The following is a 57,671-nucleotide window of genomic DNA, read 5'->3' as shown; positions in this document are numbered from 1 at the left end:
TGGCAATGACTAGGCCGGCATCGGCCAATGTCTTCATTACCTTGCGCAAAGTGGACACTGTCAAACCTGTCGCTACAGCCAATGACTCCGTCGATTGCTGTACGGAACCCGCTTGCGCCAATGCATCCAACACCAAGATGCCGTAGTCCGTCAATTTGCCTATCTTCAGCATACGCCTTCCCCCTCACCACATTTAATGAGAAACGCTCTCGATTGGTCAAGTTTCGACCATTTTGATAGGATGCCGCGCTTAAGCATACCAATGTGGTAATCTTTATAATACCTGAGTAAAATACTCTGGATTTTTACCCTGTGACCAGCGCTTGGGCACTGAATAACAAGGCAGCCACTGCCGGCAAGAGAGATTCCTATGAGCAGCCAGACTGAGACCCCAAACCCAGCCCTCCATGACGGTGTCGTACTAGACGGCAAAGATGCAGAGATTGGTCGTCGTATTGGCAAGGAATATCAAGCTGGTTTTGTGACCGAGGTAGAGTCAGACACTCTGGCTCCTGGTCTGGATGAAGACGTTGTGCGCTTTATTTCGGCTAAAAAAGGCGAGCCTCAATGGCTCACTGACTGGCGCTTAAAGGCATTTCGCGCCTGGCAGGAAATGCAAGAGCCGGATTGGGCACACCTGCATTACGAAAAACCTGATTTCCAGGCCTTATCTTATTACTCTGCTCCCAAAAGCATGGCCGACAAACCCAAAAGCTTGGATGAAGTCGACCCTGAATTACTGCGCACCTACGAAAAGCTCGGCATCCCACTGCACGAGCAAATGGCGTTAGCCGGTGTTGCTGTTGATGCGGTATTTGACTCTGTGTCCGTTGCCACCACGTTCCGTGAGAAGCTGGCAGAAGCGGGCGTTATTTTTATGCCCATTTCCGAGGCTGTACACGAGCACCCCGAATTAATTCAAAAGTATTTGGGCAGCGTAGTACCGCAAAAAGACAACTTTTATGCCGCACTGAATTCGGCGGTCTTTTCCGATGGCTCTTTTGTCTACATCCCCAAAGGCGTTCGCTGCCCGATGGAACTGTCGACCTATTTCCGCATTAACGAAGCCAAAACCGGCCAGTTTGAACGTACCTTAATTGTCGCCGATGAAGGCTCTTACGTCAGCTATTTAGAGGGCTGTACCGCCCCCATGCGTGATGAGAACCAGCTGCATGCCGCAGTAGTAGAGCTGGTAGCGATGGACGGTGCAGAAATCAAATACAGCACAGTGCAGAACTGGTACCCAGGCGATGAACATGGCAAAGGCGGCATATATAATTTCGTCACCAAGCGTGCGGTGGCCCACACCAATGCCAAGGTCAGCTGGACCCAAGTAGAAACCGGCTCAGCGGTCACCTGGAAATACCCTAGCTGTGTATTAAAAGGCGACAATTCCGTCGGTGAATTTTATTCTGTAGCACTAACCAACAACTACCAGCAAGCCGATACCGGCACCAAGATGATTCACTTGGGCAAAAACACCCGTTCTACCATCATTTCCAAGGGTATTTCTGCTGGTAAAAGTAACAATGCTTATCGCGGCTTGGTGCGCATGAATCCCAATGCCGAAGGTGCCCGTAACTACACCCAATGTGATTCACTGCTGATTGGTGATCAATGCGGAGCACACACTTTCCCATACATCGAAAGCAAGCACCCTTCTGCCGTAGTTGAGCACGAGGCCACCACCTCTACCGTCAGTGACGACCAGCTGTTTTTATGCCAACAACGCGGCATCGATACCGAAAAAGCCGTTTCCATGATTGTTAATGGTTTTTGCAAAGAGGTGTTTAAAGAACTGCCAATGGAGTTCGCCGTCGAGGCAGGCAAGCTATTGGAAGTATCGCTCGAAGGTTCCGTCGGCTAACGCCCCGCATTTAGCACCGGCCTGCCCGGCAGGCCAACATATATTTTTACTCAGGCGCATCGTAATACGCCGGATAATGGAAAAAGGTACAGGCAACCATGATCAGCATTCAAAACCTGCACGCCAACGTTGAAGAAAAAGCCATCCTGAAAGGCTTAAATCTGGAAGTAAAACCAGGCGAAGTACACGCCATCATGGGTCCTAATGGTGCGGGCAAAAGCACATTGGGCAATGTATTGGCGGGACGTGAAGGTTATGAAGTCACCGACGGCAGCGCCATATTTAATGGTCAGAACATTCTTGAGCTGGACCCAGAAGAGCGAGCACGCGAAGGACTGTTTTTGGCATTCCAGTACCCAGTAGAAATCCCTGGTGTTTCTAACTTGGAATTTTTGAAAGCGGCCGTCGATGCGGTACGTGAACAGCAAGGCAAAGAAGCCCTAGATTCAGTGCAATTTTTGAAGCTAGCACGTGAAAAGTGCAAAGCTGTTAACTTGGATCAAAGCTTTTTAAAGCGCGGCGTTAACGAAGGCTTTTCTGGCGGTGAAAAGAAGCGCAATGAATTGATGCAAATGATGCTGCTCGAACCTAGCCTGTGCATCTTGGATGAAACTGACTCGGGTCTGGATATTGACGCCTTGCAAGTCGTTGCCGAAGGTGTGAACGCCATGCGTGATGAGCAGCGCAGCTTTATTGTCGTTACCCACTATCAGCGCCTGCTGGATTACATAGTGCCCGATTATGTGCACGTACTGGCCGATGGCAAAATCGTAAAATCTGGCGGCAAAGAGCTGGCGCTGGAGCTGGAAGAAAAAGGCTACGGCTGGCTTGAACAAGCCGCTGAGCAATAGCAGGAGCCGTGGCCATGAGTGAATTTATTCAACAACAGCTACAGCATCTGGATAGCCTAGCCAAACCCCAATGGCTAGCCGATAGCACGGTCGCTAGCCGACAGCTATTTGCCGATGCAAAACTGCCAACACGCAAAACTGAACTATGGAAATACACCCCAGTTCGCGCCCTAACCGATGGTCTTTTTGCCGCCTCCGCCGCCAGCTTTAGTGCTGCAGGCCTGGACGAATACGCCACCATTCCGGCGCTGGGCAGCCACCGCTTAGTGTTTGTTAACGGGCGCTTATCGGCTGAATTATCGAGCCACGACGCATTGCAGCAGGTAACGCTATTCAGTGCTGCGAGCGACGCTCAGCAAGCACTGATTCGCCAACATCTGGATGATGTGATGCAAGGTGAACAGCGCCACTGGCTAAACGAGCTCAACAGCGCGTCTTTAACAGACGGCGTATTATTGCACGTTGAAAAGAATCAGCGTTTAAGTCAGCCGATTCAGATCAGCTGGTTAAGCACACCACAAGCCGATGCATTTAGTGTTAATGCACGTATGTTGGTGGTGTTGGAGGCCGGAGCCGAAGCGACCTTAGTAGAGCACTACGACTCCGCCACAGATCAGCAAAACTGCCTGACCAATGCGGTCACAGAGATTCGCCTGCACAACAACGCCAAGCTGCAACACTATCGTCTGCAACTGATGCAAGAAGACGCTCTGCACGTTGGTGCCGTGCACGCAGACCTAGGTCGCGATGCCCGCTATCAGTCCTTTCATGTCAGCCTGGGCAGCCAGCTGACTCGCAATGATCTGGTAGTGAACCACAACCAAGGCGGCTCCCATTGCGAAATGCATGGTGTGTATGTTCCGCAACATCAGCAATTGGTCGATTTTCATAGCTGCATAGAACATAAGGTTGCTCACTGTACCTCGAATGAAGTATTTCGCGGCATCATGAACGATAAAGCCAAAGCGGTATTTAATGGTCGTATCCATATTCATCGCCAAGCGCAAAAAACTCTAGCGGAGCTCAGCAATAAGAACTTGCTGCTGACCAACACCGCCGAAATCAATACCAAGCCCGAGCTGGAAATTTACGCCGACGATGTTAAATGCGCCCATGGCGCTACCGTCGCTCAGCTGGAAGAAAAGGCACTATTTTATCTGCAAAGTCGTGGCATCAGCCGCGATGAAGCCGAAGTCATGCTGAGTTTTGGTTTTATTAATGAACTGCTAGAAGCCCAGCCCGACGATGCGATCGTGCAATACCTGCGTCCTATTTTGGCACGTCGCTTTGGCCGTGATTACCACCTAAGCCGCCATCTGCTGTAAGGAGCTGACGCATGAATGAGCTGATACAAGCAATACGCGCAGACTTTCCGGCACTGCACCAAGAGGTGAATGGCAAGCCGCTGGTGTATCTGGATAACGGCGCGACGACACAAAAACCGCAGCATGTGATCGATGCCCAGCGTGATTTTTATCTGCACGATAACTCCAATGTGCATCGTGGCGCACATACGCTGAGTGATCGCGCCACCTTAGCCTTTGAGCAAGCCCGTAAAACCGTACAAGGTTTTATTAACGCCGCCAAAGCAGAAGAAATCATTTGGACCCGCGGCACCACGGAATCGATTAATCTGGTGGCGCATAGTTTTGGTGATAGCTTGCAAGCAGGCGATCACATTTTGATTTCCGCCATGGAGCATCACGCCAATATCGTGCCTTGGCAAATGTTATGTCAGCGTAAAGGCGTTGAGCTAAAAGTTATTCCGGTAAATGAGCTAGGCGAATTGGATATGGACGCCTTTGCCGAGCTGTTAACCGAACGCGTCAAGTTGTTGTCCATCGTGCATGTATCCAATGCACTGGGCACGATTAATCCCATAGAAGATATGATTCAACACGCCCATGCGATCGGTGCCAAGGTACTGGTTGACGGAGCACAGTCGGTGGCGCACTGGGACCTGGACGTTCAAGCGCTAGACATCGATTTTCTCGCCTTTTCTGGCCATAAGCTGTTTGGTCCTACCGGTATTGGCGTACTGTATGGCAAAGAAGCACTGCTGGATGCCATGCCGCCCTATCAAACCGGCGGAGAAATGATCGAGCACGTCAGTTTTGACGCCACCCGATTTAATGCCCTGCCCTTTAAATTCGAAGCTGGCACACCCAATATTGCTGGTGTGATTGGCTTAGCGGCAGCCATTGACTATTTGCAGGGCCTCGATCGCATCGCCCTGCTTGAGCATGAAAATGGCCTGCTGAAACATGCTCGCCAACGCGCGCAAGACATGGGGCAATTACGCCTGATAGGCGACGCCAATAATAAAGCCAGTATTTTTGGTTTTGTTATGGAAGGTGCCCACCCTGCCGACGTGGGTACCTTACTGGATCAGCAAGGCATCGCGGTACGTACCGGCCACCATTGTGCCATGCCGATTATGGAGCAATTTGGTGTGCCAGGATCGGTGCGCGCATCATTTAGCTTTTATAATACCCTGGACGAGGTTGATGCCTTGTTTCGCGGATTAGAAAAAGCCAAGCTGTTTTTGCTGTAAGCTGACAAGAGGATATTCAGATGAGCATCGAAACCTTTGACCCCATGGCTCAGCCCAACATTGAGCCCAAAGTCAGCATGACGGCCGCTGCCATTGCCCACATCCGCAAGCAGCTGGAAAAGCAAAGCGATAAACGTGGCGTTAGGCTGGGTGTTAAAAAAAGTGGCTGCTCTGGCTTTAAGTACGATATCGAGTTTGTTGATCAAGCCCAAGACGGCGATTTTCTGATCCAGGTTGCCGATGACCTAGAGTTATATATCGCCGCAGATGCCGCTCAGTTTGTACAGGGCACTGAAATCGATTTCAGTCGCGAAGGTTTAAACAGCACCATCAAGTTTAATAACCCCAATGCCAAAGATTTATGCGGCTGCGGTGAGTCTTTTTCGTTATAAACCCTGACGCGCCTGCCAATGGCATGCGTATTTGGCCATAACGGCCCTAGTTTTTAACCCAGCGGCGCCAGCAACTTATTGCGCCGCATTTGTTTATGCAGGAGCACCTTGTGGAAAAACGCATGGTGGTCGCCCAGCAGGATTGTCCCGCCCGCGCGGTCCCTTCTGGAGTTCCCACAACCATTCCAGCCGGCAGTTTTGTCACCATCAACCAAGCGTTAGGCGGTAATTATACCGTCACATTGCACGGCAATATGTTGCGGGTGGATGGCACCGATGCCCATGCCTTAGGATTGGAAACGGAAGTAATCGAGTTTGAGCAGCGCCCTGGCACACAAGTCCACGAGGACCAGATACGCCAAGCGTTAAAAACCATTTACGACCCGGAAATTCCCATCAACCTGCTCGATTTGGGCCTGATTTATGGCATCGATGTTAACAACCAGCAGGTCATTATACGCATGACCCTAACCGCTCCGACCTGCGGCATGGGCCCGGTGTTGGTATCAGACGTTAAATACCGGGTCGCTAAAGTACCCAATGTGAATCAAGTCGACGTGGAGCTGGTGTTTGATCCACCTTGGCACAAAGACATGATGACTGAAGAGGCCCAACTGGAAGCCGGGCTGTTCTTCTAAAATCTGACGCCGCCCCCTAAGGAGAGCGGCGTTTTGCTTTATGGCCGCTCGAGAATGGCCACTACACCCTGACCACCAGCGGCACAAATGGAAATCAAGCCTCGACCCGAGCCTTTTTCTTCCAACATTTTCGCTAACGTGGCAACAATACGACCACCCGTGGCGGCAAACGGATGCCCGGTCGCAATAGACGAGCCATTCACATTTAACTTGCTGCGATCAATCTCTCCTAAAGGCGCCTCTAACCCCAAGCGCTGACGACAGAAATCCTCGTCTTGCCAGCATTTTAGTGTCGATGCCACCACACCGGCAAACGCCTCATGAATTTCATAAAAATCAAAATCCTGCAGCGTTAATCCCGCTCTTTGTAACATACGTGGTACCGCATACGCTGGCGCCAGCAACAGGCCTTCTTTTTGCTTTGCCCCTTCCTTGCCAAAAAAATCCACCGCAGCGGTTTCATAACAGGTTAAGTAGGCTTTAATCGGTAAGTTGTGGGCTTTTGCCCACTCTTCAGAAGCCAGCAGCACCACTGATGCACCATCGGTCAAGGCCGATGAATTACCCGCCGTCAAAGTGCCCTGGCCTGATTTTTTATCAAAAGCAGGTTTTAAACTGGCGAGTTTTTCCAGATCAGGTTTGCGCGCCAGGTTATCACGCTCCAAGCCCATAAAGGGCGTTACCAGATCTTCAAAAAAACCGCGCTGATACGCCGCCAGCAGGTTTTCATGGCTGTTAAAAGCAATTTGATCTTGCTCTTCGCGGCCAATGCCCCACTCTTTCACCGTCAGCTCGGTGTGCTCACCCATCGACAAACCGGTACGCGGTTCGCCGTTTTTAGGAATCAGAGGTAGCAGGTGTTTGGGACGAATTTTCCCCACCAGTTTCAGTTTATCCTTGGTGGTTTTGGCGCGATTCATATCCAATAATATTTTTCTCAGCCCTTCACTCACGCCAATCGGAGCGTCACTGGTGGTATCTGAGCCACCAGCAATGGCACTGTCGATTTGCCCCAGGGCAATTTTATTGGCCGCCATCATAATGGCCTGCAAACCAGTGCCACAGGCTTGTTGTATATCGACCCCTGGCGTTTGTGGATCCAGGCTAGTACTCAATACCGTTTCACGCGCCAGATTAAAGTCGCGGCTGTGTTTAATTACGGCACCGGCAATAAATTCACCGATACGCTCACCTTGCAAATGGTAGCGATTCACCAAGCCGTTGAGTGCAGCGGTCAGCATGTCTTGATTCGATGCGTGGGAATACGCAGTATTGGAGCGAGCAAAAGGAATTCGGTTACCGCCAATAATGGCAACGCGGCGTATGGTCTGGGTCATAACAACATCCTGATAAATAAACGGCCAGAGACAGCCAATCGAACGGCACACAAGGGGCAGATGCAACAGAATTGGTCTGCCCACCATCACGCACTCCAGTGTAGGCAGTCAAGACAGGGCTTCATTGGCTGAACTGACGCTCTTGCGACTAACGCCTGTCAATTTCAGTTGTCCGATGAACTGCTGTAATCTGACTACCTTTCTGTGTCCATACCATGGCTCGTCCATGTCACGGCTCTGCCTGCACCATGGATGCGACAGCCACTGGAGTACGTCTCCGCGAACGATAAGCGAACGGGAAATAGTGCCATGAGCAACTTTTACGAAACCATGCTGAACCATAACCTTGGCCGCAACCTGCTTAAAACCGTCGGCTTGCCTACGCCCATCGAGCTGAAACGTTATCGTGCCGAGCAGGCGACGTTTTTCAGCGGCAAAGTATTGCTCGGTGGCAGTGATAACGCCGTATTATTAGAAGATATTCTGCGCAACTTAAAAGACAGCGACGCCAGTGTGTTTTACCCCGCAGCAGCGCGCAGCGCATCGGTGCTGGTAAATGCAGCAGAGAAAGTGGGGATCAAGGTCATTGGGATCGAATGCAACAAAGATATGCGCGAAAAGTTTGATGCGCTGCTGTTTGATGCCTCTGGCTTTAACAGTGCCAGTGATTTGCACCAGCTGTATTATTTCTTTAACCCAGTAATGCGCAAACTTAATAGCAACGGCCGTATTGTGTTATTGGGGCGTCCGCCGATGTTAGCAACATCGGGTGAACAAGCCGCCGCCATGCGCGCATTGGAAGGTTTTGGCCGCAGTCTCGCCAAAGAAATTGGTAAAAAAAGCGCCACCTGCCAAACCTTGTATGTTGAAAACGGCGGCGAGGCTGCGATGGATTCGTCACTGCGCTTTTTACTGTCGGCTAAGTCCGCCTACGTCGATGGCCAGGTCATTCAGGTAACTAAAGCAAAGGCACCCGCCTACCCTGACTGGCACAAACCTCTCACTGGCAAAGTCGCCCTGGTCACCGGCGCCTCCCGCGGTATAGGTGAAGCCATTGCCCGTACCTTAAGCCGTGATGGTGCCACTGTGGTCGGCCTCGACATCGCTGCTGCAGAAGCCGACTTACGCCGTGTGATGGCGGAATTAGGCGGTGAATACATCATTGCCGATATCAGCCAGGAAAGCGCGCCGCAACAAATCTCCGATGCATTAAAGTCGCTGGGCGGCGCCGATGTGGTGGTGCATAACGCTGGCGTCACCCGCGATAAAACCCTGGCCAATATGCCAGAGCACTGGTGGCAAATGACCATCGACATCAACTTAGCCGCGGAAGAGCGTATTAACCAGGCTTTGTTTGAGCAAGGCACCCTCAACGCGGGTGGTCGCATTGTCTGCGTTTCTTCCATGAATGGCATTGCCGGCCAAGTAGGCCAAACCAACTATGCCGCCTCTAAAGCCGGTGTCATCGGCTATGTACAGTACATGGCCAAAGAGCTGAGCAAAAAAGACATCACCATCAATGCCGTGGCACCGGGTTTTATTGAAACCGCGATGACCGACGCCATTCCCTTTATGACCCGCGAAGTTGGCCGCCGCTTAAACTCGCTGTCACAAGGCGGCAAGCCCATTGATGTGGCCGAAACCATCGCTTACTTTGCTAATCCAGCGTCGTCCGGTGTTAGCGGCAATGTGATCAGGGTGTGTGGCCAGTCGCTGGTAGGAGCATAACCTCGCGACTGACGTAGCCACCAGGGCTGCACTCAGACGAAGGCATCACAAGCGGTCTATAATGAGACAGATCTGTCATCGTCATAGCCGCTTGTATGCCTAATCTGCCGACGGCACCACCCAACGCGATCGAATCCTATACCCGCCTGCTGGAACATATAGTGTCCGGCCAGCCCCTAAGCGACGTGCTGAGTGGCGTGGCAGCCGTGCTGGAGCAGCAACTGCCCGGGGCACGGGCATCGATTTTACTGATCACCGAAGACGGCAAAAACCTGCGCCACGGCGCAGCCCCTAGCCTGCCGTACGCCTATAACCAAGCCGTTGATGGCATTCCCGTTGGCGAAGGCATTGGCAGCTGTGGCACCAGCGCTGCCACAGGCAAGCCGACCATCGCCGATGATATCGATCAGCACCCCTACTGGCAGAACTACCGGGCACTGGCCAAGCAATACGGTCTGCGTGCTTGCTGGTCGCAGCCGGTGTTTAATTCCGAGCAACAGGTGTTAGGCACCTTTGCTATCTATCATTCGCAGCCCAAAGCACCCAACCAAGAAGAGCTGAATATTCTCGACAATATGGCAAAGGTGGCCGGAGCCGCGATTGAGCAAAGCCATCTAAGCCGACGTCATAAACTGGCGCAAACCCTGGCTCGCCACTTGCCCGTCGGTTTGATCGTGACCGACCACCAACATCGTATTATTGAAGCCAACCCAGCTTTGTGTGAATCGGTGGGCTACCTGCGTCAGCAACTGATTGGTGAGACGCCCGAAATTGTTTGCCCGAGCCTGGATAAACGCAACTTTGAACGCCTGCTGCTGCACAGCCAGCGCCGCGGCGGCTGGCATGGCGAGCTGCTTTGTCGGCGTCGCAATAGCGAAAGCTACACCGCCGAGGTGCGCTTTTCTCAGGTTCACAATGAGCAAGACGAACTGCAATATGCCGTGCTGCTGCTGTCTGATGTGTCGGAAAGCAAACGCTCCCAGGAAACCATTCACTACCTGGCCAACTACGATGTTTTAACCGATTTGCCCAACCGCAACCTGTTTTATCAATACCTCACCGAGTGCATGGAAAAAGCCCATAAACAGCAAGACAAGTTTGCCCTGATGTTATTGGATTTGGATTATTTTAAAGAGATTAACGATCAGTTAGGCCATGAAGCCGGGGATGAACTGCTGATTAAAACCGGCAGTCGGTTGATGCACTGCCTTGGCGATAAGGTCACCCTGGCTCGTTTAGGTGGTGATGAGTTTGGCATTATCGTGCACGAGCATTGGGCCGAAGTGGCAGCGGCGGTGGTTAAGACCGTCAACCAGCCCTGCCGCATTCGCCATATCCACCAGCAGCGGGTCACCGCCAGCGTTGGGCTGGCCATTTTTCCCGACCACGGCGACACCATAGAACGACTGATGAAAGCCGCCGATCAGGCCGTCTATGCCGCCAAAGACAGAGGCCGCAACGGCTTTTGCCTATTCGATAGCCATATGGAAGAACACGCTCAAGAACAAGCCAGCCTGCACCAAGACCTGCATAAAGCACACGATGACGATCAGTTTGAACTCTACTATCAGCCGCTGATCAATGTGCAATCCGGTGAGGTATGCCAGTTAGAAGCCCTGTTGCGCTGGAATAACCCCAGGCTGGGCTTAGTATCGCCTGATCGTTTTATTCCGCTCGCGGAAAAAACCGGCATGATTCGCGAGATAGGTCACTGGGTCAGAGACAGCGCCATGGGCCAGTATCAGCGCCTGGCACAACTGGGCTGCGCCCTGCCCATTGCGGTGAATTTATCCTCTGCGGAGCTGTACGATGATCAGCTAGCGCAACGAATTATTGGCCAATGCCAGCACTACGGCTTGCCAGCTAACGCTCTGGTGGTGGAGATCACCGAAAGCCTGCTGATCGACAATAAACAAGACACCCAGGCCTTTTTACAACAGCTGCAACAAGCTGGCATTGCCATTGCCATCGACGACTTTGGCACCGGCTATTCATCGCTGTCGTATTTGGCGGCTTTTCCAGTGCAGAAGCTAAAGATTGATCGCAGTTTTATTCAACAAATACAGCAAGACACGCGCAAACAAGCACTGGTCAGCACCATGATAGATTTGGGTCACGCTCTGGGGATGGAAGTTACCGCCGAAGGCATAGAAACCCAGCAAGAACTGGACATGCTCAAGTCTCAAGGCTGCGACACCATTCAGGGCTTTTTAATCAGCCGCCCCATGCCGGCGGCGTTATTGGAGGAGTTTTTAGCCGCGCGGCTAAAACCCTCCAGCAATTAACCTATCGGCCTTTTTTCCGGCTGCGTTTTTTATTTAGGTAATCACGCACGGGTTTGGGCTTATCGGGCAAAGCGCGAGCAAAACGCTGCTGCATTTCTTCCACTTTTTTCTCTTTGCGCTGATGGTCGCGTTCCTGCTGCACGGCCTGACGGCGTGATTGCAGTGATACCACATTGGAATCTGACATAGTCGCACTCGCTGTAACAATCGCCTAAGAAGGGCGGAAAATCATCGTCCATGCTACTATGCCGGGCCCCAAAATACGATCCATGCCCGCCCCTTATGGCCCAATCACTGCCCATCGACAGTCTACTCGAACCGATCTGTGAACACTTGCAACAGCATCACAACCTGATTCTGACCGCAGAGCCCGGTGCCGGTAAAACCACCCGCCTCCCGCTGGCACTGCTGCAACAACCCTGGCTGGCTGGTAAACGCATTCTGTTGCTCGAACCCAGGCGCATGGCAGCCCGCAACGCTGCTCACTATATGGCAACGCAATTGGGGCAAAAGGTTGGCCAGACCGTGGGCTACCATATTCGCCTTGAGCGCAAGGTCTCGGCTCAAACCCGATTGGAAGTGATCACTGAAGGCCTGTTGACGCAGCGCCTGCAGCAAGACCCAGAACTGAGTGATGTTGGCCTGATTATCTTTGACGAATTTCACGAGCGTCATCTGCACTCCGATCTGGCACTGGCCCTTAGCCATCAATGTCAGCAGCTATTGCGTGACGATTTACGCCTGCTGGTGATGTCTGCCACCTTAGATACTGATGCCCTGGCACAACGGCTTGAAGCACCTTGTTTACATGCTCCTGGCCGCAGTTTTCCGGTTGACGTGCACTACCGCCCGGCCCAAGGCCAAGAAGACCTGCTGAGCCATTGCTTGCGCGTAAGCCGTGAAGCCCTGCGCCAGGATGGCGGTGATATCTTGCTGTTTATGCCAGGCGTAGGAGCGATCAATGCCTTTATTGAACGCTGGCAGGACAATTCCGTCAGCGTATTCCCTTTGCACGGACAACTCAGTGATTCACAACAGCGTCAGGCATTAGCGGTACACGACAAACGTAAAATCATCGTCGCTACCAATATTGCCGAAAGCTCACTGACCATTGAGGGTGTCGATATTGTGATTGATTCGGGACTCGAGCGCGTGGCGGTGTTTCAGCCCAGCAATGGCCTGCAAAGTCTGCAAACCCGCGCCATATCCCAAGCATCGGCCGAGCAGCGCAGCGGCCGCGCTGGGCGTCAACGCGCCGGCCAAGCTTTTCGCTTATGGGCCGACAGCCAGCATCACAGTCGCGCGCAACACAGAGATGCAGAGATCAGCCGCTCCGATCTCGCCGGCCTAGCCCTTGAGCTGCTGAAATGGGGAGCACAGCCAGAGGAGCTTTTGTGGCTCACTCCACCGCCGACCGCCTTCATCAACCAAGCCAATGACTTGCTCGAACAGTTAGATATTCGCACGCTACAAGGCGGCCTCAGCGAACACGGCCAGCAGTGCGCCCAGTTAGGACTAGAGCCTCGCTGGGCCCATGCACTGCTGCTGGCCGCGCGCCATGGATGCCAGCGCCGGGCCGCCGAGTTGGCCGCCTACCTGCAACAGTGGCCGCACAATCAACGCCGCAGTGACGATATCGAACGAGAACTGGCCCATGCCAAGCGTCAGCCATTATGGCAGCAACGTATCGAGCCCTTGTGTCAGCGCTGGCTGCATGCATTGCCTGCCATTGAGGTAACGGACGAGACCGAGCTGAGCCTGGCGCAGATATTGTGCCTGGCCTTTCCTGATCGCATTGCCAAGCGCCGCCCGCAGCAGAACCGTGCTCTTTTGGCCTGCGGCAGCGGTGCCGAACTATCACCAAATTCTGACTTGCTGCACTACGACTGGCTGGTGGTTGCACGTTTAGGAGGCCAGCATGGCCGCATTGACCTAGCCGCCGGCATCGCCTCAAACCAGCAACTGCTGCAGCACCCCTGGCTGTTACTGCACTCTCGAACTGACGTCAGTTGGAACGATCAGGGGCAATTACAAGCGGCTGAAAAGCGTTGCTTAGGAGAGCTGGTACTAAGCCAAAGTCGACTCACGGAGCTGACAGCACAGCAGTGGCACAGCGCCTGGGATGATTACTTTCGCCGTCGTGGTCTAAGTGATCTTTCGTGGGATGATAAAGCCCGCAATCTGCAGCGCCGTATCGCCCTGCTAGCAGCGCAGCAACCTAGCTGGCCCGATTGTAATGATGATGCCTTGCTTGATCGCCGGTCAGAGTGGCTACTGCCGCAATTAAACGATTGCCGCCACCCTCGCCAGTTGCAACAGCTCAACATGACGCAGCTATTGATGCAGCAGCTGGACTGGTCGCAGCAACAGCAATTAGAACAGCTGCTGCCGGAGCAATGGCTTAGCCCGACTGGTCGTTTACTGACTATTGATTATCAACAAACACCGCCAAGAGTGAGCGCACGACTGCAAGAATTTCTTGGCTGCCAGCAACACCCGCAGTTAGCCGGACAGCCGCTCACCGTCGAGCTGCTGTCTCCGGCGGGCCGGCCGATTCAAATTACGGCCGACTTACCTGGCTTTTGGTGCGGCAGTTATTTGCAAGTTCGCAAAGACATGCGCGGGCGTTATCCCAAACACCATTGGCCAGAAGACCCTGCCAATGCTGAGCCTTTGCGACACAGTTTAAAACACAAAAATCGTTAACTGGGCGTGTACAAATTAAATACCATGACGCGCACATGAATATGTCGCTGGGCATCTTCTGACGCGCGCAGCACCAATTGCCACTCGTTTTCCAACTCGGTGTGTTGCAGCTGGATAATGTCTCCATGGTCACTTAGACACTGGGGAATATCTTGTAAAATACGGCTAAAACCAGCCACCTGTTTATTAAACACCACTACAGCCGCACGACAATCGCGCCAGGTTAAATAGCCCTGCAACTGATCTATGGCAGATAACAGGCTCTTTGGCCCTTTCCACAACTTGCATTCCGCCACAAAGGCCGAGCGCCCATCAACCGGAATATGAATATCGGTTTTGCCACCTTTATTAAAGGTCTCTCCCGTTGCTGCGCCTTCATAGTGGCCATTAAGGTGGGCCAAAATAATATCGCGCAGCGACTCTTCAGAAAATTGTTGAAACGTGGCCGGCGAGCGCTCAAAAGACATTCCTTCTAAACGAATAACGTTGAGCATATGCGCATACTGCTCATCCAACAGCTCAGGTTCTGCAGCCACCGATGCACGTAACGGCTTAACCTGTACAGCAGGTTTTTGTCTCGGCCAGTGTTCTGGCCAATCCGGCGATTGTTTATTGCGCTTAAGTGGAATGCCTAATAAATCCGGGATTTTTTGCACTACGTTAAGGTGCTGGCGCTTACGCTGCAGTCGTTGATCAATATCGCTGATCAGTTGCTGTTTAAAAACAGCGATTTCTTCTGCCTGGGCAGTGATATGCCGTTCAATATCGTCAAGGTCTTGTTCAAATCGCTGCTTTGCTTCTTGCTCGACCTGAGCCAAAGGCAGCGAATACTCCAAGCATAATAAGCCCACATTGGGATCATCACGACTGGGCCAAGGTTCACCCATCGGAAAAGATAAACGATGCTGATTGGAAGTCAGATGCCAAAGCTCTACACTGCCGGCATAGGGGATTTCAACCCGAATCTCAACACCTGCAACGCCTTCACGCGGGCTAAATACCAAGGTGTCGCGATCATCGATTAAACCCACGGTTTTTTGCGTCCAGCTGTGCTGAATATTGTCACGAAATATCGTCAATGGCTGTAGTAGCAGTTGATCGGCGATATGCTGGCGAATGTCATCGTCGCTATTCGCCTGTAGCTGCTGCTCGCACACGTTAGCCATCAACTCCGACACCTTTGCACGGCGCTCGAGCAAATGGTCCACCAACGCTGATCGATAAAACAGGCTTTCTATCAAGATTCTTTCCTCATAATGTGTGCATTCCCTAGCACACCACTGAACAGATAAAGGCAATATACAGCCACTCGCATGTAAACAGAACGGTATACTCGTTGATGGCAAAACTTTGCACCGCAAGGGAGATGTGCGCTTTAAACCAAATAACTGTGCACAGCAGTGTCAGAATTGACGAAAAAATACCAGTCAATTAGCGACACAAGAGCCAAGTTACGCCATTCCGACAAGCGATCAATTTATATACAGGGTTAGCTCTTTTTTTTGACTCCTGTATCAGTAAACTAACGCCCACCATCGTACGATGGACCCAATCATCATCTCAGGGACAGTGACCCAATGAACAAACATCTCCTTTCTTTAGCCGTTATTGCTTCATTAACCGCGTGCGGCGGCGGCGGCTCATCTTCAAGCAATGACACAGAAACACCAGAAACGCCGGATACACCTGATAATCAAACCACTGCTTTTTGTGAAACTGTCGACAACAAAGTGCTGCTTGATGAAGGTCAAAGCTGTCGTTTGACGGAAGAGCAAATGAGCACTATCAATTTGTCCAGCGACGCCGATGTGGTGACTTGTGAAGACGAGCGCGTATCGTATGCTGGGCAAAAATATTCTAGTCTTACCGTTAACTCGCTCACCATTGCCTGTGATCTGCCAGAACCTGAGCCTGTTGAACCGTCAGCGCTTCGAGCGACCAGTACCGATGCCCTAGTCACGGTTAACGAAGACGGTGATAATTTCTTCGCCCCTACCAGCATTTCTGTCGTGGGTAATGCAGATGCTCTGCAAGAAGACTCCAGCAGTCCGCAAGTGGCTCAGATACATGGAAATCTGTTGGATGGCGAGTTTAAACTCGAGCTGATCGTTGAAGACGCCGACTTCTTCGACAACACCAACGTCGAAGGCGCTGTAGCTTTCCGTTTCTTGGCTGAAGGTCAAACTAAAGAAGACTACCTCGCTGATGGCGGTCAAACCGACATGTATATTCTGCGTTTTGACGACGTTACATTGGAGAATAATCAATTAACCCTGGACTGTAGTTACGATGGCGACTTAGCCAACGTACGCTGCAATGGTCAGCGCATTGACTTGTCTGCCCGTTTTAACTCTTTACCAGCACTCAGCCAGTTCTCGGCTTATTCTTGCCAGGTTGTGACCCTTGATGGCGGCAACCAAACGTTCGACTGCAAAAACGCCATTGCTGTATCGGTTCAGTTTAACTGATCCAGTTAGCCGCCTCAGCTTTAGCTGCGGCGGCTATCGTTGTAACATTGACTGGTAGCTTTTCTACAATTAATCCGCACACTCATCAAAGCAAATACTGGCAATATCCGCTTTAAATGTACCAGCGCCATTGCCTAGCACAAAGCCTGTGGTGACCGACGCTTTATAGGTTCCTGGCGCATCGATGGCAAACTCACTGGTTACCCACTGGTTATTGGTACCCGGTAGCGTATTCGCTGGCATCAGCACCACACCATCGCCAAATAAGCCACGACGCTCAATGCCGATAAGCATATGCCATTGCGCCGTGCCAGGTGCCCGATAAGTAATGCTCACCTTACCTGGATTGACCAAGGTTTTTTCCCGCGACAATGAAAATCCTTGGGAATATTCACCATTGGCAGAAATCAATACAGTGCCCGAGTCTTGTGTTGGCTTCCAGCCCGACATACGCCACCAAGCGCCGCCATCGCCAGGCATAATGGCACGAGCCGGATAATTGGCCGCCAAATAACTGCCTGCGGTGTTGCCATTAACAGTGAGCTGTAATAAATCGATATAACGAATAGACGATTGCGGTTTACCCACTATATCGATGCCGCACTGCTGACCGGGATTCAGGGTTTTGCAATCACTATTCTGCAACCTAAAACCTTGTTTTTTTAACAGCTCTATATTCGACAGGTCAAATATCTGGTCTGACGTGTTACTGACCTTGACCTCAAAATTCAACGAATCGGGATATTCTTGATCGCCGAGATCGTAAGCACTGGCAAGGCTCAAGCCCTGTTGTTGCAATCGCAGCCACTGCACCCAACCAGCGTATTGACTGGCAGCAGCCCAGCGCTGACAACCAAATAACCCTGTGGCTTTTTGACTGATGCCCACCAGTACACGCTGGCTACCACCCGCATAAACCAAGGGCGCTCCGGTGGCGGCGTCGGCGATAGGTTGTACGCAAAACCCAGGCAAAGTCTGTGTTAAGCATAAATCTCGGGTTAAAGGGTCCTCGGATGCTGCAAAACAATCAGCCACTGGCTGCATAATATATGGCTGAGCCACCACTTTATCGGATTGCGAGTCTAAGTAACGCCCCACCAGCGTTACTTGACTGTCACCGGCCTGTTCCAGTTTTTTAATCAAGTCATGAGTGGCCAATGGTAAGGCCTCAACCCCGTCTGGTGCGCCACTGACATCGGCCACCAAGTTACCACCAGACAGTGGATGCATTCGCAATGAGCTTATCCCATAGCTTTCAGACGAAGTGCCATCCGCTAAGGTATACACCACTTGACTGGGATAACCGGGAAACGGAATGGGAGTGGGAGCATTTGCTTGCGGCTGCATTGATGAAAAGGAAGCACTAGCCTCTATCAATGGCCCTTGCTCCGTACCTCGACAAGTGGGCGACAGCATAATTTGCTGCTCACCTATATAAACACCGTTGCATAAATGATCGCCTGCCGTATCTTGCACTGACACTAAAAAGCCATAATGTTCGGTCTCTGCCTGCACCGGCATTGCCGCAGCAAACAGTGTGGCTGCCAACATCGCACCAGCGCCCAACGTATTGTGTGTATTCATCAGAAAATCCCTTATTCAGCTCAATGGCCTGGTTACCCAGGTGGGCTCAGGGCTGCAAGGTCAGGGCCTATATTCATAATTTTATTATTTATGAGGCGTTGATCTAGAAACACAAATGTCTCTTAGAATTTTAACTATACATCGCCAATTCATCGTATTTTTTAGTATGAATACGACTAATAACAGGATGATGATCCGATCAGGTTTATATCGCTTGCCTTGCTTGCACATGTCACTCTGGCCCGGATCTCATAGCGGCCAAGCTTGTCCCTCGGGCGGCAAATGATGTCCGCCTGACATAGGGCTGCCACGGTATCAGCATGCTCAACACTACTCACTAACTCCGCTCTCTAAACCCTGCTGCCACCATGTTGTCAGTAGGGGGCTGGCATAGTGCATGTTCATTCATTGCAGGAACCCCATAATGAAACTGAACTACTTTGTTGCCGGCACTAACAATCTTGACGCAGCCACCCGCTTTTATGATGCCTTATTTGAGCAAACTGAATATCAACAGATATTGGCCACCGACCGAATGACGTTTTGGCAGGGCCAAGACAAAGACAGCGCCTTTGCCATCGCCATTCCTTTTAATAAAGAAAGCGCCACACATGGTAACGGCACTATGTTTGGATTTGGCGTTGACTCTCAGCAAGAAGTGACGCGCTTATACAACACAGTGATTGAACTGGGCGGCAGCTGTGAAGGACAGCCTGGCGAGCGCGGACCACGCTTTACCGCCTATGTGCGTGACCTCGACAATAATAAGCTGTGCTTTTCTGTTTTACTGCATACCACCACTGACTGATTAGCTGAGCACAATCGCTAGGGCCTGCTAACAGGCCCTACGTCACAACCAGGCGGTGACAACGGCCCAACTGGTCTACCCTTGTATCCAGTTTAACGCCGAGGCCATCATCATGATGTTGGGATCCATCCGCAGTAAAGCCATGCTTGGCTATGCCGCGACCTTGCTGGTTTTTATCGCTATGGCACTGGTGTTATTGATCAACAGTGCCGATGTGCAACAACGCAATGCCGGCTTTATTGGCACCACACTGCCAGCCCTGAATGCCGTTGAGCAAGCAGGACAAAGCCTTCAAGCACTACACCTCAGCGCCTACGCCCTGTATGGCACCACCATCAATAGCAACGCCTTTGATCAGTCGGTACAGCAGGCCAAACAACAGCTACAAGCTAGCCAAACCACCCTGCCCGATCTCGCTAAGGTGCCTTTTGCTCAGGTACCTCAGGACCTGGCCAACCTGCGACAAACCATGAGTCAGTCTGCCGTAGATTGGGATGGTGCTCGCAGCCAGTTGGGCAACATAGACGCCAGTGTCAACAAAGCCACCCAACAGCTAAATGAGATAAAACATAGCCTTGAACAACAAGCCGGTGATTCATCACTGCAGGTGCAAAATAAGCTCGAGCAAATGCGCATTTATATCTGGTTGGGGGCCAGCGCCATCGTTACTATTGTGGTTCTCGCCTTTATTGCCACGCAAAAGACCTTGGTTGAGCCCGTGGTTAAATTGGCACAGCACCTCAACGCGGTAGCGCAAAGTCTAGATCTGACCCAGCACTTGCAACCATCATCGCAAGACGAGGTCGGCACGGCAGCCAGTGGAGTCAACCGGCTGCTCAGCGATGTAAGCGTCAGCCTACAAGCATTACACCAGTCCGTCGCCACCCTACTAAACAGCGCCAAGGCTATGAACCAGCTGTCGCAGGAATCTGGCCAACAAATGCAGCTGTTCTCGGGTGCCGTGGGGGATATGATGCATCAAATTGCGCAGATCGAGCACAGCATCGAAGACACCGCGGCCAGATCGCGCAGCGCCTCCGACGCCGCCTCAACCGGCGCAGAGCAAGTGCAGCAAGGCAGTGATAATGTACGCCAAACCGCCACCACCATTAAAGCTTTGCGCTCCGATTTAGAAAATTCTGCCGAAATGCTCGAGCAGCTAAAAGGCTCAGGCAGTCAGGTTAGCCAAGTGGTAAAAAGCATTGCCGATATTGCCGAGCAAACAAATTTACTTGCCCTAAACGCTGCCATTGAAGCCGCACGCGCCGGAGAATCTGGCAGAGGATTTGCCGTGGTCGCCGATGAAGTCCGAAACCTGGCGCAACGAACCTATGAATCCACCAATCAAATCAATAGTATTCTGGAAGAAATAGTCACCAGCATTAGCAATACCGTCACCTCCATGGCGGCAAATCAAGACAACGCCGATGCCGCCGTTGAGCAAGTGATGTCGACTGTTGAATCGTTAGACGCCATCCGCATCACAGTAACCACACTGAGTGACGAAAACAAACAACTGGCCATCACCACAGAGGCCAATGAGCAAACCCTCAATCAAATGCGTCGCCATGTAGAAGATGTACGTGACGCCAATGAAAAACTGGCTGCCAGCACAGAACACACCCGTCAAGAAGCGAAGCAGCTAAACACCATCGCGGATACTCTGCATAAAGCCAGCAACCGCTTTAAAGTCTGATACTTGCTTACCAGAACCAAGTAGTGATAGCCTCGGCCAATAGCGCGGTGATGCTGGTGACACACAGGTCACCAGTGATCGATGTTTCTGCCTCCTGACCCCACTGCAAGATCCGTTTATGAAGTTTATTACCGCATTACTGTCATTAACTCTGATCAACTATTCTGTGCAAGCTGAGATTTACAAATGGACAGACGATCAAGGGAAAGTTCACTTTAGTGACAAAGAGCCCCAGTCCTCTTCTGCCTCTAGATTAGAACTAAACATAAACACATATTCGAGCCCTGAATACAGCGAATCTACCAGCAAAGCAGACAATAAAAATGTCATTATGTATTCAACGGCGTGGTGCGGATACTGTAAAAAAGCCAGACAATATTTTAAGAAAAACAATATTAGCTTTATTGAGTACGACATAGAAAAGAGTACTAAAGCCAACAGAGAGCACAACAGACTTGGCGCCACAGGTGTGCCACTGATACTAGTCGGAAAGAAAAAGATGAATGGATTCTCTGAAACAGGGTTTAACCGAATATACGAAACACCCTAGCTAGTTCATCAAAAACTAATGTATCTATCGTGCATCGAAATATTGTAGCTAAACTCCAAAGAGGGAAAAAATGGGCTGCTGGAGCAACAAACCGTTTGGCAATGATACAGCTCTGGATTGGTTCCAAGAACTAGAGACCAGCGAACAATGGCAAGATAAGATACGTAAAACGTTAGACTTGCAAAATTGCGATACAACACTGGATTCGGACGATGCCGAACAAGCCGTTGCTGCTGCCGCAATAGTCGCCTCGGCTGCCACTATACATGATATGGTTGATTTTCACGACGCGAATCGATGGATTGAATGCAAAGCCTACAGCCCAGATCGAACGACTAAAGTTCTTGCCATAAACGCCATTGAGAAAGTCATAGACTCTGATCTCGCAGACTTACATCGAGAGGCAGGAACTCTGAGCGAATGGAAAACAGAGATTGACTGCCTCCTGTCATCACTGTACAAGCACCTTGATGAACCACCCACTACTGTCAAAAAAATCAAAACACCGAGGTCCTTAAAGAAACTGGTTGAACATTACCTAAGCACTAACGACGACAAGTTAATAGATAAAATTATACATAAACTCAGTTGCATCAAAGACCCAGACGCCCAAAACAAATTAACCGACTATGATATACCACTGAATATTGCTGCCACCTCAGGCATACCTAGTGCCGTGCAATTAGTGTTAGACAAAGGAGCTGATATCAATGCCAGATCACGCTTTGGTAACACAGCCCTCACTTTGAGCTGCTTATATGGACACCTAGAGGCCACGAGAATTCTACTCGAGAATGGAGCAAAGCTATTTGAGACCTACCCCAAGTACGATGCTGAGGGTAATATTTCCGGAAATAGATCTGTCTGTAGCGCGATACTATGCGCAGCCCGAACAGGTAAAGCCGAGCTTCTCGAGCTGCTGGTGCATCACGGTGCTGACCTTCAGGAAACAGACCTCAATGGCGAAACACTCGTTCATAAAGCTGCAGAAGCAGGCAATAGCGCACTACTCGAATTTTTAATCCAATCTGGACTCGACATAAACCAGCGAAAAGGCGATGTACGAGATGTCCAACGGGCAGCAGAAACACCGCTTCACTACGCTACAAATAACGGTCACCTTGCAACGATTGCGAAACTCATCGAACTGGGCGCCGACGTTAACGCGGTTGAGTATTTTAAAGGGAATACGCACTCATGGTGCAATACCCCGTTAGATCTTGTTAGCAGCAACAGCGAAGTATACAAATACCTGCTTTCAAAAGGAGGGGTAAAATCTACTGATCTAAACGACAGTTAAATACAAGAGAATGTACTTGCAACCAGAGAGGCTTCCGCCGATATACAGATAGTCCCAAAGATCGGCTCGACACTCGCTGCATACGGTAAGCTATTGAATGCTCACCTACCAGTATTCGGCAGACCTCTTTAGACAGTTCCAACTATTTCAGCAAAGCAACCCCTGGCCAGATCAATATAAATGACCATAAATATTACAGCCAAGTTATTATTAACTGTTCAACCAGATACAAAGCCACCAACTTCGTAAACAACAATCAATCATCTACAGACTTTGCCAACAATGAAGAAACTCAATGCAATACATGCTAGCGCCATACTAACCATCATCACTCTTGCCTTCTCCTGCCATGCAGAAGTCCCAGAGATGACTGAAAAGAATGGTTACGTTGAGCAATTTCAGATGTTTGATAACGTCTACTACGTAGGCGACAAATGGGTGTCTTCGTATGTTGTTGTAACCTCAAACGGACTGGTCATCATAGATTCATTGGACTTTCCGTATAGCCAATGGATCCCCATCAACATGGAAAAACTCGGATTAGCCGATAAAACAGTCAGCCATATTATCATTACTCACGGCCACTCTGATCATGTTGGTGGTGCTCAATTTCTGCAATCGATCTATGGTGCTGACGTATTTATGTCTGAGCAAGCACTCCAGTTAACGCAGGAACAATCAGCCAACAGCGACGGAGAAAACAAGTTCTCTCCACCCCAGGTAGCATCCTTCCTTAAAGATAACTCCAAGCTAACGATAGGAAAAACCGAGTTCACCTTCTATTTAACCCCTGGCCATACGGAAGGCGATATTTCTGTAGATTTGATGGTTAAAGATAAAGGCGAACAACATCGTGCCTTTATTATTGGCGGTCACAGCGTGAGCACCAAACAGCCAGCTCTAGCGAAGGACTTTCAGAACAGCATGACTCGAATCAAACAGATTGCAATGACACCACCTGTGGTGTCGGTTAACCTGGCAAACCACCCACATAAAAACAATTTATTCGCCAACAGAGACAAGCGTAATAATGACACAACCATAAACCCATTTATAAGCAGCGACAGCTTCTTTCAGTTTATTGAACAGCAAATAGAATTAGCGAAAAACAAAACGCTACAAAATAGCCTGAGCGCTAGCAAATAATTAACGTAACTCAATAATCACGTTTATACACTGAACTTCACAAGTACTAATAAGGGGGAAATTGGTCGGGATGAGAGGATTAGAACCTCCGACCACCTGCACCCCATGCAAGGCAAATAGCCTTTAAAATCAATCACTTAGCTCTATATAGCTAATATACAAGCTAAGAAAACCCCTTTAGAATCAACGAGTTAGAAATCTGCCACTACTGGATATTGGTCAGGCTAATGACTAACCTCACCAACACATCAGGAAGCCTTCACAAAGGCAACATAGCTCACAGAAACCATCCTGCGCTCAAGTACAGAAGACAAAAAGAGACAAGATACAAACCAAAGGCACATCAGACTGCAATTCTAAGGCGGCCAATACAGCTGGAGGGTGGTAGAATCCCGCGCCCTCGGTGAGAGCCGAGGCCCGCAGAATATCGATCATGCACACAGGATCACGAGGTAACTCTTGAACATCATTACTAAATTGGGAACTTTGCTCTTACTAGCTTTCACCTTCAACATTGCCTATGCCGATGAGTGGATTCCAAAAACCGAGATCAAGTACAAGAAGGCTGACCCAGAACTGTATGCAAAGTTTTCCTCTGCTCGCAGCACACTGGATTCGTGGAGAGGAGAGGATGAAAAGCTGGAAAGCGCTTATGAAGTTCTGACCTCAATCCTTAGCGAAAATCCGAACTATGCACCAGCTCATCGAGAGTTTGGTAGGTTATACATTATGGCTATTCGTGGAGGCTCCAGGCTTGCACACAAGCTCATGAACGAAAATGCTGAAAGGACTCTTCTGCATGCTATTTCATTAGAGCCAAACTATGCAGAGGCCTATTCTCTCCTAGGGCATACTTACATCAATCTTCACCGCTCTGATGATGCAAAAGAGGCTTTAGATAAAGCAGCCGCCATTGGCACACAAGACCCGTGGTTAGATATGAATAGAGCTGATCTGTACAACATGACTCGAGACTTCGAAAAAGCCTTCATCCATGCAAAGCGAGTCTACGATAGAGGACCTAGCAACAAAAAAGCTTACATAACCTCTCTCGATTTTTTTAGAAATTACTGGGAAATGTATCAAGATGCTGACAAGGCAGAAGAGTTTTACATTAAAGAAATTGAACTTGAGCCAAACCAATATCGTGTTAACTACATTTATTCCAAGTATCTATTGATGCGAAAAAACCAACCTGACCGAGCTATTTCTCAAGGCATGAGAACTCTAAAACTAGAGAACAGCCCTCAGGCCCAGCGAATAATTGCTGCATCCTATGTTGTAAAATGGGCAAATGCATTAAAGGACAACAAAAGTAAGGCAGAAGCAGAGGCCTTGCTATTCGCTGGTTTGGACGTCTACCCTTATCCTGAAAATATTGCCAAATTCCTTGATGGTCACTATCTCCACGGGGAGGTATCCCAAAAGCTACTCGCTTGGCTTGAAGCATATAACGCCAACAACTAATCACTTATAGATCGCCCCTCTACGTCCTCTAAACAAGGACGTAGAACGCCCATGCTAATCGTCTTAGATCTGCTTTCACGCAGTAAAGAGAAACAATGAATCAAACCAAAACCATCAAGACTCTAGCCATACTATATATTGCGCTACTGCCTATAAACCTGTTCCTACGCTCGACCTTAACTCCGCAGCTGCCACCATTGCTACTCGAGTACCTGGATGATCAATCCAGTTACAACGTTGTTTGGGACATGGTTTTTTTAGCCGTTGCATTGCCTGCCTTTATTGCGCAAACCATCGCTTTAATAGGAATACTGATCGGAAAGGCATGGTCTCGCTCCACGTTATTGGTTTCGAGCGCCCTTATGCTTTTGATAATGCCCATCACCGGACCTTACGTAGAACATGCCATCCCAACCACTTTGGATTCCTTTGGCTCGATAGTTCTCGGTGCCCTGCTTGCTCTGCTGTATTTCGGTGACACGCCGTTTAACAAAACCAACAAGCAAGAGTAAGCAGCGGAGTTAGCCCTTGCTAACATCGAACCACGACTAGGTAGCACCAGTTTCACCTGGGTAGCATCCATCCCAACAGCGTTGTTTTTAACGCAGACTCAAGGTTACGAAACAGCCAGATCTGCGTCTGAAACCTGGCCCCAGGATTGCAATCTTCACATCGATAAGACATGGAGGTTGCAATGAGCGCAACGAACAAAACGCCCAAAACCATCGATGGCCGCCCGGTTGTATCAACAAGAAACGACGACAAAGGCTTTACCGTCTTTGCCCCCGTTCGAGACCCGTCTGATCTAGGAAAGGGCGTTTCTCAATACCCTCACATTAGAGTAAATGATAACGGTTCTGCCCACTTCTCTGATCTCGTAGTCCACCCTACAGACCCGGATAAGTTCGGTGATAAAACGGTGCGAATGCAGCAATTTTCTTTGGATTTGTCGACAGCCAAGCAGCAAGTGGTTGATGCAAGAACTCGTGTCAGCACAGAGCACAATGCTCTCCAGCATAGAACCCAGGGCACCCTCATGTCGCCGTCTGGCTCCGTCAGCCCAAGAACACAGACCAACACCGCTGCACGCTTCACGGCCACATTTGATGAGTAACCACTCAGTGCAAGTCCAGCGTCTTCGATGTTCAGCCAAGAAGACACAAACCACTATCACACGCCGCATACACCCGGTCAAAAAACACCCAGATGCGAGCCCAACAACCCAGAGGTCAACAGCAGGTTCCCGTTAGCCAGCCCATTCCAGGCTGGCCCGATTCTTGATGAGAAAACTCTAAATAAGAAGTCAATCGAACAATACTGGAGAAGAAAATGAACTTCGCACGCAAGAAGACGATGGATTATCTCGCCCAGAAATTCGGCCAAACATTGCTACACACGCCCAAACGGCATTTGCACTACAAGCAATCACCGAATGGTGACCTTTCCCCTTCTGGGCCCACCCAGTTTAAAAGCAACTCACCTATCTCGAAGTTGCCGCAGTCCAGTCGGGATAAGCACTTTGCCAGCTTCGAGCCGGGAATCAGCCCCAATCCGTTTGAAATGATGAAAATCGCTATCCAGCAGCATCTTGAACGAGGCAAGAATGGTTATTCATTCAAGCCCAAGCCCAACCTGCAGCAAAACTCCGTCGTCGACGTTTCTAAGGTCACACAGGGGAAAAAGCCCTTCGAGTTCAACGTCACAGATAGCGTCAAGACCAAACGCGTGCAAGGGCAAGTACAACACAATCAAACCTTCCCGCAGTCGACCATGACGTTCACTTATAAAGGGAAACACCTCTCTTCCCATAACTGAAACAGTATTTCTGTTCCGCCTGAGTAGACGTTAAACCATCAAACTGATCTGACTTGGGCTGATAGACATACTCCGACAAACCCAAGGCCGTTCATACAATTGTCTTCATGGTCGCAAAAGTCAGTCCGATGGGTCCTCCTTGACAGTTCAAGCCTATTGTTTTCACTTCGGCTCCACCTGTGTCGTCTAATGTTTTTATACCCGTCTTTGCCTCTATAAGGACTACCTAATGCGCCTGGCTAAAACTGGTTTTTGTCTGATGGCAATGATGCTGTTATCCAACCTATCCATTGCCGAAAAAATTTCACTTGCGACGGTCAACTGGCAACCCTTTTATGGCGACAACTTGCCAGAAAATGGTTTTTTTACAGCTATCGCCAGAGAGGCCTACAAACGGGCAGGCTATGACTTAGAGGTTGAGTTTCTTCCCTGGAAAAGAGCCTTAGAAGAGGCCAAAAAAGGTAAGCACGATGGACTTCTAGGCGCCTACTACAGCGAGGATCGGGCTGGTTTTTTCTACTTTAGTGATGTCGTGCACACCAATGACGAGGTATTTGTTAAAAAAGCCGACAGGGAAATTGCCTTCAATCAGCTGCAAGACCTTAAGCCATACAGAATCGGTGCCCTGAGAGGTTCAGCCCAATTGGAAGAGCTTCGCTCTAAAGGCTTGGATGTCGAAGAAACCTCAGATGAATTTCAAAACATTAAAAAACTATCCGCTGGTCGAATCGACCTTTTTATCATGGGGCGCCAGCAGTTCTACTACCAGCTCAACAACAGCCCGGAGTTCGCTGATTTAAAAGACGCGTTTGAACCTCTAACGCCCCCTTTTAAATCATTTAAACTATTTTGTGCGATTACCAAAAATCGGCAGGATGGGGCCGAAGTAACTGCCAAGTTCAACGCTGCTCTGAAAGAGATGAAATCTGACGGAACGATTCAAGAGATTTTGAGCCGTTTTAATCAGAAGTAGCTTCTACCTATGCCTTGACCTGGCCTCGTCATGAAGTAAGACAGTCATAACAAGACGGCCAATTGATGGCTGTCGATTTTTCAAACAGACAGGCTTCTTGCCTGATCGCACCACCCTTCCGTGCCTCTGCGTCCTGCACACAAGGATGCAGAGTAACACTGCCACCATGTCAAAATAGCAGCCAACCTGACTTATCTTATTGATTTATATAGACTTTTATCCTTTGAAAGCCTTGCCAAAACCGTTCAAATCGGCTCAATTTTGAGCGATTTCATGGGCTTTGGACTACTGGATATTCCCACCGAAGATCCCCCGGCCACCTAATCGTTAAGATGGCCATTGCCGGAGTAGTTGTCTGTGTTGCTTTTTTCACCCCGGTCAGATGCAACGTTGCTTCCAAGCGTTTTCCAAATAATCACCCAAAGCACCACACCAATAATGGCATCCCCAATAAGACCGAATGCCAACAAATCCGTATCAATCTCGCTGGAATAACCAAGAACCATCCCAAATAAAATAAAGCTTGGACCAAACAACTTCAGACCCCAGCCTTTAGACTTCCATATCGCGATGGAGCAGACGAATAATGATATCGAGAGAGGCAGACCTACAATGAAAACCCATAGAGGAATGCTGACAGCATACTCTGAAAAGAAAGCATGATAAGTAATTGTAACGGGCGATAGCACGCACCAGATCAGCAAGAAATAAGAAACGATTTTGAGATAACTCACCACGAACACCAAAGCCTCACTTCGCAAAAGGCGCGCATAATAGCAGAGCTAATGGTCACGTCTTAAGCAAAAAGAGGGGCGCCAGACCAATGATTACGGTCATTCCTGCCCCAGCCCTCCACCCTGCCGTACCCTCTGCGTCCTGCCACAAGGATGCAGAGTAACATTGCCACCATGTCAAAATAGCAGCCACACCAACCTATCTTATTGATTTATATAGACTTTAAATCCATAGAAGCCTTGCCAGAACCGTTCAAATCGGCTCAATTATTAGCGATTTCATAGGCTTTGGACTACTGGATATTCCCATCGAGGATCCCCCGCCACCTAATCGTTAAGATGGCCATTGCTAGAGTGGGTGCCTGTGTTGTTGGCTTTCTACCGTGATTGATTGCTACTTAGGCCTGCAGGATCGGCCTTAGTAAAAGCCAATTTTTTGAAGCCTCTGAAAATAGCGCTTAAAGAAATGTCGCCCTCCAGGAGCCATCGATAGAACAAACAGCAAACAGAAGAAGACAAAATAAATAACATCTGAATTTCGATTCTCTCGCCATTCACTTAGTAAATCACCAGCAGAAGCGAATAGCAGAGACACAGCAAGTAAAAAAGCAAAAAATACCAGATAGCCTCCCACAAATTTAATGAAACCACCCTTCTTTCCAACCCACAAAAGGGCCTCACCATAGAGGTGAAAAACCACAAAGAAGGCAACTGAGCACAGAGTGAAATGCCCCACTGTCAATAACCAAATCATATCAAAATTGCTGCCCAAAATTCCCCAGCGCAAACGACGCACACTCAACGATCGCTCCCACATTACCACCGTGGGCTCTACTTAAGGCGCGCATAATAGCAGAGCTAATGGTCACGTCTTAAGCAAAAAGAAGGGGTGCCAGACCAATGGTTACGGTCATTCTTGCCCAACCGACCACCCTGCCGTACCCTCTGCGTCCTGCACACAAGGACGTAGAGCACCCATTCAAGCCATCACAGACCTGATTGTCACCCTCACCTACTGGGCGTTTGGATTTCTGCTGCTGACCCTGGTACTCGCTCTGGTCTTTGGTGGTAAGCCCTCCCGCAAGGGCCGTAACAGATACAAACGACGCCAAGTAAAAACCTCGCCATTGGAACAGCTGATTCTCAGCCTGGTTCGCAAGCTCAAGGGCAAACCAGACAGCACGGAAGAAACACAGCCCAGCTACGAATCAACAGGCAGACTGTTAACACCGGCTGAGCGCTCGTTTTATGGGGTGTTGTTGTCGGTGGTGCCGGACGACATCACGGTGATGTGTAAGGTTCGCATGGCCGATTTGGTAAAGCCCAGCCGAGCAGAGATCGACCAGCGCACCGCCTTTCGTAAAGTGTCACAGAAGCACATCGACTTTGTCTTGGTTCGCTCGTCAGACCTGAGCATCGCTGCCGCCATTGAACTGAACGACGCCTCTCATCAGAAAGCCAATCGCCAGGAGCGTGATCAGTTTGTAGCCCATGCCTTTGCCACAGCCAGCATTCCGTTGTTGTTTTACCCTGCCTGTCGAACCTACTTGCCTGAACACGTTCGGTCTAAAATTCAGCAGGTGATAATGGTTTCAAAATCCGAGTCGATGCAAACTGAACTCGGATTTTCAAAAGCACAATAATCGAGACAGCAACCTATCATTTTTTACTGGTACGCTGCTCAAACTTTTACAGAGCGATAATCTCACCCCTAACAGCCAAAGCAGACCCTTATATGAGCTATAAAGCACCAGATGAATTGGAATTTCTCATGAAGGAATTTGGCCTCAACAGCCAGCACAACCCCCCAGATGGAGTCTACTCCTATGTTCGCAGTTACGACCATGATCGTCAGCTGATCTTTTCGCACAGCACCGCAATCCCAAAGTCCATAGACGTGTTATTAGTAGACTCGGGCACGACCGTAATTGAGCATTACCAAGAAGACATTCTTTCAATCGAGTTTCTCGGCTGGGGAGAAGAGCAGATAATCAGAGTCGGTTTTGAATCTGATCTAGAGATTGACCTTCGAATCAGCTATGCGCCGTCACCCAAGATCTTTTTCTCACAATGGAATGCTGGCAACTGAGCAGCCCACCACCAACCTAACACTACCTAACATGCCGTATTGCCCTCCCGCCTCCCCTTGCCGTATTCTGACAATTCAGACAACAGCGCCGTGAGTGATTACTAACCTCCGGCACAGCGGTAAATGGACACACTGCCGAACAGCAGTCGAACAAGGATGAATGGTCATGATCAGATGGATGATCGTCCCGCTAATACTTCTTTCCTATTACGCCCACAGCAATGACCAACTAGGTCAACAGAACGTCTTTGAAGCCGCCACCGGCGCTTATTTCGATTTTGTTCAATCCATGACGTCAGATCGCATCATTGAAGCCGGAGGCTACAAGCGAGATACCGTCACCATCGCCCACGACGGCTACGATATCTCGTTCTACTACCAACGCTGGCAGATAGAACACGACACCGTGTGCTCACTGTACAAACTGGAACTCGCAGAATTTGCCGAATGCACCAAAGCCGCCAAGCGCATGTTTCGCATGGCCTGCAACGATGTGAAGTTTGAAAACCAACCCAAATGGAAGGCCGAAAGCCTGAACCGCATGTTCTGCAGCGCAGCCAAAAGCTACCGACCTTTCATGGCCAGCGTGAAACGCTCCAAAGGCCCGACCGAATTACAAAAAGCCCAAACACGCTGCAGCAGTGCCACTGTTGCCGCTATGGGCAGCACCGCACCCAGTGTTTTAGCAGAGCGAGATCAGGCCTGTGCGGAGTATAGGAAGTTAAGAGGTTCGACACATTGAGATTCAGCCCCACAACCCATCTCACAAGCAAGCTTACACACCTACCAGCACCAGCAATTACAAACCTGACAAAGAAATCAGACAATGCCTAGAGACATGCGACCTTTAACAATCACTAAAATATCAAAGATAAGAAATCACGGCGTCTTTCGAAATTTCATATGGGAAAACCAGCTCCCTGATACAAAACTAAGGAAGTTAAATATAATATTCGGAAGAAACTACTCAGGAAAAACAACGCTTTCAAGAGTAATAGAAACAATAGAGAGAGAAGAAATACCAGAAGACTTAACTGGAATAGATTACGAAATAGAACTTTCCAATGGAGAAAAAATTACCCAAAAAAATCCCAGGTCAGGCGACGCCTGCTTTAAAGTATACAACTCAGACTTCATCGAGAGAAACTTCAAGTTCGTCGCAAACAGCCCAACAAAAGCAACATCATTCGCATTACTTGGAGAGGAAAACACCGAGATAGAGAAAAGATTACTCGAAATACAAGAAGTACTGGGAAGTGAAAACAATCCAGGACCACTCCGGAAAGATAGAATCAAAAAAGAAGAGGAAATATCCACTACAACCACAGAGCTGAAAAAACACATAAAAACAATAGATTCCATACACACCGAAAAAGCAAAAGAAATCGACAAAATAACAACAAGCAAGTACACAGCAGCAAACCTAAAAAAAGACATCCAAAAAACAAACGAATCAAAAAACCAAGAAAAAACAGAAGAGGATATAATCAAGATAATACAATCAAATAAAAAAGATAGAATAGACAAAAAGCTTTCCAGGATATCATCATCAGAAGAAACCATAAAAGAATACCTTGAAGCAATAAAATCAGAACCAGAAATATCTGAAAAAATTAATGAACTAAAGGAAAACAGCACACTCCAACAATGGGTTTGGAATGGATTAAGAATACAGAAAGAAAACAAATGTGGCTTCTGCGGATCTGAGATACCAAGAGAAAGATGGATGGAACTAGAGAAACACTTCAACGAAGACTACATGAAATTTTTAGAGAAAATAGATCGATTAATATCAGACATATCAAGAAAAAAATCATCAATGGAATTCAAGCTTGCCTGGCAGACATTCCACGAACAGCTACAAGAAAAAGCAAGAACATTAACTGAAACTCTTGAAAATGAAGCAATAGATATTAAAAACCAGCTAGATAAAATATCCCAATCGCTGAAAGAAAAAAAGCTAAACCCATTCACAAGAACCAACCCTGAGAAGACCCCGAACAACTCAGAAATAATAATCAACCAAATAATAGATGATATAAATAAATTAATTGACAACCATAACAACCATTGCGACTCATTTGAATCAGCAAAAAAAAGAGCAACGGAAGAACTAATCACTACAAAGGCAATGAAACTAAAAAAATCAAATACCTACAAAGATTTAAACAGAAACATAAAAGAATCAGAGGAATATTTAGCTCAAAAGAAATTAGAACTCACAGAAATCAACAATGAAATTAAAAACCTAGAAGATGAATCAAACACACTAAAGTCAAGAATGACAAGCCAACACCAGGCAATAACCAAAATAAATAAATTACTGAAAAACTGCCTAAAGCCAAACACAATAGAGTTACACACAAACGAAGAGGACTCATACAAGAGCTTCAGAATAACCAGGGATGGGGTTACAGCAAAAAACCTAAGCGATGGAGAAAAAAGCCTAATATCATTCTGCTACTTCATAACGAAGATTGAGGAGCCAAACGAACCAGGAAGAAAAAAAATAGTATGGATTGACGACCCTATATCTAGCCTAGATCAAAATAATATATACCTAATATTCAGTCTTATTGAACAAATAAATAGAAATAGATGTGAATATGGAATAGATCAAATAACCATCACAACGCACAACCTTGAATTCCTAAGATATTTACAAAAACTCACTCACGCCAACACCTACAACAAGAAAGAAGACCGTAAGATAAAGTGCTGCTTTCTGGAATTATCCAGAACCGGGGGAAGCTCCAATATTAAAAACATGTCACAACACCTAAATAGAAACGCCACTGAATTCATTTTACTATTCAAATCAATATACAATTGCCGATCAGGCAGCACTTCAAGCACAGACCCCATTGACGCCTATAATTTCGGGAACAATGCCAGGAAATTCTTAGAGTTTTATCTTTATTTTATGTACCCTGGAATGAGTCCAAAAGAGGCAGAAGAAAAATTCTTCGCCAACACCCAAAGAAATGATTCTGCTGTTCGTAGGCTTCTAAATGAGAATTCACATGCTGGAGGGGCAGTCGAACGTTTTGCCATACCGTTTGATGCACCTGAAATTCCCATCATTGCAGATACAATCATTGAGGCGATGCAGAACAAAGACTCTCAGCAGCTCAGTTCTCTAGTGACAGCAATCAATGAACACAGCTAAAGCAAGAATAGTTTAGCTGCACATTTTTCTTTTTCTTTCAGGGCTAACCTGCCCTGCTTCTGGGTACTCCTCACCCGTAGACAACCACACCTTGTATTCAGGAAACAGCTTCTGAAGCGCTTCTAACTCGCTACTGCGCATGTCTCCCCTGGCTTTAATCGTATGCCAGCGCTTGGCCTTGATCCCTGTCTGCACTTCCAACCAAGGCATTTTGAAGTTCTCGCACTCTTCGAGAATCTTAAATCTATTAGAAATTTCATCCATATAGAAAAAATCAATCTTCATTTATTGCGCAAATACTTGCGCATTATTTGGAGATTCCTTAGATTGTATATGTCGGATGTTGCCGCATCCAACCGGTTAAACAAAACACACATGTCGCTGTATGTCGCTCTGCGCTGATGAGTATACCAACACTCTGGCCAGGGAACGAAAGGGAAACAACATGAACGATCGGATTCTGGCTCAGCACTGGTTTGTCACACGTTTTGGAACAACAGGTGACGGAAAACTGGTTTTATATACGCACTGGTGGAGTGCTCCCACCGCGTTGTCTGTGGCCATCCATCAGATCAACAGGAGCCTCTAAACATGGATAAACCCACCCTTAACTACGTCTCTATTCCTCCCGTGATGTCGCAAGAACAGTTTGCCGCCTTTGTGGGAGTCACCCAGGACACGGTGCGCGGCTGGATTCAGACCGACGCCGTACCGCGTGTGAAGATTGCCGGTCGTAACTTCGTCAACCTCGAACGCATGACCCAGCACCTAAGAGACGGTAAGGACATTTTTACCCGAGGCGATTACACCGACTAACCGCGTCTGCTTGAACCACGGATTCATTGAACAGGGAACGATTAGGGAGAACCGCATGAATAAGGACATACCATCCCCCATCCCGTTACAAGAAGAGCTGTTAGAGGTATCCGGCTCGGTAGCCTTATTGGAATACCAATCGGCCTTTAACAACGACACGGCCTATTTGCCGGAAGTATCGCTGAGATATTTGATTTATTTGATTCTGGATAAGCAACCAGAAACCGATATACACAGATTTGCGTTGCAGATTCGAACGGACCTCAACGCCGAACGATTACACCAGTGGCAACAGGCCACACAACCCGATGGCCCATGCCATTAACCAAGCAGTAATACGCACGACCTGGATATAAAACGTAAACACAAACGCTAAAACAAAGCAGCTAATAACGCTGCGATCTATTTAAAACATAAAAGGTGAATAACATGAAAAATCAAATCATGGCAGATCTGTATGGCGCGGAAACAGTAACCGTGGAAGGTACCCGCTATTCCAAATTATGGATTGGCCAGCCCGTGACCGACCCCGGCCAGAACGCCAAAGGCATTGCCTTTATGGCGGTGAAGTGCGATACAAGAGAAAGCCAGAAATAGTGAAAGCGACACGGTAACAACTGTACAGAATGACAGACTGTATATTAGCTAAGGCTTGTTTTGTTGATAGATGGCTTAGGAAGGATTTCTAAGTCATTGAAAAGAAAGGGGAAATTGGTCGGGATGAGAGGATTTGAACCTCCGACCACCTGCACCCCATACAGGTGCGCTACCAGGCTGCGCTACATCCCGACTCAGCTCGGCACCGTGTCCAAGCGCTGGCTAGTATACCTAAGTCACTGAAAAGTTAAAGTTTTTTATGGCTAAGCGACGCTAATCGGCTTTCAGCAAGGCCGACAGTTCTTTTAGCTCACTGATCATATTTTTAATTAAGGCTTGATCCATGGCCACGGCTTGCGAGTCGCCCTCTTCCAGGCGCTGACGCGCACCACCAATGGTGTAACCTTCTTGATAGAGTAAATTGCGGATTTCACGCACCAAAATGACGTCTTGGCGCTGATAATAACGACGATTGCCGCGGCGCTTAACCGGGCTTAATTGCGGAAACTCCTGCTCCCAATAGCGTAAAACATGGGGTTTTACGTCACATAGCTCACTGACTTCACCAATGGTGAAATAGCGTTTGGCCGGGATTGGCGGAAGTTCATTGTTGTGACTCGGTTCCAGCATAGGCTTCAACCCGAACCTTGAGTTTTTGACCTGGCTTAAAGGTCACTACCCGACGCGCAGAAATCGGGATTTCTTCGCCGGTTTTAGGGTTTCGCCCGGGTCTCTGGCGCTTATCACGCAGATCGAAGTTGCCGAAACCCGACAACTTCACCTGCTCATTGCGACTCAGACTGTCGCGGATCTCATCAAAGAAGAGATCCACCATGTCTTTCGCTTCGCGCTTATTGAGACCAAGATCCTCGAACAGTTTTTCAGCCAGTTCTGCTTTGGTCAGAGCCGTCATGCTAGCCCCTCAGCGTTGCTCCTACACTCTCGTTGAGGTGAGCGAGTACGGCATTGACCGAATCGTTCACTTCTTCGTCAGTTAGAGTGCGCGAAGGATGCTGCCAGGTCAAGCCCAGTGCCAGACTTTTTCTATCAGGATCAATGCCTTTGCCCACATAGACGTCAAACAATGTGAGGTTCGTCAAATATTCACCCGCTACCGAGCGAATCGCGCTGAAGACATCGTCCACCGCCACAGACTGAGACACCACCAGAGCCAAATCACGACGCATTTCAGGGAACTTCGACAGTTCTCCAAAGGCCGGTACACGGCGCTGCTGCACCGCATCGAGGTCAATTTCGACCAAATATACAGCGTGTTTCAGGTCGAGTGCCTTTTGCGCTTGTGGATGCAGGGCACCAATCCAGCCGACGGTTTTGCCATCTTTTTCGATGCGGGCACACTGACCCGGATGCAAAGCATCATGCTCAGCGGCAACAAAGCGGTAATCTGCCAGCAGGCCACTGCGCTGCAGTACGCTTTCCAGATCGCCCTTGATATCGAAAAAGTCGACATTGTCGCTGCTGTTGCTCCAACCCTGAGGCTGACGGTTACCCGCAACCACCATGGCCAAGGTCGGAATTTGCTGCAAGCCATCGTTACCAGGCTCAAAGCGCAAACCGGTTTCAAACAAGCGTACGCGTGGCTGCTGACGCTTCATATTGTGCTCAACCGCACCCAGCAAGCCCGCCCATAAGGTGCTGCGCATCACCGCCATATCGTTAGAAATGGGGTTCAGCAGCGCCAATGGCTCAATACTTGGCGCCAACACCTTTTGCACTTTGGTATCAACAAAGCTGTAAGTGATGGCTTCTTGATAACCGCGCGAAATCAGCTGACGGCGAATATCGGCCATCGGCATTTTGGCTTCCGGCGCTTTCGCCAACGGCGTGGCCGCTTGCGGTACACGCACAGGCAAACGGTTGTAACCGTAAATACGTGCCAGCTCTTCGATCAAATCGGCCTCAATGGCCATATCAAAGCGATAGCTCGGCGCCACGGCTTGCCAGCCCTGCTCGGTAGCAGTGACCTGCATGCCCAGACGCTCAAGAATATCCTGCACGTCGTTATCGGCCATGCTGAGGCCAAGAATTTTTTCGATACGTGAACGGCGCAGCTCGATGGTGGCGGCTTTTGGCAGATTCGCCTCACTCACCACCTCTTCGATTGGCCCCGGCTGACCACCGCAAATCTCCAGCAGCAAAGCAGTGGCACGCTCCATCGCGGTACGGGCTAACTGCGAGTCTACGCCGCGCTCAAAACGATGCGATGAATCGGTGTGCAAACCGTGAGCGCGCGCTTTACCAGCAATGGTAATCGGATTAAAAAACGCCGCTTCCAGCAGCAGATCTTGCGTGGCTTCCGTCACGCCCGATTGCTCACCACCCATAATACCGGCCATGGCCAATGCACGACTGTGATCGGCAATCACCATAGTATCGCTGCTCAGGGTGATTTCTTGGCCATCCAGCAGAGTCAGCTTTTCCTGATCTGCCGCCATGCGCACACGAATACCGCCATCCAGCTGATTCAGGTCGAAGGCGTGCATCGGCTGACCCAGCTCGAGCAGCACATAGTTGGTGATGTCCACTACTGGGTCGATGGAGCGAATGCCACCACGACGCAGCTTTTCTATCATCCACAACGGCGTTTCGGCGCTGACGTTAACGCCGCGCACAATGCGACCCACGTAGCGCGGACAGCCCGCGCTGGCTTGCACGTCGATATTAGGTTTGTCGTCGATGACTGGCGCTACCGGCTCAATGCTTGGGCCTTGCACGGCAACACGATTTAACACGCCCACTTCGCGGGCCAAACCGGCGATGCTTAAGCAATCGCCACGGTTAGGGGTTAAGTCGACATCAATGATTTGATCGTCCAAGCCCATATAAGTACGGAAATCTTCGCCTACCGGCGCACTGGCAGGCAGCTCCATCAGGCCATCACTGGCTTCTGACAGACCCAGCTCAGCTTCTGCGCACAACATGCCAAAGGATTCGACATCACGCAGCTTGGCTTTTTTGATTTTAAAGTTGCCCGGCAATACCGCGCCCAGCTTGGCAAACGGAATTTTCAGACCAACACGCACATTGGGCGCACCACAAACAATCTGGAAGGTTTCCTGGCCGTCGCTAACCTGACACAGGCTCAGCTTGTCGGCATTGGGATGCTGCTCACGACTGATGACTTCGCCCACCACCACGCCGCTAAATTCGCCCGCCACCGGGTCGACATCGTCAACCTCTAGGCCAGCCATGGTAACTTGATCCACCAGTTCTTGGGTGGAAATCTCAGGCTGCACCCACTCGCGCAACCACTGTTCGCTGAATTTCATGTGTGAAGCCTCGTATTAACGGAATTGCTGCAGGAAACGTAAGTCGTTTTCAAAAAACAGGCGCAAATCATTAACGCCATAGCGCAACATCGCCATGCGCTCGACACCCATACCAAAGGCAAAACCGCTGTAGACATCGGGATCGATGCCAACGTGTTTAAACACATTCGGATGAACCATGCCGCAACCGCCAATTTCGAGCCAACCATGCTTAGTGCCTTCCGGCGTTTCTACAATCCACTCAATATCAATTTCGGCGGATGGCTCGGTAAAAGGAAAATACGATGGACGCAAACGCACTTTAACGTCACGCTCAAAAAAGGCGCTCATAAACTGCTCCAGCGTGCCTTTTAAATCGGCAAAGCTGATGTCTTTATCGACCAGCAAACCTTCCACCTGATGGAACATAGGCGAATGGGTTTGGTCGTAATCGCAGCGGTAAACACGCCCAGGGCAAATAATGCGAATCGGCGGCTGTTGCGCCTCCATGGTGCGAATTTGTACCGGCGATGTGTGTGTGCGCAACAACCGTCCTGCATCAAAATAAAAGGTATCGTGCATCGCACGAGCCGGATGGTGCGATGGAATATTCAGCGCCTCAAAATTGTGGAAGTCGTCTTCCACTTCAGGACCTTCGGCAACCTGATAACCAGCGCCAGCAAAAAAGCTTTCAATACGCTCAAGTGTACGCGTGACCGGGTGTAAACCGCCTTCTTGCATAGCACGGCCAGGCAGGGTCACGTCGATTGTTTCGGCAGCCAGCTTGGCATTCATGGCAGCACTTTCCAGCGCCTCACGACGTGCGTTAATCGCGTCCTGCACTTGGGTCTTGGCTGCATTAATCACTGCCCCGACCTTAGGGCGATCTTCTGGTGCGACCGAGCCGAGATTTTTCATCAGACCGGTAATTTCGCCTTTTTTGCCAAGAAACTGGACCCGAACCTGATCCAGTGCGGCGACGTCGCCTGACTGCTCAACCGCAGCGAGGGCTTGTTGTGTCAGGGCCTCAAGGTTTTCCATCGTTGTGTTCCATCGTTAACTTCGATTTCGACAAAAAAATAGGGGAATGCCTCAGGTTGTTCACCTTCGCCACTCCCCTATTCCGTCAGCAACCACCTGAATGGTTGCTGTTTCGGGTACCGGATTAACCGGCTAACCGCTTACAGGCTGGACTTGGCTTTTTCAACCAAAGCCGCAAACGCTGCTTTTTCGTTCACTGCCAGATCAGCCAGAACTTTACGGTCAATTTCAACAGCGGCTTTTTTCAGGCCGTTGATAAATTTGCTGTAAGACAGGCCATTCTGACGGGCACCCGCGTTGATACGAGCGATCCACAGCTGACGGAACTGACGCTTACGCTGACGACGGTCACGGTAAGCGTATTGACCAGCTTTAATAACCGCTTGCTTAGCTACACGGAATACACGGCTACGAGCGCCATAGTAACCTTTAGCTTGCTTCAGAATTTTCTTGTGACGACGACGAGCGATCACACCACGTTTTACACGAGCCATTAGTTATCTCCTGAACAATAAATTAAAGGTTAGGCAGCATGCGTGCTACCAGTGCCTTATCAGAGCCATGAACCTGCAACATAGGACGCAGGTGACGCTTACGCTTAGTGCTCTTTTTGGTCAGGATGTGGCTACGGTGAGCCTGACGGTGCTTGAAACCGTTCGCAGTCTTTTTGAAGCGCTTAGCTGCGCCACTCTTAGTTTTGATCTTAGGCATTGTATTAACTCCACAGTTGTGACGCGCACAGAAACTAAGACCTGTACAACGTCTGCCATAACAGAGAAGGCGTTGCCTTCCCAGCAACCGGTAGAAAGCACAAACCCCGGTATCAACCGGGGCTTGGGCATTCATTTGAAGACCGGACTACTTCTTCTTGCTTGGAGCAATGACCATCACCATCTGACGGCCTTCCATCTTAGGGCGCTGCTCCACCGTGCCTAGTTCAGACAAGTCTGCTTCGACACGTTTCATCAATTCCATACCAATGTTCTGGTGCGCCATTTCGCGACCGCGAAAACGCAGAGACACCTTGGCTTTGTTACCTTCTTCCAAGAAGCGAGTCAGGTTACGCAGCTTGATCTGGTAGTCACCTTCTTCTGTTCCTGGACGGAACTTGATCTCTTTGATCTGAACCTGATGCTGGCGCTTCTTAGCTTCGGCTTTCTGCTTCTTCTCTTCGTAGAGCTTCTTGCCAAAATCCATTACTTTACAAACGATGGGATCACCGTCTGAAATTTGCACCAGGTCCAGCTCTGCCTCAGCTGCCGCCTCAAGAGCCTCATCGATGCTAACGACACCCACTTGGTTGCCGTCTGCGCCGATCAAACGTACTTCTGTTGCACGAATATTGTCATTGATGGCGGCGCGAGGTTCGCGCGCACCTTTTTTGTTGTCGCGTCTGATGATCAGTTCTCCATTCCAAACCGTCCGCGCTGTGCGATGGCATTTTCTAGTTTCGCCATGAAGTCATCGACGTTCATAACGCCCAGATCTTCTCCGCTACGGGTACGCACGGCTACGGTGTTTGCTTCGACTTCTTTATCCCCCACCACTAGAAGGAAGGGAACCTTGTGTAAAGTATGCTCGCGGATTTTAAAGCCGATCTTCTCGTTTCTCAAGTCCGCATCGGCACGGAAACCAAGAGAATTGAGTCGAGTGGCCAAATCGGCGCAATATTCTGCCTGATTATCAGTGATATTCAGGACTGACACTTGCTTGGGCGCCAACCATGGCGGCATCGCACCCGCATAGTGCTCGATCAGTATACCAACAAAGCGCTCAAACGAGCCCAAGATAGCACGATGCAGCATCACCGGATGCTTACGCTCGCCATCTTCCGCCACATACTGGGCACCGAGGCGCTCAGGCAGCATGAAGTCCAGCTGCAAGGTACCACACTGCCAAACTCGGTTCAGACAGTCGCGCAGCGAGAATTCGATTTTCGGGCCATAGAAGGCACCTTCACCAGGCTGCAACTCCCAATCCAGGCCAGCATCGTTGAGGGCATCTTCCAACGCTGCTTCGGCTTTATCCCACAGATGCTCTTCACCAATACGGCCTTCCGGACGCGTCGACAGCTTCATTTCAACATCGTCAAAGCCAAAGTCTTTGTAGACTTCCAGCGTCAACTTAATAAAGTCAGACGCCTCTTTGCGCATCTGATCTTCAGTCACGAAGATGTGTGCGTCATCTTGGGTAAAGCCACGCACACGCATAATGCCATGCAAGGCACCCGATGGCTCGTTACGGTGACAACAGCCGAACTCAGCTAAACGCAGTGGCAAATCGCGATAGCTCTTAAGCCCCTGGTTAAACACCTGAATGTGCGCCGGACAGTTCATCGGCTTCACCGCGTAGGTGCGCTTTTCCGATTCGGTCACAAACATGTGATCGGCATAGTGCTCCCAGTGACCGGACTTCTCCCATAGGGTGCGATCCACCACCTGAGGTGTTTTGATTTCTTTATAGCCAGCACCGTTTTGAACTTTACGCATGTACTGTTCAAGCACTTGGTAAATGGTCCAACCATTCGGGTGCCAGAACACCATACCTGGCGCTTCTTCTTGCAGGTGGAACAAGTCCAGCTGCTTAGCCAGCTTACGGTGATCACGCTTTTCTGCCTCTTCCAAACGAGTCAGATACGCTTTTTGATCTTTTTTGTCATTCCAAGCGGTGCCATAAATACGTTGTAACTGCTGGTTATTGGCATCACCACGCCAGTAAGCACCCGATACGCGCATCAATTTAAACACGCGCATCACTCGAGTATTCGGCACGTGCGGTCCACGGCACATATCGACGTATTCTTCGTGATGATACAGGCCGACTTCGGTTTCGCCCTGACTGATCAGATTATCAATCAATTCGACCTTGTAATCTTCGTCACGATCAACAAACAGACGACGTGCTTCTTTAATAGGCGTCATCTTTTTAACCACGTCGTAATCTTTTTTGATCAGCTCTTTGACACGCTTTTCGATCACCGCCACATCTTCTGGAGTGAAAGGACGCTCAAAATCGATGTCGTAATAAAAGCCGTCGTCGATCACCGGGCCAATGGCCATCTTGGCAGCAGGAAACAACTGCTTAACGGCATGACCAACCAAGTGTGCGAATGAATGACGAATCACTTCCAGACCGTCCTGATCGCGACCAGTGATCAAGGTGATGTCAGCGTCGTGGGTAATCAGTTCGCAGGCATCTACCAGTCGACCATCAATCCGACCACAGACCGTCGCTTTAGCCAAACCAGGGCCAATGTCTTCAGCAACTTGCATTACTGTTACGGGTTGATCGAATTCGCGTTTGGAACCATCGGGAAGGGTGATAACAGGCATAATAATATCCTTGTCAGTGGTGGCCCCTACGACAGGCCACGTGAGTGTAAAAGCCGCTCACTTTACCGACACAGATCAGGCGTGTAAACCTGAGTAAATCAGACCTGCGGATTATCCTACCGACTTTACATAGCGCTGATGCAAGCCACGGCGGATTAGACAAAGGATTTGGGATGACAAATGGCGGCAGCGATATCGCCTAATGGCAATTGGCGAATCACCCCTCCCATGCGAAGGGCCTCTTTTGGCATGCCATACACCACACAAGTGGCTTCATCTTGGCCCAGCGTCAGCGCACCGGCCTGGTACATCTCTAGCAGCCCGCGAGCACCGTCATCGCCCATCCCCGTCATAATAACACCCAATGCATTTTTGCCTGCCGCATGAGCCACCGAGCGAAACAGCACATCAACGGAAGGGCGATGGCGAGACACCAAAGGGCCATCTTTCACTTCAACACGATATTGGGCACCGCTGCGCATCAAGCTCATGTGTCGACCACCTGGCGCAATCAAAACGTGACCCGGCACCACACGATCACCTGACTCCGCCTCTTTGACCCGCACCGTGCAAAGGCCATCTAAGCGCTCGGCAAATGCCCGGGTAAACTGAGCCGGCATATGCTGTACCACCACGATACCCGGACAATCCTGTGGCAATGCCGTCAACACACACTCCAGAGCTTGAGTGCCTCCGGTTGAAGTGCCGATGGCAACGACGCGATCTGTGGTTTCATGCAACGGCGCAATACTGGCATGGGTCACCGCGACCGGAGTCGATTTACGTACCGCCTTGGGCCTTGCCGCTGCTGCCCCCTTGATGGCATCCATTAATAGGGTGCGTGATTCTTGCAAAAATCCTTTAAGACCCGTTTTCGGCTTGGTAATGATATCTACGGCACCGGCCGACATGGCCTGCATACTGGTGGTGGCACCACGCTCCGTTAGGGTTGAGCAAATCACCACTGGGGTTGGCCTTTCTGCCATGACCTGACGTAAAAAAGTAATGCCGTCCATGCGCGGCATTTCTATATCGAGAACAATCACATCAGGCCACTGTGCCTGCATTTTTTTTTGCGCAAAGATAGGATCGGTCGCCGTGCCAATCACTCGAATGCCCGAGCAACTGTTCAATACCTCCGTCAACACCTGACGAACGACAGCAGAATCATCCACGATAAAAACATCGATAGTGCTCACATTAGTCATCCCAGAAAATTACGCGTTTCTGTTCCTCTCGCAGCTGCTCTTGGCGCTGGCAGTCATACCACTGACGCTCAGCGGCAGCCAAAGACTGAGTCTGCGACTGGCCATCAATCATGCGCACATAAACACTCATATCGCGGCCGTCGAATAAAATATTGCGCCCATAATCTCCACCAACATCATGTGCGACCACGGGAATGTCTTCTTGCTGCAAAAATGCAAATGCAAACTCTACATTGGCCTGGCCGACATTAAAGTGTCCACCACGAACATCGCCGAGTACATTGGCACCACCAAATACCTTAGCTTGCAGTCTTTTCTTTTCGACACGGCGGCGATACATAGAGTTAAGTAATAACTCCATGGCTTGAATGCCATAACGACCGTTCATTGCAGACTGCTGCTGATAACGGTCCACGGCCAATAAAAAATGGTTCATGCCAAACACATGCACTTGACGATCATATAGACAGACAGCTACACAAGAACCCAGTAGCGTTTTGAGCACGGTGGAGGGTTTGTCACTGACGCGGTACTCACCAGGCGCAATCACCAAGGTAGTCATACACGTGTCGCCTGCTCCTGCGGATTGTAGCGATATACTGAAGGCTGCAACGTATGCAAGTGAGGACTAACACCAAACAGTGATTCCGAATGACCGGTAATTAACAGACCGCCCTTTGCAATCAGCGGCAACATACGATTAATCACCGCTTCTTTGGTCGCCTGATCAAAGTAGATCAGTACATTACGGATGAATACGATATCAAAAGGTCCTATCCCTGCCAGCGGCTTGGTCAAATTCATCAGCCGACAGTCAATAGCGGCACGTATTTCAGGAACAAAGGTAAAATATCCGCTGTACTCTCCATCACCACGCAGGCAATAGTGCTTACGGTAATAATCAGGGATTTTTTCCAGCATGGACTCGGGATAAATCGCTCTTCTGGCTTTGTCCACAACCCGTGAGCTGATATCAGTACCGACTAAAGACCATTGGTCAGATCCTAAAATATCTTGTGCCAGCATGCCTATGGTGTACGCCTCTTCACCAGAGGACAACGCCGCGCACCAGATCCGCCAATGTTTTTTAGGATCGCTGCGCAACTCATTGGCCAGCACTTTAAAATGCTCGGCTTCGCGGAAAAAATAGGTTTCGTTGGTGGACATCAGATCCAGCATACATTGCAGTTCATCGCGACTGCCTGTTTTTAAAAAACGCAAATATTCATCAAACGAGTTAAGGCCAAGATACAGTAAGCGCTTGCGCAAACGCGTCACCATCATTGTTTTTTTGTGCTCACCCAGCTGAATGCCGGCAGTGTCATACAGCAACTTAGCTATACCAGCAAAGGCCGCATCCGATACTTGATCAATGCCGTTTGTAGTCATGATGCCTCCCGCTGGGACAGCTCCTCTGCATCCAGCAGTCGGTTAAGATTCAAAATCACGATAAATTCATCGTTGATACGGGCCATACGTTCGATAAACTCCTGGCGGATACCCACGCCAAAGTCTGGAGCTTCTTGAATATCTGAAGTATCAATTTCGACGATTTCACTGACGCTATCGGCCAACATGCCAAAGATATCGCGATCTTGCTGATCCTGTTGCTCCACGACCAAGACAACACTGCGCCTGCCAATATTGGTCGAATGTTGTTTTAGTCTCTGATTCAAATCAATCACAGGGGCAACATTACCGCGTAAATTAATGACACCGCGAACCGAATCGGCGGCCATAGGTACTCGCGTCATACTGCTTACTTCAATAATTTCCTTCACATCTAAAATACTGATGGCATAGCGCTTACCATGAACAACGAAGGTCAAATATTGATTATTTAAAGCCTGTGGCTGATCCAGCAGTTCCATGGCCATTACCTCAATAGCGTTTGAATTCACCATAATCAGGCTGAGCGTTGCTTTCTCGCACAGGAGCCTTAGGTGAGCCCGAAGCCTGGCTCATCTTTGCCGGCTCCGAGGCCGTGCCCGCAAGCGCAAAAAACGCCACTGCCTGCTGCAACGCTTCGGCTTGACCAGATAATTCTTCCGCTGTTGCCGCCAATTCTTCCGATGATGAAGCATTCTGCTGCGTTGCCTTGTCTAATTGCGACATTGCACTGTTAATCTGATCGATACCTGCCGCCTGCTCCTCAGAGGAAGCGGTGATTTCCTGCACTAGGTCCGCCGTTTTTTGAATGCTTGGCACGATGGCTTCTAGCAATTGGCCTGCTTCTTCAGCAATGGATACACTGCTGGTCGCCAATTCATTGATTTCCTGCGCCGTTGAGCGGCTATTTTCTGCCAGTTTGCGCACTTCCGCGGCAACAACAGTAAACCCTTTGCCATGCTCACCAGCTCTGGCGGCTTCGATGGCGGCATTGAGCGACAGTAAATTAGTTTTGTAGGCAATGTCTTCGATCAAGCCAATTTTGTCGGCTATGTCTCGCATGGCGGTTACCGTTCTGGCGACGGCCTGTCCGCCCTGCTCAGCCTCGGCTGCCGCTTTTGTCGCCATCTGATCAGTCACCCGAGCATTTTCAGCGTTTTGTCTAACCGACGCGTGCAATTGCTCTACCGAAGCACTGGTTTCTTCAACACTGGAAGCCTGCTCGGTCGCCCCTTGCGAGATGGTCTGAGCAGATGCGTTTAACTCATTGGAAGCACTGGCTAGTCCATCAGCTCCACTTCGGACCTGTTCAATAACCGATGTCAGACGATTCACCATATTGATCATATGGCCATAAACACCACTGGCATTGTCACGATTATTGAAAGCAACTTGCAGGTTACCATCCGCGATTTCTGAGGTGATATAAGCCATCTCTGAAGGCTCTCCTCCCAGTGGCTTTTTAATGATTCTTACCAGCACCCAAGACAATACGACGGCGAGCAGAATGGAAATGGCGGACACCCAAACCACCATGCTAACGGTGTCGGCATTACCTCCTTCAACCTGATCCCCCAAAGCTTGTTGATCTTCAATCACAGATAACTTCACAAACTCTGTTGCTTCAGCCACAACCGGGCCAACCCGTTCCATCACCGCAACATAACCGGCTTTATCAACACTCAGTTGCCTTAGCTCTTTAACACCGTCTGTGTAGGTTGCCAATGTCTCAGAAAAAGAACTCGCCAGATCACGTTCTCTGCTGTTCAAAGGCTGATTTTGGTAATCCAACACAGCCTCAACTAAGCGCCCCTCCGCCAACTCAATTGCCTTATTGATATGTTCAATATTGCCACTAGACAAAAACATATTTCCGAATAGACGTACTTCATATAGCGCCGATTGAACACGGCTAGCACCAACGACGACATTAAAATTCTGAGAGGATGAAGCGATGTCGTACATTTGCTGTGCTGTTTTAACCAGCGCCCCTCCTTGTGGACGTAATGTAGACAACAATAAAGCGTCAGACTTTTCTTGATCACTCACCACCTTGGAAAAAGCAGTGCGATATTCTCCTACTTCACTACTAGCTAGAGATATCTTTTCAGCTCTTTTTGGGTTCTTTATTTCCACAGCCGCACGTTGAAGCTCTTCTTCCATTACATCGAAGCGTTCAAAAAAACCATCCCTAGACGCCTGACTCGGATCATTGAGGTACTTAACCGCATGCATGCGAGCAAGAACCATGTTGGCTTGGACTCGCCCAGCGATATTGGCATCACTAGCTAGATTGCGGTAATCACGAAAGCCTTTAACAGCATCCCCCAAGCCCATATAAGCCACAATCGACAGAACCAGAAGCAAAGCAATCACCACAGAGTAACTCAGGCTAATCTGCATGCTCAGGTTTAACTTCTTAAACATTTGCTATCTCCCTATATAAACAGCGGCTGCTATACGGTACTAGCACGTCAGCTGGTGATCGTACTGGGCATCTAGACTCAAAATACGATTAACTCATGGTTATTGATCTGTCGAGTAGTCTCGTTGCAACTGCCTTGTATGATGGAATTCTTCTGCACTCAGCACCTGCTGTGGATCGATTAGCACCACTAGGCCGTCGTCTGTATGAACCAAAGAACCGACATAGTCTTTATCGGCAGCCTCTTCATGCACAGAAGGTGTTGAGCGAATATTCTTAGCTTCAACGGCGACTATCTCACGCACCTCAGTTACCCAAAGCCCTATGGTGGCTTCTTTAGATTCTTGCGGCACACGCGCTAAAACGACACAACTGCGCCGTGCCTGCCCCTGAACGGCAGCACCAACTTTCATCGGAAGATCAATAATAGGAATGACATCATCATTGACTTCAATTACGCCACGAATATAACTAGCAGCGCCAGGGATTCGAGTCATGGAGTCTGGCTCTATGATTTGCTTAACCGCCTCGACAGATAATCCAAATAACTCTTTGCCACAATAGAACGTGAGGTACTGATATGAATGGGCACTTGAAATAGCGTGATCATGAGCTGACATTGTCGCCCCCCTCAGTGCATTGTCATTTGCTCATGGGCAGAATTCACCAGCCCCTGAACATCGAGAATAAGGGCTACATCTCCGCTACCCAGTACCGTTGAACCGCTGATACCATTGAAATTCCTGAATATCTTACCCAGTGGCTTGATAACGGTTTGTAACTCGCCGTACAAGGAATCAACAACAAACCCCGCACGCTCATTGCCAATACGCACAACGACAAGACTCTCTCTCTCGTGTTGATTATCACCAGGTACTTTTAGGAAACTTGCCAAACGAATGTAGGGCAGCACATCGCCACGCAGGTTAATATATTGCTGTTCTTCTTCCACATGCCAATCGGCACTTTCCATTTCTACACACTCTTCAACCATGGCCAGTGGTATCACATAACGCTCGTTATTAGCACCAACCATAAACCCATCGATAATAGCCAGTGTTAATGGCAACCTAATTGTCATTTTTGTGCCGCAGCCTGGTTCCGAACTAACGTCAATACTGCCACGCAGCTCTTCAATGTTGCGCTTCACAACATCCATGCCAACACCTCGACCCGATAAATTACTGGCGACATCTTTGGTCGATAAACCTGGTGAAAATATGAGCTGACTGACTTCTTTTTCGCTCAGTTCTTGATCTTCGCGAATCAAACCATTGCTAATGGCTTTATTGCGGATTTTTTCAAGGTCTAAGCCAGCGCCGTCATCTTCAATCTCGATAACAACATGGCCAGATTCATGATAAGCATTCAAAAGCAAAGTGCCGACATCAGGCTTACCAACCACTGCTCTATCTCTTGGCATTTCTATGCCATGATCTAGCGAGTTTCGAACTAAATGAGTTAATGGGTCTGTTATTTTTTCTACCACGGTTTTATCGAGCTCAGTGTCACCACCAGTGATTTCAAGTTCAATTTTTTTCCCCAATTCCTTACTTACATCACGAACCACACGGCGAAAACGTGAAAAAGAATCGCCAATTTGCACCATGCGTAGCTGCAAAGCCGTGTCTCGGATTTCTTCAACCAGTTGTTCGGCTGCTGTCACTGAATCATTCAACTGACTCAATCCATCTTCCTCAATGCGCAGCCGGATGGCAGCATTGGAAATAACCATTTCCCCTACTAGATTAATGAGTCGACCCAGTTTCTCTGAATCAACTCGAATTAATCGACTTTCAGCGGTTTGCCGAGCCTTACCATCGGACTGTTTTGATAATGCAGCATTAACAGTAGCTTGAGTAACCGCTTTTTCTTTGACCAGAATCTCGCCTAGCTTTTCAGCGCCATTACCCTGCTTGCCAAGACTGCGTTCGACTTCGTGTCGGGTTAGCGCTCCAACCGCCACCAACATGTCACCCAGCCTATCGATATGATCATCTGGAGTATTGGCAATTTTATCGATGTATTCTTTTTCAATATTGGCTGGAGGAAGAATTCGTATATCGCAGTCATCCGCTGCGAATTCAAATACGTTAAAGAGTGATTGCTTACTGACATTCCCTTCAAACAATATATCAAAGCCCAAATAGCAGGACTCTGGATCGTAGTCTGCACATGCGGGGAGATTATGCTGCAGTGTCAAAACATCAACAATGCGTCCCTTTTGCTGCAAATAACCGATAAAGGAAACGGCATCGATACCATTGCGAAATGCATCCTCGCGAAAACGAAGACTGACCAGCCATTGGCGTTCTGCCTCTGGAATCGGTGTCTCTTCATCATCACAGGATTCATCGCGAGACCAACTTTCTACAGCAGTCATCTTGCCTAATATTTGATCACCCTGTTTGATCATGTCGATATTGGTTTGGCCACTCACCGAAGCCTGAGTCAAGGCTAACAGGTGATCTTTACTCTCTAGCAGAGAGCTAAGCAAATCGTCATCAAGGTCCCGCTGATGATGACGAACGGCATCCAGAATAGTTTCAACAGGGTGAGTAAACCCTACCACCTCTGCAAAACCAAAGATGCCTGCCGCCCCCTTGATGGTGTGGATTGCACGAAATATTGCGTTAATCAGTTCGTCGTCCTGGCCTTGCTCCTCAACCGCCAGCAGCGCCTCTTCCATTTGCTCCAGAAGTTCTTGCGATTCCTGCAAGAAGGTATCGGTCAGTTCCGTCATGCTGCCTCCTCTGATTCAGAAGAGAACCAATCGATGTCTGACAGTCTTAATAAATCAACGATGTCTTTTAGTGCCGATGGCACATTGATGAGTTTGCAATCAATACCTTGCTCGTGACACTCCCTTGCAACCAAAAGCAGCAATTGAGTGCCTGCCCCATCTACTTCCTGTAAAGCACTGGCATCTACCAGCAACTGTTTGCAGTCGGAAGGTAACGGCAGCAACTTGTCTCGCTGCTCAGCAACGGTATAAATAGTCATTTCATTTTCTAGCTCGATGCGCATCATATGCCACTCCCAAATCGCTATTTCATGGCAGAATCAATTTGGATACTGCATCCAGCATTTGAGGTGGCTGAAAGGGCTTTACTACCCAGGCTTTCGCCCCGGCGGCTTTACCTTCTGCCATTTTGTCTTTACCAGCCTCCGTCGTTAACATAATCACTGGCGTAAATTTATAACGCGGATTTTTCTTGAGCTCTTTAACTAATGAAATGCCATCCATATTTGGCATGTTGACATCACTGATAACCAAGTGAATTTTGTCACCCGTTAATTTACTTAAAGCATCTTTACCATCAGAGGCTTCTATAACATTGTACCCAGCACCATTTAAGGCAATGCGTACTACCTGACGAATAGATGCAGAATCATCAACGACCATGATGGTTTTAGACATATGCTGTGCCTCAGAAGAAATTGACAGAACCACCTGCAGCCGCGTCTTCGACCGAATGGCCGCCATGCAAATGGTGCTGTTCCATGGTGGTGTACTGGGTTTTCATTCGATCGAGAATACGCTGACTGTGAATGGTAGGAAGAGCGGCATTCGCTTGATAGGCTAAGTGGGCTTGCGCCACTTCGTCTTCGAGCTCTGACATGCTTAAGGTCACCTGATCCAATATCTGACTGACCCTGTCTTGGAACTGTAACTCGGTGATCACTTGCTCGATCTCCTCACGCACCTGCTCGTTTATCGCCAACAGCGACTGGCCACGCTCGACTAAGGAGCTAGCCTGAAGCTCAAGACTTTCGACCAACTCATTGATGAAGCTTTCACTCTCTCTAAGCGTCTGATCTTCACGCTCTTGAGTCTCTCTGGCGCTCTCGGTTATCTCACTCATGCTTTTTTTCAGCACAGCAATTTTTCCCGCAATTTGATCACCTGCTTCTCCTGACTGCTGCGAGAGACTACGCACTTCCGTTGCAACCACAGCAAATCCGCGACCGTTATCACCAGCACGAGCGGCCTCAATGGCGGCATTAAGCGCTAACATATTGGTTTGATCAGCAATACTGGCCACGGAGGACGCCATAAGGTCTAAATCGTTGGCAAACCCTTCCAGCATGGAAATCTTTTCAAACAATTCATCAGAGGTATCTTCATAGCTACGCAACTGATCAAACAGCTGTTTTAATTGTTGTTTATCGTGCTCCAGCGATTCGGTGCTATGGCTATCATCGGCATAGTTACCTTGCGCCTCTCGAATCAATTCAACTAAATGGCTGAACCGACCTGACAGTGCCTCTATGGATTCATTACCTAAGGTACGACAGCCATCAATATGCCCGCGCCACACAGGAGTTACATCTTTCCAAAGGTGAGAAAGCTGCTGAGCAAATTGATCACCCACTTGGCTACGCTGCCGCTCGGCCTCACTGAGTGCTGAATTTTGTAACGATAAGGTTTGCTGCTGTTTTTGTTGTTGCCAGGACAAAAAGGCGAGAACCACACTGACCAAGATAACGGCTATCCCGGCTGCGGCGTAGTCAAATAGGGAGTTCAGCAATAGGCTTGCTAAAGCGGCCAGAAGTGGCGAAATCCAGATAGTACGTCTTAACAGCGGCATGACATCGATGTCTCTATAACAATTGAATCTGGCCGTCGATTGCAACAATCCGCCTCAGCAGCCAAGGAGCTATTGTCACTACAGACAGCATCTTCCATTTCGTTCTTGAGAGACTAGACAGTGACTAACAGTGGCCACTAAAGGCCAGCACTGGAAATAGTGAATTAGTACCAGATTCGAACAATCGATTCCGCCAAGCGTCTGGATGGTGTCATTGAAAAAGGTAAAACAACGACAGCTAGTTGGCAGCCACAACCCTTAAAGAAATACGATTGTCCGACTGATCATTTGTTCAGAATAATTGCTAGATTGAGCGTTAACAAAGGCCTAAATCTCATTGTCTTTAGTTAACTATTTGAGCCAAGATGGAATCGTGATTGTTAGCAAACATGTGCGGTTGCATATAGGTGTACGATTTGTCATGCTGAAAAAGCTCATACTACGTCCTTACAGTAGGACGCTTTTTTTCGGGGGACAAAACAGCCCTGTGCGTTTGTGTCCACAAAGCCTTGCACTGCACCTGCAGTCGCGTCAATGACACGGAGGACACGATGTCCATTTCTGCTCGTATCAAACAGCTGTTAGTCTCAACTCTGGTTTGCACCAGCTTCTGCTCAACCGCCTTTGCCGACACTTGGCGCTACGCCCATGAAGAATATGAGGGTGACGTGCAGGATGTGTACGCACACAAATTCAAGGAATACATTGAGCGAGAATCCGATCATACGTTGCAGATTTACCGTTTTGGCGAACTGGGTGAATCGGACGACATCATGGAGCAAGCCCAAGCCGGTATATTACAGTTTGTTAATCAGTCCCCTGGTTTCACCGGCTCACTGATCCCCGAGGCACAGATTTTCTTTATCCCCTACCTAATGCCAACAGATATGGACACTGTGGTCGATTTTTTCCGCACCAGTAAGGCCATCAATGAACGCTTTCCAGAGCTCTATGCTGAAAAAGGTCTGGAGCTGCTGAAAATGTATCCTGAAGGAGAAATGGTGGTCACTGTCGATGAGCCCGTCACTTCCCCAGAAGGCTTTGCCGGCAAAAAAATTCGTGTCATGACTAACCCATTGCTGTCCTCGACCTATGAAGCCTTTGGTGCAACGCCAGTTCCACTCCCCTGGGGAGAAGTGTATGGAGCACTGCAAACCAACATGATTCAAGGCCAGGAAAACCCTATCTTTTGGATCGAATCGGGTGGTTTGTATGAGGTGTCCCCCAATCTAATATTTACCGGACATGGTTGGTTCACAACAGCGTCGATGGCCAACAAACAGTTTTATGATGCCCTCCCGCAAAAAGAACAGAAAATGGTGCGAGAAGCTGCAGAATACGCCTTTAATGAAACACTCAAACACATTGATGGTTTAGCAGAAAACTCTCTTAAGAAAATTCAGGCTGCCGATGCCGACGTTACCGTCACACATCTAAGCGAGGCTCAAATAGACGTATTTAAGGACCGCGCAGAAAAAGTCGAAAAAACCTTCACTGATATGACAGGCAGCAGTGGAAGACAACTGCTCATGCAGTTCAAGACCGACCTAGCAGCGACTGAATAATAAAAAGGGGCCTTTGAGCCCCTTAGTATCTTTATGACAAGCCAACTACATTATGCCTCTTCGCTTCCTGGGCCACTGGGATGGCTAGATACAACGTTAAGCAAAATTGAAGCACTGGCGCTAACTGCCAGCGTATTACTGATGGCGCTAAATACTTGCAGCAACGTTGTCGCCCGATTTGTTTTTGGAGAAGGGCTATTTTTCTCCGGTGAGATCAATCGCATCCTTATCATTTTAGTGACGTTTGCAGGAATGGGCTATGCCGCACGGCACGGACGCCATATACGCATGTCTGCGTTCTATGACTTATTGCCGACGGCTGGCCGCAAGCTAGCCATGATACTTATTGCAACCTTAACTGCAGCCACCATGTTTTTCCTCGCATACCTGTCCGTGAACTACGTTATCACGACCTTTGAACACGGGCGCGTACTGCCAGCACTCAGCATACCCATATGGTGGATCTATATATGGGTTCCTGCAGGATTCACTGTCACCGGGATTCAGTATCTGATGACTGCGATTAAAAACTCACAATCTAAAAATGACGTATTTATATCTAGCAGCGTAACCGACAGCTACGACAACAATACGTCTCAACCGTAAAATATGCCGGACCCAACCCCATGGCACTGACATTGATAGTCATCATGATCGTATTGCTTATATTTGGTTTTCCGATGATGATCCCCCTGACAGCCGCCGCCTTAACAGGCTTCTATCTAATGTTCGATGGCATCGGCCAGATGGATACCTTTATTCAGCAAGTCCTAGGAGGCATTCGCCCTGCCTCTTTGATTGCAGTTCCCATGTTTATCCTCGCCGCTGATATCATGACCCGAGGGCAATCAGCTAGCCGTTTAATTGCAATGGTTATGACTTATATTGGTCATATTCGCGGCGGACTGGCCATCAGCACCGCAACATCTTGTACGTTATTTGGCGCCGTTTCCGGCTCCACTCAAGCCACTGTGGTCGCTGTCGGTTCTACACTGCGGCCAAAACTGCTAAAAGCTGGCTATTCCGATCCATTTTCATTGGCACTCATCATTAACGCCAGTGACATCGCGTTCTTGATTCCACCCAGTATCGGCATGATCATTTATGGCGTCATTTCAGAAACATCGATCGCCGACTTATTTCTTGCAGGCATCGGGCCAGGCCTACTCATACTGATGCTGTTTTCTCTCTATTGTTTGGCCTACGCCAGCATCAATAACGTGCCAACAGAAAAGCGATCGAGCTGGCATGAGCGCTGGCAAGCCAGCAAACGAGCAGTATGGCCGCTATTTTTCCCTGTCATTGTGATTGGTGGTATTTATGGAGGTGTTTTCAGCCCAACAGAGGCTGCCGCCGTGTGTGTATTGTATGCACTGATTCTCGAGTTTCTGATATTTCGATCACTGACCTATAGAGATTTGCACGAGATTGCCAAAACCACAGGATTGGTGACCGCTGTGGTGTTTATTTTGGTGGGTATCGGTAACGGTTTTTCCTGGATCATTTCGTTTGCTCAAGTTCCACAAGCCGTACTGGAAGCCATTGGCATCAACGACATGGGGCCAACAGCAGTATTAGCGACAATATCCATCGCCTTTTTTATTGCCTGCATGTTCGTCGACCCTATTGTCGTAATTCTTGTATTAACGCCCATTTTTGCTCCGGCCATTGCGGCAACGGGTTTAGACCCTGTTCATGTCGGCATTCTGATCACCCTTCAGGTCGCTATTGGCTCAGCAACACCACCGTTTGGTTGCGACATATTCACCGCCATCGCGGTATTTAAACGCCCTTACTGGGAGGTTATTCGTGGCACAGCCCCCTTTATCGCCATGCTGCTATTTGCATCATTGATATTGATCTTCTTTCCTCAAATTATGATTTTCAGCTATCTGTAGCTTCACTGCCTCGGGGCTCAGCCGGAGCCCCTAACGCTATCACCCGCTAAAGCAACAATAATCTAAGCGCCACTGGCACTTGATTTAACTACCTCACTGCCGCTAGGCTGGCCGTTTGCCAATACACTCGGCCAAGCTTAGTTAGGAGTCTCATCATGAAATCGGTATTACTGCATTTGTTTTTAGTCGGTGGGGGCTGGGACTCAAGTGCCAACACTGTGATCTATCAGGCATTTGTTGACGGCGCCACTCAAGGCGAACAGCGCAGCATTGTTTCCATACACGTGGCAGAACCAGAAGATGGGCCAGAGGAGAGGCAAGAACAAATAGCCAGATCACAACAAGCTCTACTGGCCGCTGGCGCTTCCACTGACGATATTCATTCCATCACTCTCAGCCAGGGAGACATGTTATCGGCAGATACTTTGGCTCAATACCAACCCACGGCCGTATTCGTGTGGGGCGGATTAACGCCCTTGTATCAAGAAGTGTTAACCAGCGATACCAGCTGGGTGAACTATTTACAGGAGCACCAGGTGGTCTATGGTGGCTTTTCTGCCGGCGCGGCCATCAGCGCAGAAAAAGCCATAGTTGGCGGCTGGAACATGGCGGTAGATAATAAACAAGTCGCTATCCTAGATGCCGATCTGGCAGAAGGACTGGATGCACTGGATATTCGTCCTGGACTTGGACTTTTTAACGCATCGGTTGATGTACACGCCAGCCAATGGGGCACAGTGACTCGCTTGATCCACGCGATTGAACAGCAACATGCTCCCAATAACGGCTGGGCAATCGATGAAAATACCGCACTAGAGATTACAACAGATCAACACATCAAGGTGTTGGGCGCGGGGCAGGCCTATCGCGTCAGCCGCACTGGCGCAGGACAAGTAAACATCGATATTTTCCGCCAAGGTGATATCGTTCAGTAGCGCATAAGCGAGCGCCTGACACACCCGGCAACTCAGCTCTGCAAAGAGCCTGCTTTGTTCAGAAGGCCACACCTAAGACGTGTGGCCTGCCAAACACTGCCGCAATCCCGAACAACGCTGCACACTTTGCGCAACGGCCTGGTGAACAATGTGCTCATCCGGCGCTATTAAACTAAACCAATTTTTTGCCCGGGTAATACCGGTATACACCAGCTCTTTGGTCATCACCGGGCTAAGCCGATCGGGCAACACTAAACAGGTATGATTAAATTCAGAACCCTGGGATTTATGTACTGTCATGGCATAAACCGTTTCTAGCTGCTGTAGCCGGCTAGGCGATATCCAACGCACACCATCACCATCAACCCGAGGAAACGCTACCCTAAGCCCCCAAGCTGGCTCTCCAGGCAGAGGATCTGGCAAAGGAATATTCATAACAATGCCCAC

At 49.2% G+C, this 57,671-nt stretch carries 58 protein-coding genes and 1 tRNA gene (2 of these 59 cut by a window edge); 31 read left to right on the top strand and 28 right to left on the bottom strand.

Annotated features, from left to right (window positions below):
* Positions 1 to 172, bottom strand: the start of a protein-coding gene (locus tag AC55FS_RS09270) for an SUF system Fe-S cluster assembly regulator (RefSeq protein ID WP_496935798.1). It extends 296 nt beyond the left edge of the window; the window shows 172 of its 468 coding nt (coding positions 1–172); it begins with the start codon at positions 170 to 172; its stop codon lies off the left edge, out of view.
* Between the two features lie 198 nt (positions 173 to 370).
* Here AC55FS_RS09270 and sufB point away from each other — a divergent pair, with 198 nt between their 5' ends.
* The 6 genes from sufB to sufT all read left to right on the top strand — a co-directional run bounded on the left by sufB (position 371) and on the right by sufT (position 6,302).
* Entirely contained in the window at positions 371 to 1,867 is a 1,497-nt protein-coding gene (sufB, locus tag AC55FS_RS09265; RefSeq protein WP_496935797.1) for a Fe-S cluster assembly protein SufB, read from the top strand.
* Between the two features lie 98 nt (positions 1,868 to 1,965).
* Positions 1,966 to 2,718 carry a Fe-S cluster assembly ATPase SufC gene (gene sufC / locus AC55FS_RS09260; protein WP_496935796.1) on the top strand — a complete coding sequence of 251 codons (753 nt, stop codon included), beginning with the start codon at positions 1,966 to 1,968 and terminating at the stop codon, positions 2,716 to 2,718.
* A 14-nt stretch (positions 2,719 to 2,732) separates the two neighbouring features.
* Positions 2,733 to 4,043, top strand: coding sequence for a Fe-S cluster assembly protein SufD (gene sufD, locus AC55FS_RS09255; protein WP_496935795.1), 1,311 nt, complete (start codon positions 2,733 to 2,735; stop codon positions 4,041 to 4,043).
* 11 nt (positions 4,044 to 4,054) lie between these two features.
* Positions 4,055 to 5,272, top strand: a complete 1,218-nt coding sequence (locus AC55FS_RS09250; protein WP_496935794.1) for an aminotransferase class V-fold PLP-dependent enzyme — start codon at positions 4,055 to 4,057, stop codon at positions 5,270 to 5,272.
* 20 nt (positions 5,273 to 5,292) lie between these two features.
* Positions 5,293 to 5,664, top strand: coding sequence for a HesB/IscA family protein (locus AC55FS_RS09245; protein WP_496935793.1), 372 nt, complete (start codon positions 5,293 to 5,295; stop codon positions 5,662 to 5,664).
* 110 nt (positions 5,665 to 5,774) lie between these two features.
* Positions 5,775 to 6,302 (top strand): putative Fe-S cluster assembly protein SufT, encoded by a 528-nt coding sequence (gene sufT, locus AC55FS_RS09240; protein WP_496935792.1) that lies wholly within the window; start codon positions 5,775 to 5,777, stop codon positions 6,300 to 6,302.
* Between the two features lie 38 nt (positions 6,303 to 6,340).
* On the opposite strand, the gene AC55FS_RS09235 is transcribed toward sufT, so the two are convergent.
* Positions 6,341 to 7,639, bottom strand: coding sequence for an acetyl-CoA C-acetyltransferase (locus tag AC55FS_RS09235; protein ID WP_496935791.1), 1,299 nt, complete (start codon positions 7,637 to 7,639; stop codon positions 6,341 to 6,343).
* 309 nt (positions 7,640 to 7,948) lie between these two features.
* Here AC55FS_RS09235 and AC55FS_RS09230 point away from each other — a divergent pair, with 309 nt between their 5' ends.
* Positions 7,949 to 9,367, top strand: a complete 1,419-nt coding sequence (locus tag AC55FS_RS09230) for a 3-oxoacyl-ACP reductase (protein ID WP_496935790.1) — start codon at positions 7,949 to 7,951, stop codon at positions 9,365 to 9,367.
* 95 nt (positions 9,368 to 9,462) lie between these two features.
* Complete coding sequence (locus tag AC55FS_RS09225) at positions 9,463 to 11,652, top strand: bifunctional diguanylate cyclase/phosphodiesterase (RefSeq protein ID WP_496935789.1); 2,190 nt, start codon at positions 9,463 to 9,465, stop codon at positions 11,650 to 11,652.
* 1 nt (position 11,653) lies between these two features.
* Here the strand turns inward: AC55FS_RS09225 and AC55FS_RS09220 are convergent, their stop codons facing one another.
* On the bottom strand, positions 11,654 to 11,839 hold the full coding sequence (locus tag AC55FS_RS09220) for a tRNA (uracil-5-)-methyltransferase (protein ID WP_496935788.1): 186 nt from the start codon (positions 11,837 to 11,839) through the stop codon (positions 11,654 to 11,656).
* 95 nt (positions 11,840 to 11,934) lie between these two features.
* Between AC55FS_RS09220 and hrpB the strand changes: the two genes are divergently transcribed.
* Positions 11,935 to 14,358, top strand: coding sequence for an ATP-dependent helicase HrpB (gene hrpB, locus AC55FS_RS09215; protein ID WP_496935787.1), 2,424 nt, complete (start codon positions 11,935 to 11,937; stop codon positions 14,356 to 14,358).
* On the opposite strand, the gene AC55FS_RS09210 is transcribed toward hrpB, so the two are convergent.
* Positions 14,355 to 15,599 (bottom strand): hypothetical protein, encoded by a 1,245-nt coding sequence (locus tag AC55FS_RS09210; protein WP_496935786.1) that lies wholly within the window; start codon positions 15,597 to 15,599, stop codon positions 14,355 to 14,357. The genes hrpB and AC55FS_RS09210 overlap by 4 nt on opposite strands.
* A gap of 336 nt (positions 15,600 to 15,935) precedes the next feature.
* On the opposite strand from AC55FS_RS09210, the gene AC55FS_RS09205 reads away from it, so the two are divergent.
* Positions 15,936 to 16,826, top strand: coding sequence for a hypothetical protein (locus AC55FS_RS09205; protein WP_496935785.1), 891 nt, complete (start codon positions 15,936 to 15,938; stop codon positions 16,824 to 16,826).
* A gap of 69 nt (positions 16,827 to 16,895) precedes the next feature.
* On the opposite strand, the gene AC55FS_RS09200 is transcribed toward AC55FS_RS09205, so the two are convergent.
* Positions 16,896 to 18,410: a hypothetical protein gene (locus tag AC55FS_RS09200; RefSeq protein WP_496935784.1), complete on the bottom strand. Its 1,515-nt coding sequence runs from the start codon at positions 18,408 to 18,410 to the stop codon at positions 16,896 to 16,898.
* Positions 18,411 to 18,834: 424 nt separating this feature from the next.
* Between AC55FS_RS09200 and AC55FS_RS09195 the strand changes: the two genes are divergently transcribed.
* The 10 genes from AC55FS_RS09195 (at position 18,835) to AC55FS_RS09150 (ending at position 28,165) form a co-directional block, all read left to right on the top strand.
* Positions 18,835 to 19,218 carry a VOC family protein gene (locus AC55FS_RS09195; protein WP_496935783.1) on the top strand — a complete coding sequence of 128 codons (384 nt, stop codon included), beginning with the start codon at positions 18,835 to 18,837 and terminating at the stop codon, positions 19,216 to 19,218.
* A gap of 112 nt (positions 19,219 to 19,330) precedes the next feature.
* Entirely contained in the window at positions 19,331 to 20,914 is a 1,584-nt protein-coding gene (locus tag AC55FS_RS09190) for a methyl-accepting chemotaxis protein (RefSeq protein ID WP_496935782.1), read from the top strand.
* Between the two features lie 118 nt (positions 20,915 to 21,032).
* Complete coding sequence (locus tag AC55FS_RS09185; protein WP_496935781.1) at positions 21,033 to 21,464, top strand: glutaredoxin domain-containing protein; 432 nt, start codon at positions 21,033 to 21,035, stop codon at positions 21,462 to 21,464.
* Positions 21,465 to 21,534: 70 nt separating this feature from the next.
* Positions 21,535 to 22,764, top strand: coding sequence for an ankyrin repeat domain-containing protein (locus AC55FS_RS09180; protein ID WP_496935780.1), 1,230 nt, complete (start codon positions 21,535 to 21,537; stop codon positions 22,762 to 22,764).
* 282 nt (positions 22,765 to 23,046) lie between these two features.
* Positions 23,047 to 23,910, top strand: coding sequence for an MBL fold metallo-hydrolase (locus AC55FS_RS09175; protein ID WP_496935779.1), 864 nt, complete (start codon positions 23,047 to 23,049; stop codon positions 23,908 to 23,910).
* Between the two features lie 459 nt (positions 23,911 to 24,369).
* Complete coding sequence (locus AC55FS_RS09170; RefSeq protein WP_496935778.1) at positions 24,370 to 25,377, top strand: tetratricopeptide repeat protein; 1,008 nt, start codon at positions 24,370 to 24,372, stop codon at positions 25,375 to 25,377.
* Between the two features lie 95 nt (positions 25,378 to 25,472).
* On the top strand, positions 25,473 to 25,889 hold the full coding sequence (locus AC55FS_RS09165) for a hypothetical protein (protein ID WP_496935777.1): 417 nt from the start codon (positions 25,473 to 25,475) through the stop codon (positions 25,887 to 25,889).
* A 182-nt stretch (positions 25,890 to 26,071) separates the two neighbouring features.
* On the top strand, positions 26,072 to 26,491 hold the full coding sequence (locus AC55FS_RS09160; protein WP_496935776.1) for a hypothetical protein: 420 nt from the start codon (positions 26,072 to 26,074) through the stop codon (positions 26,489 to 26,491).
* Between the two features lie 215 nt (positions 26,492 to 26,706).
* Entirely contained in the window at positions 26,707 to 27,192 is a 486-nt protein-coding gene (locus tag AC55FS_RS09155) for a hypothetical protein (RefSeq protein WP_496935775.1), read from the top strand.
* 229 nt (positions 27,193 to 27,421) lie between these two features.
* The gene (locus AC55FS_RS09150) at positions 27,422 to 28,165 is read left to right on the top strand and encodes a substrate-binding periplasmic protein (protein WP_496935774.1); all 744 of its coding nucleotides are present in this window, start codon (positions 27,422 to 27,424) and stop codon (positions 28,163 to 28,165) included.
* Positions 28,166 to 28,485: 320 nt separating this feature from the next.
* Here the strand turns inward: AC55FS_RS09150 and AC55FS_RS09145 are convergent, their stop codons facing one another.
* Together AC55FS_RS09145 and AC55FS_RS09140 are read right to left on the bottom strand one after the other, a co-directional pair.
* Positions 28,486 to 28,899 (bottom strand): hypothetical protein, encoded by a 414-nt coding sequence (locus tag AC55FS_RS09145; RefSeq protein WP_496935773.1) that lies wholly within the window; start codon positions 28,897 to 28,899, stop codon positions 28,486 to 28,488.
* A gap of 418 nt (positions 28,900 to 29,317) precedes the next feature.
* A complete protein-coding gene (locus AC55FS_RS09140) occupies positions 29,318 to 29,701 on the bottom strand; it encodes a hypothetical protein (protein ID WP_496935772.1) in 384 nt (127 codons plus the stop codon).
* A gap of 325 nt (positions 29,702 to 30,026) precedes the next feature.
* Here AC55FS_RS09140 and AC55FS_RS09135 point away from each other — a divergent pair, with 325 nt between their 5' ends.
* The 4 genes from AC55FS_RS09135 to AC55FS_RS09120 all read left to right on the top strand — a co-directional run bounded on the left by AC55FS_RS09135 (position 30,027) and on the right by AC55FS_RS09120 (position 34,157).
* Positions 30,027 to 30,542, top strand: a complete 516-nt coding sequence (locus tag AC55FS_RS09135) for a DUF2726 domain-containing protein (RefSeq protein WP_496935771.1) — start codon at positions 30,027 to 30,029, stop codon at positions 30,540 to 30,542.
* Positions 30,543 to 30,634: 92 nt separating this feature from the next.
* The gene (locus tag AC55FS_RS09130; protein ID WP_496935770.1) at positions 30,635 to 30,988 is read left to right on the top strand and encodes a hypothetical protein; all 354 of its coding nucleotides are present in this window, start codon (positions 30,635 to 30,637) and stop codon (positions 30,986 to 30,988) included.
* Positions 30,989 to 31,154: 166 nt separating this feature from the next.
* Entirely contained in the window at positions 31,155 to 31,730 is a 576-nt protein-coding gene (locus AC55FS_RS09125; protein WP_496935769.1) for a hypothetical protein, read from the top strand.
* 84 nt (positions 31,731 to 31,814) lie between these two features.
* Positions 31,815 to 34,157 (top strand): AAA family ATPase, encoded by a 2,343-nt coding sequence (locus AC55FS_RS09120; RefSeq protein ID WP_496935768.1) that lies wholly within the window; start codon positions 31,815 to 31,817, stop codon positions 34,155 to 34,157.
* A gap of 12 nt (positions 34,158 to 34,169) precedes the next feature.
* Here AC55FS_RS09120 and AC55FS_RS09115 read toward each other — a convergent pair whose 3' ends face one another.
* A complete protein-coding gene (locus AC55FS_RS09115; protein WP_496935767.1) occupies positions 34,170 to 34,442 on the bottom strand; it encodes a hypothetical protein in 273 nt (90 codons plus the stop codon).
* A gap of 306 nt (positions 34,443 to 34,748) precedes the next feature.
* On the opposite strand from AC55FS_RS09115, the gene AC55FS_RS09110 reads away from it, so the two are divergent.
* The 3 genes from AC55FS_RS09110 (at position 34,749) to AC55FS_RS09100 (ending at position 35,570) form a co-directional block, all read left to right on the top strand.
* A complete protein-coding gene (locus AC55FS_RS09110) occupies positions 34,749 to 34,973 on the top strand; it encodes a helix-turn-helix domain-containing protein (RefSeq protein WP_496935766.1) in 225 nt (74 codons plus the stop codon).
* 55 nt (positions 34,974 to 35,028) lie between these two features.
* Positions 35,029 to 35,298 (top strand): hypothetical protein, encoded by a 270-nt coding sequence (locus AC55FS_RS09105; protein WP_496935765.1) that lies wholly within the window; start codon positions 35,029 to 35,031, stop codon positions 35,296 to 35,298.
* Positions 35,299 to 35,402: 104 nt separating this feature from the next.
* Positions 35,403 to 35,570 (top strand): hypothetical protein, encoded by a 168-nt coding sequence (locus tag AC55FS_RS09100; RefSeq protein ID WP_496935764.1) that lies wholly within the window; start codon positions 35,403 to 35,405, stop codon positions 35,568 to 35,570.
* A 115-nt stretch (positions 35,571 to 35,685) separates the two neighbouring features.
* On the opposite strand, the gene AC55FS_RS09095 is transcribed toward AC55FS_RS09100, so the two are convergent.
* The 19 genes from AC55FS_RS09095 to AC55FS_RS09005 form a co-directional block, all read right to left on the bottom strand.
* A tRNA-Pro gene (locus tag AC55FS_RS09095) sits at positions 35,686 to 35,762 on the bottom strand.
* An 81-nt stretch (positions 35,763 to 35,843) separates the two neighbouring features.
* Positions 35,844 to 36,200 (bottom strand): MerR family transcriptional regulator, encoded by a 357-nt coding sequence (locus AC55FS_RS09090; protein ID WP_496935763.1) that lies wholly within the window; start codon positions 36,198 to 36,200, stop codon positions 35,844 to 35,846.
* The gene (ihfA, locus tag AC55FS_RS09085; protein ID WP_496935762.1) at positions 36,175 to 36,483 is read right to left on the bottom strand and encodes an integration host factor subunit alpha; all 309 of its coding nucleotides are present in this window, start codon (positions 36,481 to 36,483) and stop codon (positions 36,175 to 36,177) included. The genes AC55FS_RS09090 and ihfA overlap by 26 nt, the downstream gene beginning before the upstream one ends.
* Before the next feature lies 1 nt (position 36,484).
* Positions 36,485 to 38,860, bottom strand: coding sequence for a phenylalanine--tRNA ligase subunit beta (pheT, locus tag AC55FS_RS09080; protein WP_496935761.1), 2,376 nt, complete (start codon positions 38,858 to 38,860; stop codon positions 36,485 to 36,487).
* Positions 38,861 to 38,875: 15 nt separating this feature from the next.
* Complete coding sequence (pheS, locus tag AC55FS_RS09075) at positions 38,876 to 39,880, bottom strand: phenylalanine--tRNA ligase subunit alpha (protein WP_496935760.1); 1,005 nt, start codon at positions 39,878 to 39,880, stop codon at positions 38,876 to 38,878.
* A gap of 140 nt (positions 39,881 to 40,020) precedes the next feature.
* Positions 40,021 to 40,374 (bottom strand): 50S ribosomal protein L20, encoded by a 354-nt coding sequence (gene rplT / locus AC55FS_RS09070; protein ID WP_094060517.1) that lies wholly within the window; start codon positions 40,372 to 40,374, stop codon positions 40,021 to 40,023.
* Between the two features lie 22 nt (positions 40,375 to 40,396).
* Positions 40,397 to 40,591, bottom strand: a complete 195-nt coding sequence (gene rpmI / locus AC55FS_RS09065; protein WP_189387876.1) for a 50S ribosomal protein L35 — start codon at positions 40,589 to 40,591, stop codon at positions 40,397 to 40,399.
* A 147-nt stretch (positions 40,592 to 40,738) separates the two neighbouring features.
* Positions 40,739 to 41,200, bottom strand: a complete 462-nt coding sequence (infC, locus tag AC55FS_RS09060; protein ID WP_496935759.1) for a translation initiation factor IF-3 — start codon at positions 41,198 to 41,200, stop codon at positions 40,739 to 40,741.
* A gap of 80 nt (positions 41,201 to 41,280) precedes the next feature.
* Positions 41,281 to 43,212, bottom strand: a complete 1,932-nt coding sequence (gene thrS / locus AC55FS_RS09055) for a threonine--tRNA ligase (protein WP_496935758.1) — start codon at positions 43,210 to 43,212, stop codon at positions 41,281 to 41,283.
* Between the two features lie 155 nt (positions 43,213 to 43,367).
* The gene (locus AC55FS_RS09050) at positions 43,368 to 44,411 is read right to left on the bottom strand and encodes a protein-glutamate methylesterase/protein-glutamine glutaminase (RefSeq protein WP_496935757.1); all 1,044 of its coding nucleotides are present in this window, start codon (positions 44,409 to 44,411) and stop codon (positions 43,368 to 43,370) included.
* 1 nt (position 44,412) lies between these two features.
* A complete protein-coding gene (locus AC55FS_RS09045; protein WP_496935756.1) occupies positions 44,413 to 44,982 on the bottom strand; it encodes a chemotaxis protein CheD in 570 nt (189 codons plus the stop codon).
* A complete protein-coding gene (locus tag AC55FS_RS09040) occupies positions 44,979 to 45,809 on the bottom strand; it encodes a CheR family methyltransferase (RefSeq protein WP_496935755.1) in 831 nt (276 codons plus the stop codon). Before AC55FS_RS09040 ends, AC55FS_RS09045 begins: the two co-directional genes overlap by 4 nt.
* Entirely contained in the window at positions 45,806 to 46,291 is a 486-nt protein-coding gene (locus AC55FS_RS09035) for a chemotaxis protein CheW (protein WP_496935754.1), read from the bottom strand. The genes AC55FS_RS09040 and AC55FS_RS09035 overlap by 4 nt, the downstream gene beginning before the upstream one ends.
* A gap of 10 nt (positions 46,292 to 46,301) precedes the next feature.
* Positions 46,302 to 48,236, bottom strand: coding sequence for a methyl-accepting chemotaxis protein (locus AC55FS_RS09030; protein ID WP_496935753.1), 1,935 nt, complete (start codon positions 48,234 to 48,236; stop codon positions 46,302 to 46,304).
* 99 nt (positions 48,237 to 48,335) lie between these two features.
* Positions 48,336 to 48,854, bottom strand: coding sequence for a chemotaxis protein CheW (locus AC55FS_RS09025; protein ID WP_496935752.1), 519 nt, complete (start codon positions 48,852 to 48,854; stop codon positions 48,336 to 48,338).
* Positions 48,855 to 48,865: 11 nt separating this feature from the next.
* Positions 48,866 to 50,977: a chemotaxis protein CheA gene (locus tag AC55FS_RS09020; protein ID WP_496935751.1), complete on the bottom strand. Its 2,112-nt coding sequence runs from the start codon at positions 50,975 to 50,977 to the stop codon at positions 48,866 to 48,868.
* Entirely contained in the window at positions 50,974 to 51,264 is a 291-nt protein-coding gene (locus AC55FS_RS09015; RefSeq protein WP_496935750.1) for an STAS domain-containing protein, read from the bottom strand. Before AC55FS_RS09015 ends, AC55FS_RS09020 begins: the two co-directional genes overlap by 4 nt.
* 22 nt (positions 51,265 to 51,286) lie before the next feature.
* Complete coding sequence (locus AC55FS_RS09010) at positions 51,287 to 51,655, bottom strand: response regulator (protein ID WP_496935748.1); 369 nt, start codon at positions 51,653 to 51,655, stop codon at positions 51,287 to 51,289.
* Between the two features lie 10 nt (positions 51,656 to 51,665).
* A complete protein-coding gene (locus AC55FS_RS09005; RefSeq protein WP_496935747.1) occupies positions 51,666 to 52,826 on the bottom strand; it encodes a methyl-accepting chemotaxis protein in 1,161 nt (386 codons plus the stop codon).
* 551 nt (positions 52,827 to 53,377) lie between these two features.
* Here AC55FS_RS09005 and AC55FS_RS09000 point away from each other — a divergent pair.
* The 4 genes from AC55FS_RS09000 (at position 53,378) to AC55FS_RS08985 (ending at position 57,224) form a co-directional block, all read left to right on the top strand.
* Positions 53,378 to 54,391, top strand: coding sequence for a TRAP transporter substrate-binding protein (locus tag AC55FS_RS09000; protein WP_496935746.1), 1,014 nt, complete (start codon positions 53,378 to 53,380; stop codon positions 54,389 to 54,391).
* Positions 54,392 to 54,424: 33 nt separating this feature from the next.
* On the top strand, positions 54,425 to 54,997 hold the full coding sequence (locus tag AC55FS_RS08995; protein WP_496935745.1) for a TRAP transporter small permease: 573 nt from the start codon (positions 54,425 to 54,427) through the stop codon (positions 54,995 to 54,997).
* Between the two features lie 20 nt (positions 54,998 to 55,017).
* Complete coding sequence (locus AC55FS_RS08990) at positions 55,018 to 56,289, top strand: TRAP transporter large permease (RefSeq protein ID WP_496935744.1); 1,272 nt, start codon at positions 55,018 to 55,020, stop codon at positions 56,287 to 56,289.
* 155 nt (positions 56,290 to 56,444) lie between these two features.
* Positions 56,445 to 57,224, top strand: a complete 780-nt coding sequence (locus AC55FS_RS08985; protein WP_496935743.1) for a Type 1 glutamine amidotransferase-like domain-containing protein — start codon at positions 56,445 to 56,447, stop codon at positions 57,222 to 57,224.
* A gap of 72 nt (positions 57,225 to 57,296) precedes the next feature.
* On the opposite strand, the gene recD is transcribed toward AC55FS_RS08985, so the two are convergent.
* Positions 57,297 to 57,671 carry the final stretch of an exodeoxyribonuclease V subunit alpha gene (recD, locus tag AC55FS_RS08980; protein ID WP_496935742.1) on the bottom strand. Its footprint extends 1,776 nt past the window's final position, so the window shows 375 of its 2,151 coding nt (coding positions 1,777–2,151); its start codon lies beyond the right edge, outside the window — the gene reads right to left on this strand; its stop codon occupies positions 57,297 to 57,299.

The sequence above is a fragment of the Bacterioplanes sp. CLAM21 genome, assembly GCF_059641015.1.
This window is presented reverse-complemented; position numbering and strand designations above follow the sequence as displayed.

Bases quoted from the DNA above. Each gene is read 5' to 3' on its own strand.
- sufB (WP_496935797.1), top strand. From the start codon at position 371: ATGAGCAGCCAGACTGAGACCCCAAACCCAGCCCTCCATGACGGTGTC.
- sufC (WP_496935796.1), top strand. From the start codon at position 1,966: ATGATCAGCATTCAAAACCTGCACGCCAACGTTGAAGAAAAAGCCATC.
- sufD (WP_496935795.1), top strand. From the start codon at position 2,733: ATGAGTGAATTTATTCAACAACAGCTACAGCATCTGGATAGCCTAGCC.
- AC55FS_RS09250 (WP_496935794.1), top strand. From the start codon at position 4,055: ATGAATGAGCTGATACAAGCAATACGCGCAGACTTTCCGGCACTGCAC.
- AC55FS_RS09245 (WP_496935793.1), top strand. From the start codon at position 5,293: ATGAGCATCGAAACCTTTGACCCCATGGCTCAGCCCAACATTGAGCCC.
- AC55FS_RS09235 (WP_496935791.1), bottom strand. From the start codon at position 7,639: ATGACCCAGACCATACGCCGCGTTGCCATTATTGGCGGTAACCGAATT.
- AC55FS_RS09230 (WP_496935790.1), top strand. From the start codon at position 7,949: ATGAGCAACTTTTACGAAACCATGCTGAACCATAACCTTGGCCGCAAC.
- AC55FS_RS09225 (WP_496935789.1), top strand. From the start codon at position 9,463: ATGCCTAATCTGCCGACGGCACCACCCAACGCGATCGAATCCTATACC.
- AC55FS_RS09220 (WP_496935788.1), bottom strand. From the start codon at position 11,839: ATGTCAGATTCCAATGTGGTATCACTGCAATCACGCCGTCAGGCCGTG.
- hrpB (WP_496935787.1), top strand. From the start codon at position 11,935: ATGGCCCAATCACTGCCCATCGACAGTCTACTCGAACCGATCTGTGAA.
- AC55FS_RS09205 (WP_496935785.1), top strand. From the start codon at position 15,936: ATGAACAAACATCTCCTTTCTTTAGCCGTTATTGCTTCATTAACCGCG.
- AC55FS_RS09200 (WP_496935784.1), bottom strand. From the start codon at position 18,410: ATGAATACACACAATACGTTGGGCGCTGGTGCGATGTTGGCAGCCACA.
- AC55FS_RS09195 (WP_496935783.1), top strand. From the start codon at position 18,835: ATGAAACTGAACTACTTTGTTGCCGGCACTAACAATCTTGACGCAGCC.
- AC55FS_RS09190 (WP_496935782.1), top strand. From the start codon at position 19,331: ATGATGTTGGGATCCATCCGCAGTAAAGCCATGCTTGGCTATGCCGCG.
- AC55FS_RS09185 (WP_496935781.1), top strand. From the start codon at position 21,033: ATGAAGTTTATTACCGCATTACTGTCATTAACTCTGATCAACTATTCT.
- AC55FS_RS09180 (WP_496935780.1), top strand. From the start codon at position 21,535: ATGGGCTGCTGGAGCAACAAACCGTTTGGCAATGATACAGCTCTGGAT.
- AC55FS_RS09175 (WP_496935779.1), top strand. From the start codon at position 23,047: ATGAAGAAACTCAATGCAATACATGCTAGCGCCATACTAACCATCATC.
- AC55FS_RS09165 (WP_496935777.1), top strand. From the start codon at position 25,473: ATGAATCAAACCAAAACCATCAAGACTCTAGCCATACTATATATTGCG.
- AC55FS_RS09160 (WP_496935776.1), top strand. From the start codon at position 26,072: ATGAGCGCAACGAACAAAACGCCCAAAACCATCGATGGCCGCCCGGTT.
- AC55FS_RS09155 (WP_496935775.1), top strand. From the start codon at position 26,707: ATGAACTTCGCACGCAAGAAGACGATGGATTATCTCGCCCAGAAATTC.
- AC55FS_RS09150 (WP_496935774.1), top strand. From the start codon at position 27,422: ATGCGCCTGGCTAAAACTGGTTTTTGTCTGATGGCAATGATGCTGTTA.
- AC55FS_RS09130 (WP_496935770.1), top strand. From the start codon at position 30,635: ATGAGCTATAAAGCACCAGATGAATTGGAATTTCTCATGAAGGAATTT.
- AC55FS_RS09125 (WP_496935769.1), top strand. From the start codon at position 31,155: ATGATCAGATGGATGATCGTCCCGCTAATACTTCTTTCCTATTACGCC.
- AC55FS_RS09120 (WP_496935768.1), top strand. From the start codon at position 31,815: ATGCCTAGAGACATGCGACCTTTAACAATCACTAAAATATCAAAGATA.
- AC55FS_RS09115 (WP_496935767.1), bottom strand. From the start codon at position 34,442: ATGAAGATTGATTTTTTCTATATGGATGAAATTTCTAATAGATTTAAG.
- AC55FS_RS09110 (WP_496935766.1), top strand. From the start codon at position 34,749: ATGGATAAACCCACCCTTAACTACGTCTCTATTCCTCCCGTGATGTCG.
- AC55FS_RS09105 (WP_496935765.1), top strand. From the start codon at position 35,029: ATGAATAAGGACATACCATCCCCCATCCCGTTACAAGAAGAGCTGTTA.
- AC55FS_RS09100 (WP_496935764.1), top strand. From the start codon at position 35,403: ATGAAAAATCAAATCATGGCAGATCTGTATGGCGCGGAAACAGTAACC.
- AC55FS_RS09090 (WP_496935763.1), bottom strand. From the start codon at position 36,200: ATGCTGGAACCGAGTCACAACAATGAACTTCCGCCAATCCCGGCCAAA.
- ihfA (WP_496935762.1), bottom strand. From the start codon at position 36,483: ATGACGGCTCTGACCAAAGCAGAACTGGCTGAAAAACTGTTCGAGGAT.
- pheT (WP_496935761.1), bottom strand. From the start codon at position 38,860: ATGAAATTCAGCGAACAGTGGTTGCGCGAGTGGGTGCAGCCTGAGATT.
- pheS (WP_496935760.1), bottom strand. From the start codon at position 39,880: ATGGAAAACCTTGAGGCCCTGACACAACAAGCCCTCGCTGCGGTTGAG.
- rplT (WP_094060517.1), bottom strand. From the start codon at position 40,374: ATGGCTCGTGTAAAACGTGGTGTGATCGCTCGTCGTCGTCACAAGAAA.
- rpmI (WP_189387876.1), bottom strand. From the start codon at position 40,591: ATGCCTAAGATCAAAACTAAGAGTGGCGCAGCTAAGCGCTTCAAAAAG.
- thrS (WP_496935758.1), bottom strand. From the start codon at position 43,212: ATGCCTGTTATCACCCTTCCCGATGGTTCCAAACGCGAATTCGATCAA.
- AC55FS_RS09045 (WP_496935756.1), bottom strand. From the start codon at position 44,982: ATGACTACCTTGGTGATTGCGCCTGGTGAGTACCGCGTCAGTGACAAA.
- AC55FS_RS09040 (WP_496935755.1), bottom strand. From the start codon at position 45,809: ATGACTACAAACGGCATTGATCAAGTATCGGATGCGGCCTTTGCTGGT.
- AC55FS_RS09035 (WP_496935754.1), bottom strand. From the start codon at position 46,291: ATGGAACTGCTGGATCAGCCACAGGCTTTAAATAATCAATATTTGACC.
- AC55FS_RS09030 (WP_496935753.1), bottom strand. From the start codon at position 48,236: ATGTTTAAGAAGTTAAACCTGAGCATGCAGATTAGCCTGAGTTACTCT.
- AC55FS_RS09025 (WP_496935752.1), bottom strand. From the start codon at position 48,854: ATGTCAGCTCATGATCACGCTATTTCAAGTGCCCATTCATATCAGTAC.
- AC55FS_RS09020 (WP_496935751.1), bottom strand. From the start codon at position 50,977: ATGACGGAACTGACCGATACCTTCTTGCAGGAATCGCAAGAACTTCTG.
- AC55FS_RS09015 (WP_496935750.1), bottom strand. From the start codon at position 51,264: ATGATGCGCATCGAGCTAGAAAATGAAATGACTATTTATACCGTTGCT.
- AC55FS_RS09010 (WP_496935748.1), bottom strand. From the start codon at position 51,655: ATGTCTAAAACCATCATGGTCGTTGATGATTCTGCATCTATTCGTCAG.
- AC55FS_RS09005 (WP_496935747.1), bottom strand. From the start codon at position 52,826: ATGCCGCTGTTAAGACGTACTATCTGGATTTCGCCACTTCTGGCCGCT.
- AC55FS_RS09000 (WP_496935746.1), top strand. From the start codon at position 53,378: ATGTCCATTTCTGCTCGTATCAAACAGCTGTTAGTCTCAACTCTGGTT.
- AC55FS_RS08995 (WP_496935745.1), top strand. From the start codon at position 54,425: ATGACAAGCCAACTACATTATGCCTCTTCGCTTCCTGGGCCACTGGGA.
- AC55FS_RS08990 (WP_496935744.1), top strand. From the start codon at position 55,018: ATGGCACTGACATTGATAGTCATCATGATCGTATTGCTTATATTTGGT.
- AC55FS_RS08985 (WP_496935743.1), top strand. From the start codon at position 56,445: ATGAAATCGGTATTACTGCATTTGTTTTTAGTCGGTGGGGGCTGGGAC.